Origin of the sequence: Pseudomonas sp. NPDC088444 (assembly GCF_044900175.1) — a bacterium.
Taxonomy (GTDB): domain Bacteria; phylum Pseudomonadota; class Gammaproteobacteria; order Pseudomonadales; family Pseudomonadaceae; genus Aquipseudomonas.
The window spans coordinates 343752-401422 of the sequence record NZ_JBJDNK010000005.1; the positions used below are offsets into that span (position 1 = coordinate 343752).

The following is a 57671-nucleotide window of genomic DNA, read 5'->3' on the forward strand; positions in this document are numbered from 1 at the left end:
GGCGGAGACCGGGTTGGCCACAGGCACTGGCCCTGCTGAAATGTTCAGCGTGTAATTGGCGTTACCAACGGCACCATGTCGATCCGTCACGCTGACAGAGAGGTTGTAGCTGCCAGTATTTGAGGGCGTACCACTTAGGGCGCCACTGGCTGCATCGAGGGTCAGCCCGGCGGGAACTCCGGAGCTTGTGTAGCTATAAGGCGCCGATCCTCCGGTTGAGCTGAATGATTGGCTGTACGCCGTTCCCGCCTGGCCAGCAGGCAACGCACCGGAAGCCGGGGTCAACACCAGTGTCGGCGCCGTCACCGTGAGCGTGACCGTCGCGGGGGAGGAGGTGCCCGACAAGTTGCTGGCGGTGTAGGTGAAGCTGTCTGGGCCTGAGTAACCTGTCACGGGGGTGTAGGTGATCGTAGTGCCACTGGCAACGGCAGAGCCGTGGAGCGGGGCAGAGGCGACAGCAACCGAGCTGGCAGCACCGCCGGACAGCGCGAGGTTCAGGGGCGTGCTGGCATTGGCGGCAACCGTGGCGGACACAGCACCGGTGACGGGTAGTGCGCCGGCTCCGATGCTGACCGAATAGCTCGTGCTCCCCGTTGCGCCATGGCTGTCGGTGGCCGTAATCGTGAAGTTGAAACTACCGACACTGGTGGGTGTACCGCTTAAGATGCCGCTGGCCGAGTCAAGATTCAAACCGGTCGGAACAGTCCCTGAACTTGCGTAGCTGTAAGGCGCTGTTCCGCCCGCAGCGCTGAGCGATTGACTGTAGGCCGTGCCGATCTGGCCTGTGGGCAAGGAACCTGGGGTCACCGCCAGTGTTGGCTGAGTCACAGTGATGGATACGGTGGCTGCCTGAGAGGTACCCGCCGTATTGCTCGCCGTGTAAGTGAAGCTGTCCGTCCCCGAATATCCTGCTGTCGGCGTGTAGGTGATGGACGTGCCGTTAGCGGTGGCAACCCCGTGTAAAGGGGCGGACGCAACGGCAACCGACGTCGCGGTACCGCCTGAGAGGCCCAATGTGATGGGATTGGCGGAACTGTTGGCAGCCACGGTCGCGGACACATTGCCCGCATCCGGCGCAGCGACGGCCCGAGTGACCGTGATGGTGTACAGGTGCGTGGTGCTGCCGTCCTGGGCAGTGCCCATCACGCTGATCGTGTTCGACCCCGTATTCAAGCTGATTGCTGGTGATGTAGCACCCGAGCCCACGCTCATTCCGTTGACCGTGATCGTGGCATTACTGTCGGTGGCCGTCGGCGTGAAGGTGATTGAAGATACGTTGCTCCCGACCGCGACATTGTAGGTACTGGTGCCCGACGAAAATGAAGGCGACAAGGTACCGGCGGAGGGGATCAGGTTAGATAAGGTGGCATCGTTGGACACCGCCGCACCACAGTTAATGGTCACCGTGCTCAGGTAAGTGCCGACCTTGGTGCTGATGAACAGCCCGTTGGTCAGATCTGTAGCCGAAGCGCTGCCCGCATGGCTACCTGCACTGCCGGTATTGCTGCGGTAGTCGAAGTAGGGAGAGAAGGTGGTCGGGTTGCGCAGGATTACGTTGTCGGCGGAGGAAGGATTGCTGTTGCCGACGTTGCCGCCGTTGTCGCTGAACATCACCGAGACGCTTTCGCCGGCGGCGAAGGAACCAGCAGGAAAAGAGCGAGAAAAGTTACCCGAACCGCTCAAACCGTTGAGCGTCGTGCAACTCGCTGACAATGCATAGGCCGATGAGGAATCAAACAGCAGACTGCAGATGGCGAGTGCCATGAACACAAAAAGCCTGGAAACCCTAGATGAAACGTATCGACCTTTCAGCGATGTCGGTTCGCAGATGAGCTTTTGTGTTGAATACATGCAGAGAAACCTGATTCAGAAGCGGAGTGCGGACTAGCCGATCGCGCGCAATGCTGCCCATTCTGGCGACTCGTACGATATCGACTGCGCAGAATGAATCTTTAAAGCGTTGCTTTTGGGGACTACGGCGTTTTCGTCAGGCGTTAAGAGGGCTGTCAATGGGATGGTGGCAATATAGCGCTATTGCCCGGAGTTAAGCGTCCGGCAAATTTATATTGGACAGCCGCAGGCGGACTAGGTGTTCTCCGACTCGTGGTGGATCACCCGTGCGTGGAAACTGCTGAGGCAAGGCTGCACACTTAGGATGTATGCGGGTTTCGGTGAACGTCGGCCCTAGGCGCGCAGCTTTCAGTTTGATCTCGGTAGCAGTGATTTCGGCGTCGATCGGATCATCGAGCAGGCAGCCGCAATTCAGTGGACCAGATCACTTTGATGGCTCCGCGCGAGCGTTGGATTTCAACGCAGATATTTGATGCTGGCGGGTGCATGTTTGCCCCGGCCAGCCACCCAGGTAGCGGAGCAAATGCAGGTTGCAGGGCTGTGCATTTCTTCGCTTGCTGTCCCATCGATTGGTGGGCGAGGTTTGCGCTGAGGCTACGGCTGAGTGCGACGCTGGCAATTGAGGCACCGAGCTGGGCGCGCTCTTGGATGATTTGGGCTTTGAGGGGCTTAGGATAGGAACGGCGTGTTCGCTGCATGAGAGGCCCGCATCAAAGGCTAGAATTGGTGTCTGCGTTAATTATGTGGACACCATGGCCTTCGGCGGTAGCATCAGGAGGATGCACTGGCCAGACGGATACGCTATACGAGCGTAGTAGCCATCCACACCTCGCGATGAGCTTGATTGGCCTTGCGAGAGCGGGGCCTCGTTTCATGATAGCGATCGATGGGGCCTGATAGGCCACCATCGATGCGGCTGCTGCTAAGGAATGCGAGCGCCAGTAAGCTGTTCGCTGAGTTGCCAGAGTCGACCTGCCGCAACTGGGTCCGTTGCTCGAGGGCGGACGCCATGTAGCTCAGGGGATTCGTCGTCTGGCAATGCAGCAGCGATATCGCAGTCCGCGCAGTAAACTCCTCCCATTCCCTCAAGCGACGGGCTTGTGGCGCACCAGACGCTGGTCGCGGCACCCTGCGCAGGCGTCTTCTTGTTCGTAGCGGGGTCGATGATCGGTTTGCCCTGGTCATCAATGAAGTTGGTGGCTTTAAGTTGCTCAGCCGACATGTGGCGGACCAGATCGGTGATGACGCCTCCTGGATGAACTGCGAACGCGCGCACCCCCGACGCCTTGCCTATTGAGTCCAGAGCAACGGCGAACAATGCGTTCGCGGTTTTTGCTTGTCCATAAGCCACCCGGGCATCGTATTCACGATGCATGAAGTTCGGATCCGCGAAGTCGACTCCAGCTATTCGGTGACCGTATGAGCTCAAGGCGATGACGCGAGATTTGCCTGACTTGGTCAGAGCGGGCCAGAGTCGGCATGTGAGTTGAAAATGACCCAAATGGTTAGCCGAGAACTGGGATTCATACCCTCGCGAATCCCGGGCAAGGGGTGGCACCATAACCCCTGCATTATTGATGAGCACATCCAATTGATCGGTGGTGCTTAGCACGTACTCGGCAAACTCATCGATTGAGTCTGGATTCAGTAAATCCATGTGGCGTAGATCCACATCAGGCATCGTCTGGAATGCTACTCCTGCTTTTACCAGGTCACGAGCGGGCGCGATGATCTTGGCCCCGGCTCCACGTAATGCTTTGACGGTTTCCAAGCCAATGCCTGCGTAGCCTCCAGTCACGACAACACACTTTCCTTTGAGACTGATGCCTTTAATGACGTCCTCCGCTGTGGAGGCTGCGCTGAAACCAGAGTTGATCGGCGATTGCGGGGTGGGCATGTCCAGTATTCCTGAGAGGTTAGTCTCGGTATGGTAGGCTGGCAGCAATGTACCTAGCAGACGTGAAAGTGCTAATTTTATGCGTGATAGTTCAAATCTCCCAATCGACCCTCTTTCTGATCTCGTCGACTTCCTTCAGCCCAAGTGTGATTTATCTGGACGGCTGATCGCGGGAGGATGCTGGGGGCATCGCTTTTCCAGCTTGGACAAGGTTAAGTTCAACGCCATCACCGAAGGCGGCTGCTGGTATTACCTCAACGACATGACTCAGCCTCGATATGCAGAGGCTGGAGATGTGTTGGTCACGAACGGCCGGTGGGAGCTGAATCTTGCGAGTGAGGTTGCATTCATCGCTGGGGCCACGGCTGCGCCACTGCCTAAAGATGAGTCGGGAAGCTACCGGCTCGGTTTGGGCAACGACTTCGCAATGCTTGGAGGTACGGTGTCGATTGATGCTGACCATCGAGAGCTTCTGCTGAATGGGCTTCCGTCGGTTATTCATGTGCGAGGCGTGGCCCCGGAAGCCGAGCCTCTCTCTTGGTTGCTGGCGCAATTAGTCAAGGAAACGGAGGACAGAGGGCGTGCCGGGAATTCGATCATGCTGTCTCGATGCGCAGAGCTGTTATTTATACAGAGCCTTCGAGCTTATCTGGCACAAGCATCCGCAGGTGATGATGGATGGTTGAAGGGCTTTGGCGACCCGCGTTTGAGTGTCGTGCTCAGTTGCCTACATAGCGAACCATTCCGCAATTGGGGTCTTGAAGAACTAGCAAGGGCGTCCAGCATGTCACGAACGTCTCTTACCGTACGCTTCCGAGAGTTGATGGGCGTTCCGCCGCTAACGTATTTGACGAGGTGGCGAATGCAACTTGCCAAGCGCGTTCTACGGTCGGGCACCTCTGTCGCGAAGGCAGCCGATGCAGTGGGCTATTCATCTGAGAGCGCTTTTCGGGCCGCCTTCAAGCGCGTGATGGGTGAGGCCCCCGGGCAGTATCGAACTAGGCGAGGGGACGATCTGCGCCCGGATGTGCACTATTCTTTCAGATCTGATCCGCTGAACGGCTAATTCCGTTTAAGATGGGTTCGCCGCCCAGCCGAGTGCCGCGAACCTAAAGGAGGTCACAGGCAGCTCTCTTAAGCCCTATGAGCAGCCGTCGTCCGCGGACCAGTCAGTGAGGCATCGCTATTTTAGAGCCGGGAGCTCAGTAAAGCCGGTTGCAAGCAGCTCCTCGCGAAGCTCTTTAAGACAAGAGTTGGGTACAGCAAGCCAGAATAAATTCCTAGCTCTGGTAACTGCGACATATCCGATACGACCCTCTTCGCTGTCGGTACCTGCAAGCAGCGCCTGGACATTGGGCTTCTTTGCCACATACAGCACTGCCCCGATGGACTCACCTTTTACTTGGTGGACCGTTTCTACCCTGAGCCCGACCCCTTGCTTATCAGCAGCACCGCAGTCCAGCGGAAGCTCCAGTAGCTTGGTTTTTGCCAGCTTGTTTCCAAGGGTGTTAATGGCCCTCAATCCAAACTGCTTCTCGATCGATGCAAGCAGGATTTTGAGATTCCTAACGAGCTTGGGATGCCAGTCTGACTTGGCAACGAGGGTTGAGGAAGGCAGCCCAGCGGCTTGGTTGCGGATAAAGGCCCATAGCAATCGTCTCAATCTCAGCATCCACCCTTCGTGCGGACTCCCTTGTAGTTCGGAGCTTAGCCCGTATGGCGCATCTGGCAGCAAGTCGACGACGGCCCTGCACACAAGTCTGAAGCACTCCTGATAACGCCCATGCTGGTCCCGTAGCAATGCGGCCTCACTGAACATCGCAACGCTACCCTGTCCCGGGGGAGTGACCTTTCCAGCTAACACTACAGTTCGATCCGCTGATCTGCAGAGAACTGCGGCGTCGTGGTGCTGCATTTGCAATTCGCTGACTCGGGCTTTGAAAGATTCAAACAGCTTGGGTAACTCCGAGTCTTTATACCCAACGAAATAAGCTCCCCCTGCCTCGGGATCTCTATCCGGTTCATCCTTGCGGCCACACAATCGGTTAGCGATATCGATGATCGGGGGTAAAGAGCGATAATTTCGTGTCAGGTTGAACGGCTTGACACCGGCGCGGCCCTCGTAGGTGTGCAAGAACATGCCATCGGCGCCGGCGAACCCGTAGATGCCCTGGTTTACGTCCCCGATGAGGGAGACGGCTACACCGGCCTGTATGAGGAGTTCCAAGATGGCCTGATGCAATGTACCCAGATCCTGAGACTCATCCACAAGAATCTGCGGATACCGTGTTGCTAAAGCACGAAGCACAGCCGGCTGCTCCACCAGGGTTCGATAGACCCAATAGCGACCGAACTCATGGGTGTAAGCGCCTGTGGCGCCAAGCCCTTTAATCGAGTCCTGTGCCTTTTTGGTAATCAGTCGTTCTGGACCGGCATGGGTATCGATAAAGAAATACAGATGCCCGTCCTCCATTCCGACCTTAAGTTCCCTGACCGCGAGCGGGCGGGCGTCGCCCCCAGGCCAATATTGATAGTTGCTCAGAAATGGTTCGGAGCCGCCTACGAGATATGCAGCCTTGGTTGCTGCCATCGTCCGATAGGCATGAGGTCGAAGTACGTGCTGCGTAAAAAAACCATCCAGCGTATCGACCTCTACCAACTTGCGGTTGGCGTCATCGGGCAGCGCTGCTGCGAGTTGTTGGTAACCCTTGTAGAACGTGTTGACGGCAACATTGGAGAATGACAACAGGACGACACGACCCCGGCTTTTTCCCATTTTCTGCCGAATCGCGATCAGGCGTCTGATTGCCGTAGAGGTTTTTCCACTTCCGGCGCATGCCGTCACGGAGATGGGCCCCAACTCGGCGTCGATGACATTTTTCTGTTCATCAGACAGCCTCATGTTTGCTCACTCCCGTACAGACGTGCCTGATTGCTTGCGCCAAATATTCGGGGACCTTACACCCGGGCTCCTTGGCGAGATGTTCGGCCAATGCCTGAGCGTAACGGCCTTTTTGCACATTGCTGCTGGTGTCCTTGCGCTCGAACATCCCGCAAAAAAGAGCTTTGGCCTTCGCTGTATTGTCCGGTTGAACAGCGACAATCTTGCCCAGCGCCTTGGCGATTCGTGGATGAGGGTCGCTAAGAGCTGCCAGCATAGCCTTGTGGTTCGCCTCAAGCAGCGCCAAGTCATATTCAAGAGTTTTCAAGCCATGGAAGACTTTCACAAACGTGTCTTCCAGCGCCTTCATCTTCGCTGTGTTGCTGGAGATCCTTACCTCGTCACCGAGGGATGGATAGACTTCAACGCGCTTGACCTTTTTCTTCTTCCCTCCGGCTTCGGATACAGCCGGCTCCTGCTCCTCATCTTCCGGCACACCAGTCTCTTCAAGGTAGCCAGCCTCGGCGAGAAGATCTTCGATGACTTCGTCGTTCAACTCGCCTTGCACACCATCGTCAATCTCAACCTCTTGGAAAGGGTCGGCGTCTGTGATCACTGAAACTGGAATCCGCAGACCGTTTTCTCCGAACAGCGGCAAGAAGGAATCGAAGTTCAGACCCTCAACGCTGATGAGGCTTACACCATACTTGCGTAGATCGAGGTCCATGAGTTTGGCGAGCGCATCGACCAGCAAGAGCTCCGCCGCGCCTTCAACGAAGATTACTCGCCTGGCAAAAAACAGCTCAGCTCTCGTCACATCCAGATAGCGCTCCAGCTTTTCTCGTTTGCCGCTTTCAAAAGTGACGTCACGGGGGAAGAAGGTCTGCACACCTGACTCGTTCTCGACCAGGCATACCAACGACTCAAGCTTTGAGCTGCTGGCAAAATTTGGAGAATGGCTGGTAACGAAGAGTTGGACTGATTTTTCACCTTCACCTTTCGGTACGCTAGCGAGGTAGCGAAGGAGCACCCGCTGTAACTGGGGATGCAAATGCGCTTCAGGCTCCTCGACAATCAAACTCCGATAGGCTGCGTCAGGATTTTTAGCCAGTTCGCTCAGCACTACAGCCATGAAGATCAAGTTGTTGAAGCCAAGCCCGTTCTGCTCGATTTCCAACGCCTCAGCAGTGATGGAGAGCCTCGCCGAAAGACGTTGGAAGTCCGTGGCCGTTAGGCCTACAGCAAGGGCCTGCGCAAGTTGCTCACCCATCATCAATCCATGACGCGATGAAATCGCTGCGTGAGTGTGTTTGATTGACTCGTTTAACTGAAGCTCTTCGTCCAGTTTTTTCAACGCGTCATTGATCTTCTGGCGCCCGTCATCATCAGTCAAAAGGTGAAGTAGCCGCGCCAATTGACTGTTGCGATTGGGGCGAAGGCCTTGAGCAGCATCGCGTAACGGTTGCAAATAGACGCCTCGAAGGTTCTCCATCATATCGGAGGTGAGCGCGATCTCCTGATGATCGCCACACCACCGTTTCACCTTGAACCGTCCCGTCAGATCCGCGTCGGTGTACCGGACATGGATGTGCGCTTCCATGGTGTTGTCTTCGCATGGTTGCAGCGCAGCAATAAAGTCTGCTTCATCCTCGTGACTGAGTCCTTTGAAGACGAAGTGGAAGGTAATGTCACCCGCGGGCTCGCCTTGAATGGGTCGGTGTCGATCAGATGTATCAAGGCGGGGGAAAGGCTCGTCATGACCAGCGAGAAGGGTTCGAAGCGCGTCGACTACGGCGCTCTTTCCCACATTGTTGGGGCCTACCAACACATTCAATCCTGGCTGAAACTTCAGGTGGGCGTCACGCAGTTTGCGGAAATTCTTGATCGTCAGCTCGGCGAGGTACATGAAGGTCTCCATCCTTGTTTCGCGGATGAAATCCTATTGCTCCGGGGTATGCAACAAGTCGCTTTGGGGGAAGGTCGAAAAAAAGAATATCTACGCGGCCATGTATCGTCCGGTTCAGAACGCTTGGAACATGCGAAGCATACCCAAATCCGGATTGCCGATTGCTGACGCTGTTCTCTCAGGTGCGTTCGCTTGATCCGGACGTCACCTGTTGAATTCTAGCTTAGGGGGTCATAGCCAGCGGTTGCCTGCGTACTAAGCTCAAGAGCGTTTTATAAGCTTATGCAGGAAATTTCCATGACCGAGCAATTTCAGAATGTTGAACTCGCCGACCTGGCTGCCACCTTCGACCTGCCTGCGACTCGCTTTCAGCAGGAGCTGGCACTTCTCGGATGGGGAATGCTTCTCGATGAGGCCTCCCGCTTGGCGCACGCGGATAACTTTGATCGCAACCTTGGACATCAACGGATCATCAAAAGCGTCAAGGACCTTGAGGTGGCGCCAACGTGGGCGCATCTTGTAGAAGCCGCCAAAGATCTCTTTCCACACCTGGCGTCGCGTGCGCCTCAAGCCTCAACGCATCCGCCTGATCGGTTGATCGGATATGTCTACGTCTTGTTCGATGGAATGACGGGGCTATGCAAGATCGGACACACCAAGGGGGCTGGCGGTCGTCAGCGTGTGCAGATAAGCAGCCATGGGAGCGTTTTGGCCAATGTGGTCAATGCCAAGGTTCCTGACTGCCTTGCGGCGGAGGCAAAGTGTCATCAGCACTTTTCCCAATATCGTGAAAACGGTGAATGGTTCAGTGCGAAACTTGAAGACATTGCTCAGTACGTTCGTACGGAGCTGGATTGGCTGGAGATTGACTGCGAGGATCCACACTGGCTTGAACAGTACATCCTGCATTGCCAATCCGGTAATCGAGTGGAAGCAAAAGCAGCGCTTGCGAAGGGGAAAAAAACACGCAGTAAATCCAGCCGGAGCACGTAGGTCGCATCCCCCACTTTGGGGGTATGGGCGCATGCTCGCTCGGCAGATTTTCTAGTTTTCACGCTACTAACCGCGAGAAGGGGGCCAGCGCGGTGCTGCCCCCAAAATTTGTAAGCGCCCTCAGCGGATGCGTTCAGCCAGCCATGCGGAGACTGTTAATGTCGCGGGATACCCACCGGTGAAGCATCGGCGCTTTCACCCATCGGAGCCATCACCCTGGACCACGTTCAAAAACTAACTTTCAAGATCAAGGGCCGGCCATGCACGCCAGAAACCGGTAGGTGTCTGATTGAATACGAAGCATGCCAGCAGGCTGAATCTCCCACGTCAGCGTCATGACCTCGCTTTCCCATCCAGACCATCCGCAAGGAATCGCGATGTGATTCGTGCCGGGCAATTTCTGAGGCCGCAAACCTGAGGTGCCAAATGCCGACGCGTCAGCACTAAGTCCAGCTTTCGCCCAGCGTGCTTTCTCGCCTTTATCTGACAGTCTCCTGCGTGTACCCACGAGGACAAAGACTGCCGCAGCGTCCGGGTGAGCATCCTTGTAGGCGCATAGTTTTCTCAGATCATGTTCGACCGCACCTTCGGTCAGTTGATCGTCAGCAAGTAAAGTCTTCAATTCAAAGTATCCCCAAGGGGATCCCCCGATTCGATCAATGATCACATCCGGGATGCAGCGGCCAAGTGTTGGATGCTTGATAGCCTGCATGTTATTCCTGATCAAGTCAGGGGAGGGGACGTGAGGGGTGAACAGTTTGACGATCAGTTGCTGAACTGATGCTTCTGCCTGATGCGCATCCTTTGAGCCTCCTACAAGACCGTTTTCAGCGATGACTTGATACGGCAGGTTGCTGTTCAAGATTTGGATCAGTCGTGGCTCATGACGAATGAGGCGTCTACGATTCATATTTTAGCAACCGCGGATCAACCTCAAAGTGTGCTGGGTCTACCCCACATTCCCCTGCAGCTCTTTCTTTAGAAACATAGTTCCAGACCGGGTGCAGATCTTTGTCAAAGGCCACGAACGCTAACGAACCAGCAGGATTTAGTCCGGCGCCAGGTGGATAATGCTCAATCCACACCGTACGCCGTACCACCTGACTGACGAAACTTTCGTGATCAGCTCCAAATTTCCACCAACGCGTAGGAGTGACAAGGTGATCCAGCCCGATATCTTCATGTATCTGCTTGATAGCAGATACCAGGATATCCTCCACTGCGTTGGTCACTGATGTGCCGTAATATTCGAGCAGTTGACTGCAGAGCACAACCAACCCGCTTGGTCGTACCCACACTTTCAGAAAGCACGTACCCGCCGATGCAACCCCGGGAAATTTGAAGCGTGGGTACTCTATGTAGACCGTTTCGGTCCGACTGTTTTTCATGAAGCCGATTCCATATCTGTTCCGTGGTTAGGGGCGCCAGTGGCCAGCCTGCCAGTTTCGCACATACCGTCACCTTACCGAACCCCGCCAACGTGAGTCCAAGAACGGAAGATGTGGTAGGCCGCAGAGATCAAGAGCAGCTAAAGGGCATCTCGAGCCTTACCGCGGTCCACACGCAATACGTCAGCCATAACCGCGAACGCAATCTCTGCTGGTGACTTGCTGCCCAGGCTCAATCCGATGGGCATATGCAGACTGGCGATTTGTTCCTCAGTGAGCCCTCCTATGCGCTTCAGACTTTCCGCTCGACCCGCAGAGGTACCCACTGAGCCCATGGCACCTATGTAGAGGGTCGGAGTAGTTACGGCCTCCATCAGCGCCAAGTCGTCGATCTTAGGGTCATGGGTCAATGCCACCGCTGCCTTTGCTGCGTGACTCCCTCCAGATGCTATGAAGATTGACGGCAGGACAGGGTAGATCTGTACGCCTAGCAGTTGAATCCCTGCCATCTCTTCTCGAAGATCACATTCGATGACCTCGCAACCTAGGGTCTGGACGCTGGGCGTGAATGCGGGCCATTTCGATGCTCAGGAAGACGGAGGTCAAATAGCAGGTAAATACGGCACAGAAATCTTGACAGGTGCGCCATGACTACGATTTCCCTGCCTTGGGAGTTCCCGGCCTCACCTCAACGGTCCGGTATGTGACGGGGCGAGATGTGGACACGGGTCGCGGCTATGCTGGACGGGACAGGGAGCGTGATCTGGATCTCGGTTATACCGTCCAGTCTGGGCCATTGAAAGGGGTTGGAGTTCGAGTGCGGAACGTCATGGCACGGTCGACGTACCGCACAGATATTGATGAAAATCGGCTGATCCTGAGCTATACCGTGAAGCTGTTCTAATGTCCAAAAGAGGCCACGCTAATCAGTGTGGCCTCTTTTTTACGGTCCCTTGCTTCCCCATAGCCCTGATTGCGCCAATAGCTAACCCTGGCTTTTGGGAATGCGGAAATTTATTTTCGGGACAAGTTAGGGAAGTGGCTTCCAAAAAAATCTGAGGATTCGGACCACGGAGCCCAATCAGATTTGACTTCACATCACGATGACTTTCATTTCTCGTTCGGACAAGCTGAATGACAGAGAACAACACCTCCGCAGAGTCACAACTGTCTATTTTCATCTCCTATGCTTGGGGCGGCTCCCTAAATGTGAAGGAGTGGGTGAGGGAGCGCGTAGTCAATGATCTTGCTTGGCGGTACAAGGTGTTCTGGGATCGGGACAGTATTCCCTTCGGAGAGTCGATCGATGGTGCCATCCGCATGGCCCTCGAGGAGCGCCCGCTACTCGTACTATGCCTGTGCGACAAGCAATTTATAGCTGCTGCAGAGCAGCCGGGATCAGGTTTGCATCGGGAGCTCCAGATGCTGAAGGATGCTGCAGGAGCGCCCAGTGTCAGAATTGTCCCGCTCATTTTCGAGGCGGGCTGTGCGGATCAGCTGCCTGAGCCCCTAGTAGGCCGCGCCTATCTTGACCTGCAGGATCTGCATAGCCGCCGACTCGGATTGACCAGTGCGCTGCGGGGTGTTGCTGAGGGATGCAGTCAAGCTCAAGTGCAGAGCGGCATTGCACACCAAGTCGCTGTTTATACTCTCCGCCAGCGAGTATTGAGCCACCTTTGCAAACAGCCGATTACGATCTGGGGGAATGCGCGCACTCACGAGGTCACCGTTCAAGGCGGAGGCCAATCCAGGCGGTTGCTTCTTGCCCCGGATTGGATGTGGGCCAGCGATGACTGGAATTTTATGTTGGGCGATGATGAGCCCACTTTCTGCCCGAGCTTGGGGGTATGGCACTGGGACCATTTCACGCCGTCAAGAGGCATGCGAGCGTTGGGGGCAGCTGTTCTGTCGACCTTCTTTCCTATGCTTGGCAGTCATGATCACTGGTTACTGAACGCCGGTGGAGCGCTGCTCGCAATAAGTTTTTTCAGTAAAGTAAAAGTAACGGAAGCTTTCAGTTTTGAAGCGAATGACCTCGTGACGTTTTTGATCGGAACTCAAGACGGGATCGAAGTCCTGGACAAAATTATGTGTGTGGTGGACGAGCAGCCCATGGGGGCGTCTCAATAGAGTGTAGGCTGGGGCAGAGCCTATGACTGAATGCCCTTGCAGAAGCGCACAAGCATCCTTCCCTGATTAACCTGCAATCGCTGGCTAGGACCCAACGTTCTTCGTGCATGACGACTCCCGTTTTCTAGGCAAAAAAATCCTAGGTGCATGGAATAAGCGTTCTGCCCGCGCGTCTTTCTGATCACACGATCTAATGATCACGCCTAAATATCCGGACGCTTTACATGAATGCCCTCGACGATGAATTACGAGACCTGCTGCCTAGACTGCGACGATTTGCAGTGTCGCTGACTCGGGACCACAGCAGTGCTGATGACTTGGTGCAATCGAGCCTTGAAAGAGCACTCAGCGGATGGGGCACCAAGCGTCCCGATGGTGACCTCCGAGCGTGGCTATTTTCCATTATGTATCGGCAATTTCTTGATGCTCATCGCAAGTCTCGTCGGTACAGCCGTATGCTTGAACTGTTCACCGGCGGTAGGGATGATCACTACGAGCCATCTGTGGAGCGCACGGTGGTTGCCCAGAGTACCCTGCAGGCCTTTGAGCGTCTGAATGCTGAGCAGCGTGCTCTTTTGCTTTGGGTGTCTGTCGAAGGTTTGAGTTACAAAGAGGTCGCTGAAATCCTAGACGTTCCGGTGGGTACCGTAATGTCACGTCTCTCCCGCGCGCGGCAAACTCTCCGCGCGGTCAGTGAAGGCGAAGTCACCACTCCTGCTTTGCGGATAATGAAATGATCACAATGCCTCCCAGTGAACGCGATATGCACGCGTACGTCGACGGTCAACTCAGCCCTATTGATCGTCAGACTATGGAAATCTACTTGGCCTCCAATCCAGATCTAGCGAGGGAAATATCCGATTGGCAGCTGGATGCTCAGAATCTGCGCGCTGGTGTAAGCGGGGCTCTGCGCTTACCCATGAACCCAGAGCTGGATCCTTCCGTTATTCGCCAACGTTTGAGAGGCAGACGTCACCGCCATCTGGCAACAGCGGCTGGCCTGGTGATTGCGATTGGGGTCGGAGGACTTGGTGGTTGGCAAGCGCGGGATGTGAGCTTGGCCAGTCGAACACTGCCCATGGCTGACGCAGTCCAAGCCTACCGAATGTTCGCCACCAACGACACTATGGCCAGTGATTGGAACACCGCTAAGCCGACAAACGTTCAAGGCTGGCTGGATAAAAATATCGCACAGGCGAGCCGCCTGCCAAATCTTGAGTCTGTGGGATTTAAACCAGTCAGCGGGCGCCTGAGTACCACCGAGCAGGGCGCTGCCGCCATGGTCGTTTACAAGGATACGGAAGGTCGAGTTCTGAGCTTCTACATTCGCCCTCAGATTGATGGCAATCGAGTGCTTCAACGAGGTTCCCGCCGCGACGGCGAGCTCCAGGCTGACTACTGGTCAGAGGGTGGGTATAACTACGCCATGATTGGCCCTGCTGATGATCCAGCAGCAAAAGCTGCGCGTCTAACTCTATGAGGTTAAGTGCTTGCTGGACTGCCTAGTCATTGGGTTTTGGGGGATTTCCAGCAGGGCACTTTACCGGTTCACGCATTAGGGGAGGCCGGAGGGGGGCGATGGGTTGTTTACAGCTGGGGATCTTGTCGAAGTAGTCTGGTTGACATTCGATCGTTGGCATGAGGACTGGCGCGCAGCGTTGCAAGGGCTCTATAAATGCAGTGGCTTCAAGGGGCGACTGGATCATCTCGACTAGAGCGATGTGGGCTAGGTTAAGCCCATCTTGTTGCGCTGCGAATGGCCCGCGGTCTTCTATGACTTACGCCCGCTTAAAACGCCGGGAGCATAAAACGGTGGTTGAATCGGTGCAGAAATCAATTGGAGTGACCCTGGAAAATTGAACGTTCGCCGGCAGACGGTGGAGCACGTTTCGGAGCGCTCAAATACTGGATGAAAAGCACCCACTTCCTAACCAAGGCTTTCCCTAGCTAGGTTAAACACCGAGATGAACCTTCGGGTGCCTGCTTACAACTTCAAACTAATGATCAGCATCTTTGGCATCGCAGGATTTACTGACGCAATCCAAGACATGAGTCCGAGCGCTTTTTCCGTTCGCATGGTTAGTAGGCACAGCCCAACTCCAGGAGGTTTCCAAATGCTGCTGTCGGAGCATTCGATGGTATTCGTTCAACATGGAAAGGGACCACATTTTCGGTCGTCCCATAGCACCTGGCTATCTTGCCGGTAGAAAAGTGCAATTAGGCTTAGTCAGCGCATCACCCCTAACTTGAGCCAATCTCAAGGATGTCATATTGACATGGTCACAACCTTTGCAACCTTCGAGTTCCTTTCATGAGCCCTTCAGTATCCCTCAGCACCCGTATAGGCCTTGGTTTTGCCGCCGTCGTATCGCTGCTCGTCCTGATTACAGCGATAGGTATTCAGCGAGTTGCCTACATCGACTCTACCCTGGAAGATGTCAGTCTCAATGCAGCCAAAGTCCAGCGTTATGCGATCGATTTTCGTGGGAGCGTACACAACAGGGCGATTGCCCTTCGCGACGCAGTGCTAGTCGATAATGATCGGGACCTTGAGCAGCACTTGGTCGAGGTTAATCAGCTGGCAGCGGCTTATCTTGATTCGGCGAGTGCACTTGATCGACTGCTTAATGGCTCAGATGCCTCGCCTCAAGAGCTTGCTCTGCTGAAGAGCATTAAGGAAAGTGAAGCGCAGACCTTGATCAATACCAGCGCACTAATCACGCTACGGCGCAGTGGTGAAATCGCGAAATCTCAAGCTCTGCTTGTAAGCCAGACATCCAAAGGCTATAGCGAATGGCTCAAGCGCATCAACGCGCTTATTGACTACGAAGAAGCATCGATCAAGTCACAGCTGGACTCTGTGCAGGCAGCTGCTAGCCAGTTTCGGGGGCTAATGTTGGCAGCGACCGCACTAGCCTTATTGCTGAGTATTACCCTTTCAGCGTTGATAATTCGCTTTGTCAAATCAACATTAGGGGCGGAGCCAACCGAGGTCGCCACAGCGATTCAGCGATTGGCTGCGGGAGATCTGGATCAAACCATCGTTACCCGCTATCCCGATAGCGTGATGGGTGTGTTGAAAACGGCACTGACCCGCTTGGCTGATACGATGGCTCAGGTACGTCAGGCCGCCCATGAAGTAACCGACTCGTCAACGCGCCTCTCCGGCACATCCGCTACCAACAACGATCAAGTCAGCCTGCAAACACGGGAAGCCGAGCAGGTGGCGGCTGCCATTACCCAGCTCGCAGCTACCGCCAGCGAGGTGTCGGGCTACGCCGCGCAAGCAGCAGATGCAGCGCGTCAGGCAGACAACGAAGTCGAGAGCGGGAACCAGCTTGTCGCAGGCACCTCGCTAGCCATTGAGCAGCTGTCCGGCTCACTGGTGGAAACCACCCAAACCGTTGAGCAGATGTCCAAGCAAGGCGAGCGTATTGAAACAGTAATCGAGGTAATCAACTCCATCGCTGCTCAAACTAATCTATTAGCTCTGAACGCTGCCATTGAGGCTGCCCGCGCCGGCGAGCATGGCAGAGGATTCGCGGTGGTGGCAGATGAGGTTCGGTCTTTAGCCAACCGTACGCAGCAGTCGACCCAAGACATTCGTGAGATGATTAGCACCCTGCAAAGCGGAACGGACACCGCAGTGAAGACGATGCGCGACAGCTGCGAGCTGGTGGGCCGCACTGTAGAGCAAACGCGCAGTGCACAAGAGGCCCTTTCCAAAATCAGTCACGAGGTAAGCGCTATCAACCAGATGAACGCTCAGATCGCCAGTGCCTCATTGCAGCAAAGCGCTGTGGCCGAAAGTGTTTCATTGAATGTAAACCGCATTCATATCTCTACCGTGCAATCAGCAGCAGGGTCTCAACAGATAGCAACAGCAAGCCGTGAGTTGAACGGATTAGCTGGTCGCCTCACACAGAAAGTGGCGTACTTCAATGCATCTGAAAGAGTCTGACACGCTTCACTTAACGAATCCGGTACCGCTAGCTTTGGATCGGAACCAATCTGTCACGAGCGATTGCTATGGACACAAAGCGGACGGTTGAGACGGCTTTAGCTCGAGCGGTTAGCGCTTTTTTAGCAAAAGATTCACCGAGAAATTAGGAGCTTGATACCGAAGCCGACCAAAAATACGCCAGCCGATCTCTGTAGCAGTAATGTCATCTTACGATTTGCTTGAATGCGTTCAGCGCAGTATCGAGTAACAGCGACAACTATCAGACCATAGAGGAAGGTCAGCGAAGACACGGTGAGCGCAAGGACAGCAAATGTGACGAAGCCCTGATGTTGTTCAGGATCAATAAACAAGGGCAAAAAAGCCATGTAGAACAGCACAGCCTTTGGATTTAGAAGCGTGATGACAAGTGTTTGCTGCAGATAATGATACGGCTTGATGTCAATCATCGCCGATGATGCCGACCTTGCAATCATGAGGCGCACGCCAAGGTATGCGAGATATGCACCCCCAACACATTGCAGCGTATAGAAAGCGCTTGGATAGGCTCTGAGCACGGCGGCGACCCCGGCAACTGCGAACCACATGAGAATTTGGTCTCCAATTAAGACGCCGGTGATCGCGGCCAAGCCTGCTCGCACGCCTCCTTTGCCTGTCGAGGTGATCAGAGCGAAATTCCCCGGTCCAGGCAAAACCAGCAGCACGATGAAAGACATCAGAAATGTGCCGTAATGCGAAATTCCAAACATACATCCCCCCTGTAAATCGCTACACGCCCAGACACACGGAAAGCTAACCCCAATCGGTGTCTGGCCCTCGCTTCAAGAAAAAAACGGCCGTCGGTTTAGCTGCCGACGGCCGTTGTGATTAAAACTGCGACAGCCCACCGTCCACTACGATCTCATCGCCGGTGATGAAAGACGCTTGATCGCTGGCCAGGAACAACACCGCCTTGGCGACTTCGCCGGCCTCACCGAAACGACCCAGCGGAATCGATGCTTCGATGCCTGCGGCCACTTCCTTCAGTTGAGCCTCAGGCAGCCCCAACTTGCTGTGAAAAGGGGTGGCGATAGGACCTGGGCTCACAGCGTTTACGCGGATGCCACGGGGGGCAAGCTCAGCGCCCAGGGTGCGGGCAAGCGAACGAATGGCCGCTTTGGTCGCGGACAAGATGGACAGGCCAGGTGTACCCACTGCGTTGAGAAACGAAGTGGTCAGGATCACGCTCGCGCCTTTGCTCAACAGGGGCGCGGACTTCTGCACGGTAAAGAATGCGCCGTTGAAGTTCAGCGCGAACTGTTCGTTGATCTGGGCAGCCGTCACGTCTTCCAGCGGCGATGCAGTACCTGCACCGGCGTTGGCGAAAACCACATCAAGGCGACCGAAACGCTGTGTGATCTCGCTGATGACCGCGTCCAGCGACTCGGGGTGGCGCAGATCGGCTGCCAGGACCAAAGCTTTTTCACCCAGCTCTTTACGGGCTTCATCCAGTCGCTGTGCCGTGACGCCGGTGACGATGACTTGCGCGCCTTGAGCGATGAATTGGCGAGCTGTTTCAAGGCCGATTCCCGAAGTGCCGCCGGTGATCAGGACAATTTTGCTGTCGAAGTTACGGTTGTAGTTGGTCATTTTTTATACCTCAGTTTGGATGAAGAGTGTTTCATTGGTGTGCGCTTAAGCTCACTCTCTGAAAAACTGGGCAAAGTGACAAACTACAAGAACTTGGCTGGCACCAAAGAAAAACTTCTCTGCAAAAATAAGCACAATGTGGAACTTTTTGACGGTAGTGGCGCAGACTTGGAACAGTCTCGGCCGTAGGTGTCAGCAGCCAACGCTGTGATTAGGTCACATTTAAAGAGGTGTGGATAAGCTGCCGTCGTTCTTAAATATTTTTACATATTACTCTTAAAATATGAAGCTAAAAGGCCCAGGCATGGCTCTATGCCATACTATTTGCAGGGCAATAAATATTTTCTTTATTGTCGGAATACTTCTTCTGGGTTGTCCAGTTACGCGCGGGTGGAGATAGTCAATCACGAGCTGCATCGATTTCTCAGAGACAGGTAATATTCCAATGAAATATTCTAAAGTTTATGAAGGTTTTCGATTGGCCTACGAGCGTCATGGACAAGGAGACGCGATAGTACTACTGCACGGATGGCCTGGGGATCATACTGACTACGATCAGTTGGTACCGCTTCTCAAGGATCACGCGGATGTCGTAGTCCCGGACCTTCGAGGTTTTGGTTTGTCCGACAAGCACGAGGCGGACGCAGAATATGCTTACTCTGGCGAAGGGCAGGCTCGGGCCGTCATTGCCTTGCTGGATGAGCTGAAGCTCACTGCTGCGATTGTTTGCGGATACGATGTGGGAAGCTTCATCGCCCAAACAATTGCCCGCTTGCGACCAGATCTGGTTAAAGCGCTCGTGGTATCACCTCCGCTACCAGGTGCTGGTGTACGTGTTCTTGAACTCAAGGAGGCAATGGAGTTCTGGTACACAAGCTTTCATAACCTCGATCTTTTCGAGCAGCTTGTTGATGGTAAATACGATGCTACTCGCGCCTACCTCCATCATTTTTGGTCCCATTGGTCGGGGCCGGATCATGTTGTCGGGGAAGATCGGATTGACCACCTTGCAGAGGTCTATTCTGCGCCTGGAGCGTTCACCGCATCTGTGGCCTGGTACAGGTCGTCAAGCAATCCAGTCACGGCCTACGCTTGCGAGGTCACACCAGAAACCGCAGAACGACTGACTACGCCAACAACGATACTTTGGCAGGAAACGGACCCTATTTTCCCGTTTCAATGGTCAGACCGTCTTGATGCTTTCTTTACCAATTTTATATTGGAACCGCTTCCTGGCATCGGACACTTCACACCGCTTGAGGCAACTGAGAAATTTGCTGCCGCTATACATCGCCGACTCAATCACGAGAGTTGAGCCAAGCGCTGGACAGCGCCATCTGTGTTCTCCTGCTTCTAATGAGCAGAAAGCGGGGGAGCTTTTTTGCCCCAGTGGCGGATGTTGAAAAACTTTTCCTGAGAGGCCTGACTATGAAGAATGTTAATAGTCATATTGCTGCCGTGTCGCCTGATTTTCACTTTCGAGGAGTAGAGGAGGGCTGTGTTCTAATGATCTTCGCAATATTTGGAGTTGCCGTGTCTCACTCTCCACCTGCTGCGGCAGAGGGTGTGTTGCCGCTTAAGACTGGTATTTACGTCGACGCTTCTCAGTCGTGCTTGGATCCCCAGAGTGCTTACCTTAAAGCCTATGACGGTAAAGGCATAAGCTCCACGGGTACGCATGCCTGTGAGCTGACGGTACATTCTGCTAGCGGGAACAGCTATGAAGTAAGCCAGCAGTGCGTGAGTGATAGCGCTGGCTCAGGAAATGTCGCGAACGAGTCCATGACGGTTTCGATCGTTGATTCGGGTCAGTTTACGATCTCGGCTGCAGGTGTTCCCCCCAAAAGCTATGACTATTGCTCACCGCTTACACTTTCTCCAGGTCTGACCCCACCCAACTGAATCCGTCACTCCTTGCAAACCGGTTGACCGTCCTGCTACTCGTAAGCCCTGCCAATGATCGCCACTTGTAGTGCTTACCCAGTGCTCCAGCATATGGGGAATTGTTCAGGCTGCTGTCGGCGAGACCTGTAGGGGGCAGTTGAAGGCAGATTGCCTAGCACGTCCTGCAGGGCGGACGCCCCCCTGATTTGAGAAATGATCAAGGGCGCTTGCGCTGCAGCGCATTCGATGCAAAGATATTTGTCAGACAACCTGACGAAATCGCCATGCTTGAGCTTGCCCGACCTGACACTCTTGTAGAACGCGTTGTAGCCGCTATCCGCGCTGAGATCGACGCCGGGCGTCTGCCGGCGGATGCGCGCTTGCCTACCGAACATCAGCTCTCCGAGCAGTTGAACGTGAGTCGTTCGGTCGTGCGCGAAGCTGTATCCCAGCTCAAAGCAGATGGTGTGTTGGTGAGCCAACGGGGAAACGGATCTTTCATATCCAAAAATCCTGCTGGCACGGTCTTCAGGCTTCCTGGAGGCGCCAAAGGGCCGACAGACCTTGCACAGTTGTTCGAGATGCGTCTCTGGATTGAAATTCAGGCCGCAAGCGTTGCTGCTGAGCGCAGAAGCGCAGCAGATTTGAAGAAGATGCGAACTGCGTTGGCCATCATGCAGGACCATCCTGATGACTACGCGAAATCTTCAGTGGCTGACGTAGACTTTCATCAGGCCATCGTCGCGTCATGTAAGAATGGCTATTTTATGGCATTCCATGATTTCTTGGGTGGGCAGCTCTCCCAAGGGCGTCTTGTAGCGTGGAAAAACTCGGCAAGGCTCCCGGGGGGCGCACGACCCGCTAGCGAAGAGCATGCACGTATGTACGCCGCGATTGACGCAGGTGACGCGCAAAGTGCCGCAGATTGCGCCCGTGCGCATCTGGAATCCGCTGCATTGAGGTTTGGCATCAGCTTGGTTTGATACCAAGAGATGCGTGTATCGAATGACGTTCATGAATGTCTGACAACCTGATCTTTAGCTTTATTTGTCTGACAACCTGATAAATGGTGGTGACAATGACTTATGACTACTGCGTAATTGGTGGAGGCATCGTTGGCCTTGCGACCGCGATGCAACTGCTCAAAGAACGTCCAGGCTCATCGCTTGCGCTCATCGAAAAAGAGCAAGAGTTGGCTGTTCATCAGACCGGCCACAACAGCGGAGTCATTCACGCTGGGGTGTACTACGCCCCAGGTAGCCTGAAATCCACGCTGTGCAAAAAAGGAGCGCAAGCAACCAAAGAGTTCTGCGAGGCGAACGGAATCCGTTTCGAAACCTGCGGAAAAGTTTTGGTTGCGACCAATGCCGTTGAGTTGGAGCGTTTGGGGGCATTGGAACAAAGGGCCAGGCAAAATGGCTTGGAGGTGGAGCGGCTCGATGCAGCGACCTTGCGTGAACGCGAACCGAACATAGTCGGCAAGGGGGGGCTATTTGTTCCAAGCACCGGGATCGTTGACTACCGCCAGGTTTGTCATGGTATGGCTCAGGCAATAAAGGCTGCGGGCGGAGAGATCTGGCTTGGGCAAACTGTAAAAGAAATCCGGGAAAGCAGCCGAGACGTACATGTCAGTTCTGAAGGCAATAGCTGGACGGCCTCAAAACTTGTGGTCTGCGCGGGCTTGCAGTCCGACAGGATCGCCCGACTTGCCGGTCTGGAAATCAACCACCAAATCGTGCCTTTTAGAGGCGAATATTTTCGCCTCCCTCCCTCAAAGAACAGGATCGTCAATCACCTGATTTATCCGGTGCCGGATCCTGATTTGCCATTTCTCGGGATTCACCTCACGCGGATGGCGGATGGCGGCGTCACAGTGGGCCCGAACGCGGTGCTGGGCTTTGCTCGGGAAGGTTATAAAAAATTCTCGGTCGACGTGCGTGACGTCGCCACCTACGCGTCGTTTCCAGGCTTTTGGAAAACCATCAGAGACAACCTCAGCTCCGGTCTGACCGAGATGAAAAACTCTCTGTTCAAAAGTGCTTACCTAGAGCAATGCCGTCGTTACTGCCCATCGCTCACTCTTGAAGACCTCCAGCCTTGTGAGGCCGGGATCAGAGCGCAAGCGGTTATGCGTGACGGAACACTGGTTCACGATTTTCTCTTCCAGCAGACGCCTCGAATGCTTCACGTCTGCAACGCCCCTTCTCCAGCCGCCACCTCGGCAATCCCGATCGGAGAAATGATCGCCGAGAAGCTTCTTAACGCGTGACCCTTCAACTCCAACAACAATGACGATACGAGGAGCAATCCAATGAGTACAACAAGCGCTCTGCCTCATCTCGAAACGGAATCCGAACGAAAGACCCGTTTGCGCAAAGTCGCAGCGGCAACGATAGTCGGCTCAATGCTCGAATGGTATGACTTCTATCTCTACGCCACCATGGCGGCCATTGTATTCGCGAAAGTATTCTTTGACCCAAGCAATCCCCAAACTGCAAGCCTGTTAGCCTTTTCTACCTTTGCAATTGGCTTCGTTGCCCGGCCATTCGGAGGCGTGTTGTTCGGTTACTTGGGAGACAAGTTTGGGCGTAAACGTATGCTTGTCGTTACGTTTTGTCTGATGGGTGTATGCACAACACTCATCGGCCTTATTCCTGGCTATGCAACCCTTGGAATCTGGGCTCCGGTGCTGCTTGTAGTGATCCGAGTCGTCCAGGGGCTAGGTGCTGGCGCGGAGTTGGCCGCTGCAGCAGTGACATCCTACGAGCATGCAGCGGAAAATAAACGCGGCAGCCAAGGTGCATGGCCAGCGCTGGGGCTGAACCTCGGGCTTTTGCTTTCTTCTCTGACAATCTACGGCCTTAGCCAGGTTGGCGAGGATTTCTTGATCAACGGCGGCTGGAGGATTCCGTTCATATGTAGCATCGTTCTGGTGATGGTAGGGCTGTGGGTGCGAAGCAGTATCCCGGAGACACCGCAGTACGAAGAACTGAAACACAATCCGCAATCTCATGCTGAGCATACCCAGCACTCGCCGCTGCTGATGCTCCTGAGAAATGACTTGAGAGGGTTGGTCGTCGTGCTCGTTGTTGCGATTGGCTATAACGCATTGAGCTACATCTTCAAGACTTTCTCACTCGCTTACGTTACTCAATATCAAGGCGTTTCCGCCGGAGTCACGTCCTTGGCGGTCACGATCGCAAGTCTTATTGCGATTTGCATGGTGCCGTTGTTCGGGATGCTTTGTGATCGCTGGAGCTCTCAGAAGGTTTTGATTATGGGTGGCATATGCGCCGGCTTGTTTGCTTATCCATTCTTGACGATGCTGTCGTCGGGTCAAACGACCCAGATCTGTATAGCGATCGCGGTGGCGACCGGGGTATTGGCTCCGATGATGTTCGCTCCACAAGGGGCATTTCTGAGTCGTCAGTTTCCTACCCAAACCCGCTCTTCAGGCGTCGGGACAGGTCGTGAAATTGGTACTGCTATTGCTGGTGGCCTGGCTCCACTTGGGGCGCTCTCTCTTGTGTCCGCCTCGCCGACTCATTCGACTTCAGGAGTGATGATCATTCTTGTTCTAGCTGGGTTTGTGGTTGTTGTTGGATCGCTGTTCGATCAGGGACGAAAGCATTCCTCCGCTAAGAACTGAGTCAAGACTGGCGTCTGTTGTTATACGGACGCCAGGATAGTTTTTCTTTCGTGGCTCCTAAGTTCTTGTGGTTTGTCGCTAAATTCAGATTTTCGGATAGTGATCCCACGCCAAACGTCAACGGCATGCTCACTCTCCCAAATGAGGTAACTAACATGACTAACTACAACCCTAGCTTCGACAACAAAATTGTCCTGATCACCGGCGGCACTTCGGGAATCGGCTTTGAAACAGCTCGCCAATTCATCGCTCAAGGCGCGCAAGTCATCGTCACCGGCGTCACGGCACAGCGACTGGATGACGCCCGTAAAGAGCTGGGTGAAAAAGCTTTGGTCCTGGCAGCCGATCTGCGCCACCCCGAGTCGCTGGACGCGGTCATCAGCGAGATCACACAGCGTTTCGGTCGCCTTGATGTGGTTTTCGCCAACGCCGGTGCAGGTACTGCATCGCCGCTGGAAGACGTGACGGCTGCCCAGATCAACGAACAGTTCGCGCTGAACTTCAACGGCGCATTCTTCACCGTGCAGAAGTCCGCGCCCCTGTTGAGCAAAGGCGCGAGCGTGATCCTGACCACTTCGTTTCTCAACGCAGTGGGTACACCTGGCCTGTCCATCTTGTCCGCGACCAAAGCGGCCATTCGTTCGCTTGCCCGCACCCTGGGCGCTGAGCTTGCACCCCGTGGCATTCGCGTAAACGCTGTGAGCCCAGGTCCTATCGCCACCCCTTTTCATAGCAAGTTGGGGCTGCCTGAGGCTCAACTGAAGGAAGTGGCCGCAGGCATCGAAGCATCGATTCCGCTGGGTCGTTTCGGTGAGGCCGGCGAAGTCGCCAAGGCGGTGTTGTTCCTGGCCAGCGATCAAGCGTCTTTCATCACCGGCGATGAGATCGTAGTGGACGGTGGGCTGTCACAGTTTTGATCAACGGGCCATCGATGAGCGATCGATGGCCTTACCCTCTCTAGATATGGAGTCTTATGCGATGAAATACTCGATTCAAAGCGGCTTCGCAGGATTTCCCTCTGTCGATCTGATTGGAGGGCCAACCCCTCTCCAACGGGCGGTGAATCTTGAGATGGTCTTGCGCGGTGAAGGGATCAATGCCGGGATTTATCTGAAGCGTGATGACTTGATGCCGATCGGAGGCGGCGGAAACAAGATAAGAAAGCTTCAATATCACATGGCTGCCATTCTAGGTAATGGGGCGGATACGGTAGTCACTTTCGGTGGCATACAATCCAACCATGCGCGACTCACTGCGGCAGTGTCCGCAAGGCTAGGATTGGAATGCCATCTGGTCTTGTCTCAGCAGGTCGACATCCGGACCGATGAATACCAAGCAAATGGAAATCCTTGGCTGAACAGAATATTCGGTGCAAACAGTCATTTGTTGGACAGAGATGAATCGGCTGAGCTGTTCGCCAAATCGCTCATTGACCGGCTTGAGGGGCAGGGCAAAAAGGTCGCTGTGATTCCCACTGGGGGCTCAACCGCCTTAGGGGCTTTGGGCTATGCCGAATGCGCTTTTGAAATAGCGCAACAGGCGGACGCAGCTGGTTTGAATGTCAGAAATATTTCGCTGGCAAATGGCAGCAGCGGGACCCAGGCAGGTCTCATCGCCGGGTGGATCGATCTGGAAAAATCGCCAGACATCATCACCGGCTATGCAGTTATGGCGAGTCGAGGAAGCACCATTGATGCCACCCGAGATTTGGCCGCGTCAACGTTGAAGCTGATAGGCGGGAATCGATTGCCCGACGTTTTTACTCCAGGCGTAGATGACTCTCAGCTAGGGGCTGCTTATGGCCAGCCTACCCAGAGCATGGTTGAAGCAGTGGGATTATTGGCCAAGACTGAGGGGGTGCTTTTGGACCCGGTTTATTCAGGCAAGGCGTTCGCCGGGTTGCTCGCGCAACTTCGTGCAGGCGCTTACGCTTCAGGCGATGACGTCATATTCCTGATGACCGGCGGAGTGCCAAGTATTTACGCTTATCAAGGTGCTCTTGACGATAGTTTTTCAGGGCATTCGTACTCAACCGTCGGGATTCTGTAGCATGCGCGCGCCTCGTCATCTCAATGCTCTGAGAGCGTTTGAGGCTGCTGCCAGGCACCTTAGTTTTGTCGGTGCCGCTCAAGAACTCAACGTCACACCGGCAGCGGTAGGTCAATTGGTTCGCAGTCTCGAAGACAGCTATGGCATACCCCTTTTTCATAGGTATCGAGGGGGCCCCTCCCGATTGGAATTGACGCCTCCCGCAATCACTGCCTTGGGCCAGCTTCAAGAAGCGTTTGACATGATGACGAAGGCTGTCGAGGGTTTACGCAAAGGCGCGGCACCGGACACCATTACGGTCACTATCCCTCCTGCGTTTGCGGACAAGTGGCTTCTTGGGCGAGTCGAACAGTTTCAAGGATTGTATCCTCAGTTTGAACTGATGCTGCACACAGATGGAAGATTGGTTGATCTTGCAGCAGAGCGTATCGACTTGGGAATTCGTTTCGGACACGGGCGCTGGCCGGGCCTAACCGCAACACATCTGATGGATGACACTTTTTTTCCGGTGTGCAGCCCTGCGCTGCTAGAGGGAGATCACCCTCTGACCTCTCCAGAGATGTTGTGCCACCACGTTATTATTCATGATCTGTCTATGCGAGAAACTCCGGCGTTTCCTACGTGGGAAAGTTGGCTTGAACACGCAGGACACGAGGTGTCGTTAGGCTCCAGAGTTTTAAGGATCACTGATTCTGCCGCAGGATTACAGGCGGCAATGGCAGGCAGCGGGGTTGCGCTGGGAAGGAGCAGTCTCGTTATGGGCGACCTGAATGCTGGACGACTGATTAGGCCATTCGGTGACGCTCAGTCAAGTCCTTTGGCTTACTACATTGTGCAGATAGCGAAGACTGAGGCTTCCGTAGCGGCGCAAGCATTCAAGGAATGGCTGCTTGAGACTGCTCGAGATCCTTGGCCCGAGTGCGAAAGTTCTTTTTGAAAAACAGTGGCTCGCAGATCAAAAGTGCCGGGAATCTCACGGCAGTTATTGTGACAATCCAATCGCCTGCCCGTGATGAGAGTTAAAGCTCACGGCTAGGCGTGAGGTTGTTGTTGGGCTTATGACTTATCACCTAGGAGCTCATCATGAGTATTAAGATCACCACTGGTACTAGTCCCGCAAGCGCAACTGCTGTAGGTAGTGTGGCCGGTAATCAGCTGCGTGCCGAAGCTTCTGGCACAGTTGAGGCAAGGAACATAAATACTGACTCGGAGTCCTCGACTGACATTCGCCATTCACAAGATTCAACCAACGCAGCCCCATCTGAGGGGGGCGTGAGCCCTGCGGTCGCTACACTGCAGAAGCGTATAAAAGAACTTGAAAAACAGCTGCAGGACCAGCAGCAACAGCTCCAACAAGTATCTTCAAAAAAATACGCTTCGGATACTGAAAAAACTACCGCAGTTATGGGAGCGCAGAGCTTGGTCGCTGCGACTTCAGCCGCTCTTTCTGAGGCCAGTTCCCAGTTGGCTGAGGCGCTCAGCAAAGATCCAATCAGAACGACTGCTTGATGTTTTACTTCTAAACATAATTATCAAAGGCTCGAGATTTTTTAAGAGATTTCGGGCTTTTTTTGGGCGCAGCGTAAATCAGGCAAAATAGCTGCAGCGGTTTGCCGCAGATTCATGAATTAAAGGGTCGCATTATATTTTAAAAATCTTCACCCGATTGGTGACGAATCTCGTCCTGACTGAACGCTGAACGAGTGGTGCGCAATGGGGATGGGTGATGGGATGTCATGATACTTTGAAGTTTCACAACCATATGGTGTAATCATGAATCGCCGTGATTTTATTGTTATGAGCTCGCTGGCTATCTTGAGTGCAAGAGCAGCCTTTGCGCAGGCAGGTATCTTTCAGATAGGGAATCAAAAGATAGCGTTATGGGAAGGCAAGCCTCCAGGAGGAGGAGGGCCACGCGGGACTGAAAATTTTGACGGCAAGGGTGCGCTGAGCAACGTAACACACCCCAGTTTGGAGATTTTCAAACCCGAGCGTCCTAACGGGAAGGCCGTACTAATAGCAGCCGGTGGTGGATATAAACGGATTGAGCAGGGAACAGAAGCTATACCTGCAGCCCAGTGGTTGAGCTCTATAGGCTACACCGCATACATTCTGAGCTATCGGTTGCCTGGAGAAGGTTGGAATGATGGCGCCATTGTATCTCTTCAAGATGCACAGAGGGCGTTGCGCCTGGTGAGGAGTCGAGAAAAGCACGTTAGCGTGCTTGGTTTTTCTGCGGGTGGACACTTATTAGGTATGGCAGTCAATCAAACAGGTTTTCAATCTTACAAACCCACTGACGATATTGACGCTATCCCGGCGCGTGCAGAAGCAGCAGCTTTGATATATCCAGTGATTACGCTTGAGCGCCCTTATACTCATACATCCACACATAAGATACTTGTGGGGCCGCATTCCAGTGCAGAGGATGAAGCCCGGTGGTCGGTGCAAAACATGGTGACAAACCGCACCCCACCGATGTTCCTTGTCCAAGCGGAAGATGACCCTATATCAGATCCTCAAAACACGCTCATCATGGCATCAGTCTGCGAACGGGCAGGAGTACCTGTTGAAATGCATCGATACTCCTCGGGTGGCCATGGTTTTGGGTTGGGAAGAGCAGGCACCCCGACGGTAAAATGGCCATCGCACTACCAGGTCTGGCTGGACTCCCATGCATAACCATTCGTAACACATGCAACGTGAGCTGCGGCATCCGACGCTGCAGCGTTAAGCGCATAGCGAGAGGTGGCTGGCCCAGCGGCTATACCAGCCACCCTTCACAATCGTCCTCCGTGGATCGGACGTGGCTTGCGCGGCCCGACTCATCTAAGCCGTTGCGGTAGACGGCACAGTTTTTACATTATCGTCCAGATCAGAGCTAAATAATTCTGCCAACTCTTTGCGCGCATCATGAGTGGTTTCCAGGACTCTTGCTTCATCCTCATGAATCATCCGCTGAAGAGCCAATACCTTTTCATCATGCTCTGCGAATTGGCGAATTCTCCGCTCCGCGTGCGCATGGCTCATTCCCATGCCCACCAGCGCACCCCTGGTCATTTCAAGGCTAGAATAGAATGTCTCGCGAATAGCCTCGGCGCCCGCATCAACGAGACGATGAGAGTGCTGTCTATTTCGCGCTCTGGCGATGATTTTGACGTGGGGATAAAGCCGATGAACGAGCTCCACCAATCGAACGCTCACGTCGGGGTCATCATTAACAACAATGAAATAATCTGCATTGCCAACGTTAGCAGCGGTAAGAATCTCAGGTCTCAGCGGATCTCCGTAGAATACGGGCACTCGCTCAAAGCTCCTGATCAATTCAATGGTTTCTACTGAAGTATCCAATGCCGTAAAGGGTACGTTTTGAGCTCTAAGAATACGGGCCACGATTTGCCCCATTCGCCCCATCCCCGCTATAACAACTCTTGGGTGACTAGCATCAAAGTTTGCATAATCGCCAGGTTGCTTGTTGTCCATCAGAGGGGTGGTGCTGCTCAGTCGAGTGTATGCCAAGATCATTGGGGGTGTCAGACACATTGAGAGAGTAATGGTCATCGTAAGGACCTCATAAGTGAGTTGATTTATCAGGCCAAGACTTTTTCCCTGTTGGAATACGACGAAGGCGAACTCCCCACCTGCTGCCAGAACCATCCCCAATTTCACAGCATCGTGTGACTTCAAGCCGCCAGCGGTACGACCAATCACCGTCACTAGAGGAAGCTTTATTAATACCAAGAGTGCTGCTAGACCCACTATTTCAATAGGCGACTGATACAGCAGTTCCAGGTTCGCTCCCATGCCCACGCTCATAAAAAAGAGCGCCAGCAGGAGTCCTTTAAAGGGTTCAATCTGTGACGCCAACTCGTGGCGATATTCGGAGCCTGACAAAAGTAGACCTGCAATAAAGGTGCCCAAGGCCATCGAAAGCCCTGCCTTATCCATTAGCCAGGCCGTACCCACTACCACGAGCAACGCAGTTGCGGTGGATACTTCCGGGAGCCCCGTGCGAGCCACTGCCCTAAACACTGGCTGTATGAAGTACCTTCCTGCCACCACCACAAAGGCAATGCACGCCAGCGCCTTAACCACGTGCAAGGTACCTGTACTTTCACCGATGCCAGAGTCGCCTGTCCCGATCAAAGGCAACATTGCTATCAAAGGAATAGCTGCGATGTCCTGAAACAGCAGGATCGCAAAGGCTAATCGCCCATGGGGGCTTTGAAGCTGACGACTTTCTGCGAGGCTCTGAACCCCGAATGCAGTGGATGACAGTGCTAGGCCTATACCGATTATTAGAGAGCACGAGATAGATAATCCGAAACCGAATGCTGCCACAACGCTAATGACTGTCGCGGTTGAGATAACCTGGACCAAGCCCGTACCAAATACAGATTTGCGCATGAGCCAAAGCCGTTTTGGCGATAGCTCCAATCCGATCACGAATAGGAGTAGCACCACGCCCAATTCAGAGAAACTTGAAACGCGGTCTGGGTTCCCGATGAGGCCCAGTGCTTGCGGTCCAATTGCTACTCCAGCGAGTAGATACCCCAAGACTGCTCCCAATTGCATTCGCTTTGTGAGTAGCACAGTGACAACCGCTGAAAGCAAAAAAATCACTGCTGACTCGAGTAAGCTGGCTTCATGTGTCATCGCAGATATCCCACTTCATATGGTCCAGACGTCAGCGTTTTGCTGGCTAACGCAGTGCCCCGGGGGGCGAAGCCCGGGGCATCGAGATCAAAACTGTGATAGACCCCCGTCCACGACGATTTCTTCGCCAGTGATGAATGAGGCCTGATCACTGGCTAGGAAGAGAACCGCCTTGGCAACTTCATTCGCCTCACCGAAGCGCCCAAGTGGAACGGACGCTTCAATGCCTGCGGCCACCTCTTTCAACTGTTCGTCCGACAGACCCAGCTTCGCATGAAAGGGTGTGCTGATAGGCCCAGGGCTAACGGCGTTAACGCGGATGCCTCGTGGTGCTAGCTCAGCGCCAAGGGTCCGTGCCAATGAGCGAACAGCGGCTTTAGTCGCTGACAAGATCGAAAGGCCAGGCGTACCCACGCTGTTCAGAAACGAAGTGGTTAAAATGACACTTGCACCCTTGCTCAATAGGGGCGCTGCCTTTTGCACGGTGAAAAAGCAGCCGCTGAAGTTCAAGCTGAATTGCTCATCGATCTGCGCGGCAGTAATTTGCTCAAGGGGTGCAGCAGTACCTGCACCTGCATTGGCAAAAACCACATCCAGGCGACCGTAGCGCTCTGCGACTTCAGCGATCACTGCATCGAGAGACTCAGGTTGACGAAGGTCCGCAGCTAATACCACCGCCTTTTCGCCCAGTTCTTTGGCGGTCGCTTCCACCCGTTGATTCGATACACCGGTCACTACAACCTGCGCGCCCTGAGCGATGAATTGGCGCGCTGTCTCAAACCCAATACCTGAAGTACCACCGGTGATCAGAATCACTTTGTTGTCAAAATTGCGAATCGATTTGCTCATAGTCGTTGACTCACTCTGGGATATTGAAGTTGCCGTTTCAGGCGTGGGGTTAATATCCAAAAATGCCCAAGTGCTGCCAAACGACAAGAACTAAGGCGGCGATAAAGAAAAACTTCGTCGTCCAGTCTCAATTTCACGCTACGAATACGATCCTTATGAGTGCGTTTAAGTGGGCCGAAATCCACCAAAGCGGGTCTGGCTTGGTGTAGTGCCGGTTCCTGGGATCCATTTATCTTCTGCCTGTGACGTGGAGGGCAGGCTTTTTTGTCCAGCCTCTGCAGCTCAGGCAACCGCACAAGCGATTGAGGAATTGGTGGCTACAAGCTATGGCCCATTCGGTCAGAAGTGGCATCGCTATTAGGCGGTTGCTTGCGGGTGACCGCTTCTGGCCGAAAGCAGTCTGTGGTGTCGGTCATATCCTTAGCGTCGGGTCAATTGGGCAGAGACCAGGGCTCCAACTCAATGGTCCCAGTAGGGCGGCGTTCCGATTGCCTTCAATATGAAGTCCCACACTGCTCGTACCTTCTGTGACCGTAATCTGTTTTCAGGAGAGATCAGATGCATCTGGGATGGTACGGTGCTCAATGCACCGCCAAAATCCGGAAGAAGGATTTTGAGCTCTGCTTCAACATTCTTTCCATGAAGAAGCCATGACGGTACTAACACAACTCCCTCACCGGCCGACGCCGCGTGGAGCAGCAATTCACTGTTGTTGCATCGAATGGGGCCTGTCACGTCAACAGCAATAGGTGCGCCCCTTTCAGTGTCACGAAAAAACCAGCGCTCGGTGCCGCCGCTTCCAAAGTGCACCAGGCACGAGTGGTCCTTCAATTGCTCTGGATGCTGCGGTTCTGTGTGTCGACTCAAATAGCCATGGCTTGCACACAGGACAAATCGCTGCTCGCAAATACGACGGCCTATCAGGTCAGAACTCTCTAGGTGGCCGATTCTGAAGATGATGTCTGCGCCTTCTTTGATCGGGTCGATCAATTCATCGGTGAGTGTCAACTCGATGACGAGTTCCGGGTAGACCGATCGCAGTTCGGTGATCAGCCTCCCGAAATGCAGGCGCCCGAACGTGGCAGGGGCGTTGATTCGTACGATGCCTCGAATCTTGCCAACGTTGCCTGCCAGTTCCTCGTCCGCAGCATCCAGCAACTCCAGCACGGTCCGGATCTGCGAGTAATAACGCTTGCCCGCCTCGGTCAGCTTCACGCCTCGGGTGTTCCGGTATAGCAGTTGCTGCCCGGCTTCTCGCTCGAGTGCCGCGATGAATCTCGACACCGACGAAGAGGGCACGCGGAAATGTCGCGCTGTTGCTGAAAAACTTCCGGTGGTCGCCACCATCGCAAGGTATCGCTGAGCTTTCAGTTGCATGGGCACCTCGTATCGTCCCGATTCATTGAGCGGGGCACTCGCGCTGCTGGACGAGTGAACACTTGCCAGACTTTGGTCATGCTTTTTCAGCACTGGTGTTTTGCTTTTCCGCTGAATTGTAGCGAATTAAGCACAGCCATAGACTCTGCTGAAGCGTCGGAAACGACCCCTTACCCCTTTGAAGCGGCTCGCTGATTGACAGTCAGACCGCGCCCACGACAGGAAGCACCTTATGGCTGACCTCTTCGAAACATTCGATCTCAAAGGCTTGTCGCTCAATAACCGCATTGTGATGGCGCCACTGACGCGCTCCCGCGCACGTACCGAGGTGGCCAATGAGCAACTGGCGTTGTATTACACGCAGCGCGCTACAGCGGGCCTTATCATTTCCGAGGGCACGCCCGTTTCTCGGGCAGGCCATGGCTACCTCTACAACCCGGGCATTTACACCCCGGAGCAGATCGACGGGTGGAAGCTTGTCACCGATTCCGTGCACAGCGTCGGCGGCAAAATGTTTGCTCAGATTTGGCACGTTGGACGGATTTCCCACACATCTCTTCAAGTAGATAACCAGCCGCCGGTCAGCTCTACCGGCAAGGTCGCCAAAGGCGCCACGGTTTATGCGTACACCGAGTCGGGCGAAACCGGCTTCGTTGAAACCTCGGCCCCGCGCGCACTGGAAACTCACGAGGTTGCCCAGATCGTCGAACAGTTTGCTCAGGCTGCAGAAAACGCCATGGCTGCCGGATTCGATGGGGTGGAGATCCACGGCGCGAACGGGTATCTGTTCGAGCAGTTCATGAACCCGTTAGTCAATGACCGGACCGACCGCTACTCCGCACAGCATCTGGATGATCGTCTGCGTTTTGCGTTTGAGGTCGTGGATGCAGTCAGCGCGAGAATCGGCGCAGACAAGGTGGGCTATCGCATTTCGCCGTACGGCCAGCTGTACGACATGCCGGTGTATCCGCAAATCGATGAAACCTATACGGCGTTGTGTGCAGGTTTGAGCCAGCGCGGCTTGGCCTACGTGCACGTCATGGACCAGTCGCACTTTTTCCTGAACGGCGGCGAAGGCGCCGAACAGGCGCAATCACTGCGCAACTTGCTTAAGCGCTGCAAAGAGGCGCTGGGCCACACGGTGCTGATACTGGCCGGCGACATGACGCTTGAGCGGGCCCAGGCGCTGACAACGTCAGGTCTGATTGATCTGGCGGCTTTTGGACAACCGTATATCGGTAACCCCGATCTGGTCGCAAGGCTCCAGCACGGCTGGCCACTGACCGTGCCTGACAGGGAGACTTTTTATGTCGGCACCGCCAAGGGCTATATCGACTACGCGCCGTATTCGGCCAACTAATCGCCTCATACCAACGTTTGGGGTCATGTATGCCAGGCGGTGATGGTGGCCGTTCACGGACTGCCGGAAGCTCAACAGTACGCAACGCCTGGTTGTGCAGTCATAAAAGTGTGGGAGATCAATAATGAATCGTTTTCTGTCAACACTCGCGGCAAGCGCGTTTTCCCTGATGGCCGCAGGGCAGGCGTTGGCGGCAACCCCCGAGGTCAAGATGTACCGGCTTGACTGCGGTCAGATGACACTCGGCGACAAGTCGATGATGTCCGACACCGGCCTCTATAAGGGGCAGTCCTATGACATCGTCATGTCTTGCTATCTGATCAAGCACGGTAATGACTGGCTGCTGTGGGACGCGGGACTGCCCGAGAAATATCTGAAAGGACCACTGACCGAGGGCACCTTCACAACCAAACTGAATCGCACCGTGGTTGATCAAATCAAAGACCTGGGCCTGCGCCCGGACGACATCAAATATGTCGCGGTATCGCACGCCCACTTTGACCACTCCGGGCAAGTAAACGATTTTCCCAACGCGACGCTGATCATCCAGCGCGCCGAACTGGAAGCGATGAAGGACACCAAAAAAGCCTCCGAGCACTACATCATGGCGGATCTTTTCAGCTCCCATATTTCAGGCGACAAGCTGGAGCGGGTCAGGGTCATTGATGGCGATGTCGATCTGTTCGGCGACGGCACCCTGAAGACCATCCAGACGCCTGGTCATACCCCCGGGAGCATGGCCCTGCTGCTCAATCTGAAAAAAGCGGGCCCTTACATTCTCTCTGGAGATCAATGGCACTTCACGGAGAACCATGAACGCCATCAAGTGCCCATCTGGAATTACGATCATGAGCAAACCATGACCTCGGGCAAAAAGCTGGACGACATCATCGCCAAGACCCACGCCACCTTGGTTATTCAGCACGAGCCGGTAGACAACCAGAAATTGCCGAAGCCTCCACAGTTCCTTGATTGAGTGGTCTTTCACCGGTATCTCCGCGTTACGCGGGCGTGAGCGCTACAGAAGCCTCACGCCCGGTAGCGCGTGCAAGAAAAGGGCGGGCCTCGGCCGGCTACGACATCCTCCATTCGCATCGCAAAACTTAGCCGCTTCGAACAACCAAGGAATCACCATGAGCATCGATCAGCACACGACGAGAGCGCTGCGGATCTTGAGTGTCGCGTATTTTGTACAGGCAGTCGGAGCGCTTTCCGTTATTGGCAGCCTGGAGCCGATCGGGCGGGAATGGCACCTCGATAACGCAGAAAGCGCCTATCTCATGACTGCGTTTGGTGTCACCTTTGCGCTGGCAGCACCGTTGCTTCAGGTACTACTGGGGCATATCCCCAGGCAGCGTCAGGTGTTGCTCGGCCTGTGCGGCTTTGGCCTCGGTGCGCTGGTGTTTGCAACAGCGCCCAATTACACGGTGCTGATCATTTCCAGGATCATCATGGGGCTCGGTGCCGCGTTCATCGGGCCGGTGCTGGCGGCGTTGGGGTCAAGCCTGGTCAGCAGCGAACGCCAGGGAAGTGCTATCGCCATGGTCTTGCTCGGGCTGAGTGTTGCGGGGCTGGTCGGCATCCCGTTGTCGAGCTGGGTCGCTTACCAAGTGGGAGTTCGCAGCCTGTTTATCGCAATCAGCGCAGCGGCGTTGATCACGGCGCTGCTGATCGTGTGGCAAGTACCGAACCGGACGCCGGGCCAGCAGGTTGCCTTTCGTACCGTTGTGTTCATGCTGACCCGGCTGCATTCATTGAGCGTTTTCGGCGTGGCGTTTTTTGTCACGGCAGCGGTTTATACGACGTATTCGTTCATCGTTCCGATTGTGCAGGATGTCTACAACGGCAGCGCACATGACGTCTCCCTAGCGTTGCTGGTGCTGGGCGTCGCAGGGGTGTTGGGCAACCTCCTGGTGACCCGCCTGGCGGCACGTTACAGCGCAGACCGTCTGCTGATCGCAAGTATGGCGGTCCTGGCGATCCTGATGCTGTTGCTTGGCGCAGGGCCACACCTGCTAGGCTGGCTGTTCGCGATGTTAGTGGTTTGGGCCATCGCGACAGACATCATCTGGCCCTCACAGCAACGCAGAGTCATCGAACATTTGGCCGAGTACCGAGGGACGGCATTGGCGTTGACGGCTGCGTTTGTGTTTTGCGGAATCGGAACGGGGGCCGCATTGGCGGGCTGGGCATACCCGGGCTGGGGTTTCACAGGCTTGATGCTCACCAGCACGTTGTTACTGGTGTTGGCGTGCGCCTGTGTACTGATCTCCGCAAACGTCAAAAGCGATCATCTTTGATTGGAATGTACATTGTCTGAAGCCAAGGCTTTCTGCTTGTCACTCCCATACCTTCGTTGCCTTGAAAGGTATGAAATGAAAGCAGGGCTTGTGACCGTCCGCTTTCGACCCATAGCGGACGGTCATTAGCAACGCCATTCGATCCCGATCAAGTCGCAGTGAACGTGAGCAAGTTTGACCTGCTCTGTCTTGTCTTGATTGTGAGTAGCCTCATGAAGCCTGAGGTGCCTTCGAACGTGAGGTAAGGAACGTCAGCGCGGCTGCCACAAGAAGCAAAGTCGAGCTGGCGCAAAAAGTGCTCCGGTAGCCAGTACTGTCGAACAGCAATCCTCCGAGCATCGAACCTAGTGCGATGCACAATTGAACCACCGCCACCATTAGTCCGCCGCCAGCTTCCGCGTTCTCCGGCATGGCCTGGGCTACCCAGCTCCACCAGCCCACGGGTGCAGCTGTCGCCAGAAGTCCCCAGAACCCGAGCAGCACGGCGACAGGGATTACCCAGCGCCCCCAAGGGATCAGCATTAGGGCGATCAATGCCATCAGCAGGGAAACGATGATTAATGTTCCGTAGAGGCCGCGCTTGAGGAACATGCCGATCAACACCGTGCCGATGAAACCCGCCACCCCGATCACGAGCAGGATGAAGGAGAGTACGCGGACATCAACCTGTGTCACCGTTTCAAGAAACGGGCGAACGTAGGTGAAAAGAGTGAACTGGCCCATGAAGAAGGCACCGCTGGCTGCCATTCCCAAAGCAACGGTTCGGCCCTTGAGCAGGTTTAGAACATTACTGACTCCTGATCCGCGTGCTGCCTTCATGGATGGCAAGCTGAGCCATTGCCATACCAATGCTGTAATCGCTACGGGAACGAGAGCCAGAAACGCACCACGCCAACCGACCATCGAGCCCAGGTAGCTGCCGAGAGGCGCCGCAATCACGGTGGCCAGCGCATTGCCGCTGTTGAAGATCGCCAGCGCCTTGGGTACCTCCGCTGAGGGCACCAAGCGCATCGCTGTTGCTGCGGACATCGACCAAAAACCACCAATGACGATGCCGATAAGTGCACGACCAACCATATAGGTAAAGTAGTTCGGTGCCAGCGCGACAATCGCCCCCGAAATCCCCATCAGCACAGTGAGTCCGAGTAACAGGGTTTTGCGATCCAGGCTGCCAGCCATCCAGGCAATCGACAGGCTGGTCAGCACGGCAAACGCGCCGGAGATGGCGATGCCTTGACCCGCCATGCCTTCAGTAATGCCCAGTTCGGCTGCAATCGGCGTCAGCAGGCTTACCGGCATGAACTCGGACGCGATGAGCGCAAAGACACACAGAGTCATCGCGAAAACACCGCTCCAATGGGCGTGCCGGGTTTCCGCGTTGCCTGAGAGATCTGTGGCCTGGATGGAGCTACTGCTTTGACTTGCCATGTAAGACTCGTTGATCTGCCCATAAAAATAGGCCGCGTCCATCCAGTGGACGGGGCGACCGAGGAAATTGCTGTGGAGTTCTGCTCACGCCATCAGATAGCGAGCACTCAAGCCAGATGCTGGTCGAAGAATGCGGTCAGTTTGTCGAACGGAATCTTGTCCATCTGATCGTACAGATCGACATGGTCGGCATTCGGCACGAGCAGCAGGGTCTTGGGCTCGGAAGCTGCGGTGTAGACGTCTTCCGAGTAGTAGCGTGAATGAGCGTTTTCACCGGCTACCAACAAAACGGGTCGCGGTGAAATCATTTCGATGTTGGCGTACATCGGGAAGCTGAAGAACGAAACTGGGGTGGTGGCTGTCCAGGCTGTCGTGGAGTTGATGCCTCTGGGATGGAATCCACGCGCAGTCCGGTAATAATCGAAGAAACTTGCCAAGACCGGGTTCGGATCAGCAGGCAAAGTGTCAGGCAGTACGCGCTGCCCTTTGACGATGTTGCCATGTTCGTCAAAAGGAACCTCGTGATAGCCGAGCGAGGGCTTGCCGCTTTTTGCGTCAGCCCAGCGTTGCTGGCTCAGATAATCGATAACCTTATGGCGTTGCTCCAGCGTATAACTGTCTTTGTAACTGCGACTCATGCTGCGGGACATGTCATACATGGAAACCGTAGCAACCGCCTTGATACGCGAGTCACTGGTCGCAGCGGTCAGGACCATGCCGCTGAAGCCGCAGATGCCGATGGCGCCAATGCGGTTTCGGTCAACATTGGCCTGAAGGCCAAGAAAGTCTACTGCGGCGCTGAAATCTTCAGTGTTGATGTCCGGGGATGCCAGGTTACGGGGCTCGCCGCTGCTTTCTCCAGTGTAAGAAGGATCGAACGCCACCGTAACGAAGCCATTTTCAGCCATGGTCTGGGCGTAGAGGCCAGAGGACTGCTCCTTCACCGCGCCAAATGGACCACTGATGGCAATCGCGGGAAGCTTACCGCTGACGTTTTTCGGCTGATACAAATCCGCTGCCAACGTGATGCCATAACGGTTTTTGAAGGTGACCTTCCTGTGGTAGACCTTGCCGCTTTTGGGGAAGGTCTTGTCCCATTTATTCTCAAGGTTCACTTGCGACTGAGCCGAGGCCGGCCCACTTGTGATGAATGCGCCTACGCCCAAGGCGGCAATACCGGTACCTGTCAGCTTCAGCACTGTGCGACGTGCGACGTCAGTCTCGGCTGCATCTTGGCCGTCGAAGGTGGCTTCAACATGGTCTGTCATGGCGAATCCTCAGATTAAGATATTGGACGCCATGTTCGTCGCCTGACCTGGATTCGACTAGCTACTCAATTGTTCATGGCCTTATAAGTATGGCTAATGAATGAATTGTGAGAAACTACGGCAATGGCCAAACGCAATTTCAACGACCTCCTTTCCTTCGTCACCGTGGCACGTGAGGGCAGCTTCACCCGTGCGGCGGCCCAGTTGGGAGTCACTCAATCTGCTCTCAGTCAGACCATCAGTGGGCTGGAGACACGGCTGAAGATTCGCCTGCTGACCCGCACGACACGTAGTGTCTCACCGACTATCGCGGGTGAAAGACTGCTGAACGCCATCGGCCACCGTTTCGATGAAATCGAAGCAGAACTGGATGGGTTGACGGAGATGCGCGACAAACCCGCAGGCACAGTGCGGATCACCAGCGGTGACCATGTCCTGCGTACGATACTGCTGCCCAGACTCACACCTTTGCTGCACGACTATCCCGACATTAATGTGGAGTTCGATGTGAATTACGGCTTGCGCGATATCGTTGCAGACCGCTTCGATGCTGGCGTGCGTCTGGGCGACACAATCGACAAGGACATGATTGCCGTCCCAATAGGCTCGCCGCTACGCATGGCGGTGGTGGGTTCACCGGCTTACTTCGCTGCGAACCCCAAACCCAGAAGCCCGCGCGACCTGTTGAAGCACAAATGCATCAACCAGCGAATGCAAACCTCTGGTGGGCTTTATGTGTGGGATTTCCAGCGACGAGGGCGACAGGTGAATGTCCGGGTCGACGGCCAACTGATCTTCAATACCTCGCCAAATATCGTTGATGCGGCATTAGCTGGCTTGGGGATCGCCTGGTTGCCGGAGGAAGAGTTTGCGCCGCACATCGCGGAGGGACGGTTAATCCGCGTCCTGGATGACTGGTGTGCTCCTTTTGCTGGGTATTTCCTCTATTACCCCAGCAGGAGACAACCCTCACCAGCTTTCTCGTTGGTGGTTCAGGCCCTGCGCTCTGAGCGCTGAGAACATCCCATTCAAGAATGTTCGAACCTGCTGAGGGTCACTAAGGGCCTCACTGGCTGTCCGCTTTTGGCCGATAGCGGCCGCTCACTGGATGGCGGGTGTAAATAAGCCAGAATCACAGGGGAAGAACTTCAGGACAACGTTGATAGATGGCCGCCTCCACAAGAAGGCGGCCTCTGGACATCAATCAGCCGTTGGAACAGCCGCTGCCAATGATCGTGTAATCAAGGGTATGAACGAGGCCTTTGGAGTCCTTGTACACCAGGTGCATCGGTACGAGGCCATAGGTACCGTCGTCGGTCGTCTGACTGATGACTTGGACGATGTCCAGTGATCGTGCCGAGGTCGGCGAAGCGTCTTGAGCAAAGGCATTCGCGGCGAAACAAGCAAAGACGAGTGAAAGTGCGAGTGTTTTCATTAGACGCTCTGAGCCTCGTAAGCCTGTGGAGCCGGTTTTTCCTGAAGCAATTGGCGAGCAGAATCCGCAATCATGACCACTGCTCCCGCCAGCATCAGCACATCCTTGAGCACAAGCCGTCCACCTCCCGACAAGTAAGGAAACCCGAAGTCTCCATCTCCAAGGTTCGATACCCAGGCTTCGGGGGTGGTGATCAGGAATGACAGCGTCACCAGGGGCGTCAGAAATGCGAGGACAGATCCGACCATGCCCATGCGTCTTGAGAAGGCGTACGAGAGCACCAGCAAGCCAATCAGAATTTCGACTGTGCCTAGACCGTCAGAGAATGCGTAAGTGTGGTTGTCGGTCTGCCATTGGCGCTGCACAGGGTCGAGCTGGCCTTCGTGAGTCAAGTGAGCCTTGTATTGCTCGGGGTGTTCGTAGAAGAACGACATGACAGGGCTGTTGGCCACGAACGGCGTAATGCTGTCGGCTTCGTACGGCACGAATTTCAGCGCGCCAATCCAGATGAAAATGATTGCAACGCCGATACGGATCAGATGCACGCCGAGTTTATCGAGCTGTGTTGCCTGGATTAGCAGCTTTTGAATCAGGGTATTTGGGGAGTTCATGATGATGAGCCCTTAAATTGGTGTGGGCTCAGAGTAAAGGGAGGGCCGAAGCCTGTTATTCGCGATGGGATCAATTCTTTGCGTGATCTGCTCAATCTCGGGGGTGGCGTTTTTCGAGCATTGCTGACAGCAGCTTCAACGAAAACGGCCGCTGCCAAATGGCAGCGGCCGTGCTGTAACACTCACAAGGGATAAGCGATCAGGCCAATGTCGAATAATCGGTGTACCCGTCCGCATAGCCCTGCGGGCTGCTGCCAAAATAGGTGCTGGGGTCGGCGACATTGAGCGGTGCATTGCTTTTCAACCGGCGAATCAAGTCGGGGTTGGCTAGCGTCATTTGCCCGTACGATTCAAGATCGGCCAGACCGCTGGCAATGTCTTTCCCGACGTCTTCACGCGGTCGCTCAGGTCGGTTCAGAATGAGCGCCTGGTGCCAGAGTTTGCGCAGATCGTGCAAAAGCGCGTCGTCGCCGTAATGAACAATATGCAGGTACGCGAGGCCGAGCTTATCGAGTTCGCCCACCAGATAGCGATACAGATCAGGGCCCTCATCACCATGGTTGAGTCCCATCCCGCCAAAGCCGGGCGACAGGCGAATACCCGTTCGATCCGCTCCAATCTCCTCCACGACAGCCTCTGCAACCTCAATGGCAAAACGTGCGCGGTTCTCCAGCGTACCGCCGTAGCGATCCGTACGCTGGTTGCTGCTGATCGCCAGGAACTGATGAATGAGGTAGGCGATACCATGAATCTCCACACCGTCACCTCCGGCGTCCACTGCGCGGCGCGCAGCGTATCGATACTCGTTGATCACCTGCGGGATTTCATCGAGGTCAAGGGCACGCGGCACTGGTATGTCCTTCATACCTGACAACGTAAAGATCTGCTGCCCAGGGGCGATCGCCGAGGGCGCCACACCTTGCCGATGATGGGGCGTGTTGAGCGGATGTGACATGCGCCCGGCATGCATCAGTTGAAAGAAGATGCGAGCGCCCTGAGCGTGTACTGCGGCTGTAATTTCACCCCAGCCCGCCACATGTGCATCCGTGTAGATGCCGGGCGTTGCGGGATATCCCTGGCCATCGTCGGAAGGCTGGGTGCCTTCGGTGATGATCAAACCCACGCTTGCGCGCTGTGCGTAGTATTCGGCAGCCAGCGGTCCTGGGGTTCCATCGCTGTCGGCACGGGCTCGGGTCATCGGCGCCATGACGATGCGATTTTGAAGTAATGCGCCGCCAAGCATCGTGGGTGCGAACAGCTGATTCATGCCTGCAACTCCATCTTCACGAGATTGGGACCTGCAAGCGGGCCTGTCGGTGGCTGGAACAAACGACTGCCTGTTTCGATATCTCCCATGTCCGCGCCGAAGAACCCCAGGCGCTCGATCAGAGATGCGATCTCAGCCTTGGCCGCCGCATCCTCGCCTGCGTAGAACAGAATCCGTTGACTGCCTTCTTTTGTGGGCTCGGCCGCCAGATTCCAATAAGCGTGATGATTGAACGCCTTGACTAAACGGGCACCTGGGACCATTTGCGCGACCAGCGCTGAGGAGGCTTGACCACCGATATCGATGGCCGCAAAGGGCTGTTTCTGCAATGGGTTGGTTGTGTCCACCACGATGCGTCCTTCAAAGTTTGGCAGGCCCGTGAGTGCCTCCTTCAACTTCTTCCAGGGAACCGCCACGAACACGATGTCCTTGGCAGCCGCGTCCTCACGTGTCCCGGCCTTGATCGAAGGACCCAGTTGCCTGACCTGCTCGTGCAGGGTTTCAGGTCCTCGGCTGTTCGCCAGCGTTGCTTCAATGTTCAAACGCGCGAGCTGCTGAGCAATTGCGCTGCCGATTTGTCCGGCGCCAATGATTCCGATGCTTTTCATATTTGCTCCTGTTTGTCCTTCACTCAAAGCGGCAGGCTTCCTCGAATGACAGCCGAGGGTCACGTGGGTAAAGGCGCGCGTCATCGCCATGGCCGATGGTGAAAATGAAGTTTGCCTTCCATGACGTGCCGCTGAAAAAAGCCTCATCGATGATCGCGTTGTGGAAACCGGACATGGGGCACACATCCAGCCCCAGGCCGCGCGCCGCGATCATCAGGTAGGCCCCTGTCAGCGAGCTGCTGCGGTAGGCAATCGACTCGGCAAAGGCCGCGTCGGCCTCAAACATCGGCTTGAAATTCATGCGGGGGAACAGGCGAGGTGCCTGGTCAAAGAACCTCGTGTCCTGAGCCACGATGGCGGTTACAGGCGCCATCCGCACTTGCTCGGGGTTGCTGCCCATGCCCTCAAGGGCGGGATAAAGCTTGCGTTTCCCTTCCTCGGAGCGGACAAAAACGATGCGGGCAGGCTGAAGGTTCCCGCTGGTCGGGCCCCATTTGGCCAGCTCGTAGAGTGCCTTGAGCGACTCGTCCGATACCGGCCTTTCTGTCCAGTGATGATGGGAGCGGGCGTCCGTGAACAGTTGAGCCAGCACATCATTGGTCATCGCAGAGCGAATAGACATGGTGTTCTCCTTCGAAGCTGTTATCGGATGTCCCGGCGGTCCAGGCGACCTTCTTCGACCAGGCGTTTGCCGATCGTTTGAATGTGAGCTTCTCCGATCTTCAACGCCTGCGGCGAGGTGTGAACCGAGTAATAGCCCAGAGCGAGGTCGTGCTTGTGAGGTACGGCAGACCCCAGGATGAACTGGGTGTCACTCAACGCCTCGAAGTGAACCGACTGACTGGAACGTTCGAACGCCACCAACTCTTCAGGGTGAAGTTTTTCACCGTTGGCCAGCAGCCCTCCTTCAACGGGCGATACCCAGAGCACCGTGTGTCCCTTTGGCGAGACATAGGTCCACCGCTCTCCGGCCTTGAGTTTCACGGCCAGGAAATTCATGGGCGACGGGGTTTCGATTACGCTGCTGACACTGCCGTAGCTGCCTAGCAGAACACGTGCCGGACCTGCGCTGACGATGTCTTCGGCCCTCTGAAAGGCAGAGCGTGTCGGCCCGAGTTCCGACTCGGGTGGCAGAGCAACCCAGAGCTGAAAGCCACGCACCCGACCATGATCCTCATCGCCGACGCTGCCGCCGTGCCACATGCCTTTACCTGCCTGCATCCACTCGACGCCGCCACTGGGCAGAACGACCGTGGTGCCATCCGGATCAATCAAGTCCATCCGCCCATCGATCAGATAGGACAATGTGGCAATCCCCGAATGTGGATGAAGGTCGCCCACGAAAGGCGGACCCTGCATGTCGAAGAAATCCAGAAACACGAACGGTTTGAGGATCTGGCCGAAATCTGACGGGCTCATCAGGCGCACGGCAGGGCCGTTGCGTCGCCCATGGGTGCGATGAGTGATCTGACGCAGTTGCACAGTGGTTTTTTCAGCAGCGCGGGACATGGTCATCTCCTCGATCAGGCGGTTGTGTTGCGGGCGGTTTTAAGGGCATCCGACCACCAGAGCAGGTCGTCGATCATGCGTCCCGCCTGATCGTTCTGCGCCTGCAACGCGGCCTCGATTTCATCTGTTTTGCCCTGGAAGTGGGCATAGATCGCGCCGACCGGGATATGCGCTGCTGTACGAATCGAAGCCATCTGAAGCTCGGTCGCGATTTCGCGCAGTTGCTGTACGGCGCGGGCGCCGCCAACGCTGCCCCAGCTCACGAAACCAATCGGCTTGCGATTCCACTCTGGGTAGACCCAGTCCAGCGCGTTCTTCAGAACAGCGGGCGGGCCAAAGTTGTACTCGGCGGTGGCTACGACGAACGCATCAGAGGTCGCAATCTGTTCAGTCCAGCGACGAACATTTTCGTTCTCATACGCCGGACGGCCAGGAAAGCCAGGAAGCATGGCGCTGTCGAAGAACGGCAGATCAAAATCGCGCAAGTCGAGCAAGCGCACGTTCAGCCCTTCACGCTGTTCCAGGTGGTGCTTGATCCAGTTGGCCGGGGCGCTGGAGAAGCGGCTGTCACGAGTGCTGCCGACGATGACGGAAACGGTGGTCATGGTGAGTCTCCTGAGAAAAAGTGAGGCGCCTGTGCGCCATGGAGCCCACTTTAGAAAGTCTCCGATCATTCAGAAAGATGGGTGGGTGAGATGCACTCGCTCATAAATGAGTGCAATTAGCAGGACTACTAGCCGGTTCAGGCTCGGTCTAGAATGGGCGGATCTCTCTCACTCATGCAGAAACGGCGGTAATCACGTGGACCTGAATGATGTCGCACTTTTTGTTCAAGTCGTTCGAGCGGGGAGTTTCGCCGAAGCAGGGCGGCGTCTCGGCATGCCACCCAGTACTGCCAGCAGGCGTGTGCAGCAATTGGAGGCCGCGTTAGGTACACGGCTGATGCAGCGCACCACGCGGCGTTTAGTGTTGACCGATGCAGGGACCAATTTTTACGCCGAATCTGCCGATCAGATCGATGCGTTGCTGCGGGTTGCCGGTCAAGTGACGAATGATTCTGCCGAGATTGCTGGTCGTGTTCGGGTGGCGGCTCCTGTGGATTTTTTCAACTGGTTTCCGGCACAGGCTGTGGCGCAATTCATCGCCGAGCATCCGCGAGTACGTCTTGAGTTTGAGCTGGATGACGCGCGCGTCGATCTGCTAGGCGAAGGAATAGACGTCGCCATGCGCGGCGGTGATCGCGATCCATCGCTGTTCGCACGCAAACTGGGCACGAGTTATCAAACGATGGTGGCGAGCCCAGGCTATCTGGCGGCACACGGCGTACCGGCACAGCCAGCGGATTTGAGCGCCCATAACTGCATCACCTCACCGTCTCACGGTGGCCCTCGCACCACCTGGCGGCTCGGCGGTGTCGACCATTCAGCGGCGACCATCGAAGTAGACGGACCATTTCAGGCCAATACGTCTTCTGCGCAGCTTGAAGCGGCGCTGGCCGGATTGGGTATTGCGCTGCTGCCCATAGCGCTCAGCGCTGCCCATATCGATGCAGGGCGCTTGAAGGAAGTGCTCCCTGATTACACCTCAGGCGCAATAGGCGTGCATCTTGTCTATCACAGCCGCCGTCAACTGCCTCGCGCGGTCTCTGCGTTCATCGAATTCGCAGCAACCACCATCAAGGAAATGGGGTTGATGGACAGCGGTAAGCGCAGTACGAGTTCTCCGCTTAAGTGATAGAGGGCTTTCCACATGCTGCTTGAGCGGCTGCTTTCAACCCAAAGCGGACTTAAAAGAGTCCGCCCCAATACGCCGCCACTCCACTCACGTCGCCAGCTCACTCTCCTTGATGTTCGCAATTGGTCCCAGAATCGACGCATCGAACCCTGACAGCGCACGGCCCTCAGCGAGGCGGTTCGGGTAGTCGGGATCACCCTCACTCGGTAGATGTCGGGCGGGTAATCCGCACTATACCCCAGAGCATAGCGATGGCTACGGCTATCCAACCTGCGATCATGCTGAAGATGGTCATTGCAAGGTTCATAAAAATCTCCTTGGCTTTAGCGTCTTCGAGGTCAACGTAATAGATGACCTGAAGCCAGCGTGAGCATTCAATCAGTCTTCGCTGACTTGTCGTACATGACAGGCTCGGCGTGCCCACAAGCGATGACGCCGGGCGTGAGGCTATGGACTCTAAAGGGTAGGGGATGCAGTGAGCTAGATTTGGCGTCCAATCTCTCATCCGACAACGCACCCCTCCTGATTTGTTCAGTGAGCTCTCAGTTGAGCTGCCTTCAGCGCGTTCAGCTCTGCAGTCAGGGCATCATTCATTGCAACCAGCGTACGGGTGTCGCCTTTGAGCTTTCTGATGTCTGCCCACGCTTCGTGGAGCTCATCCAGGAGCATTAGGCACTGGTGCTGATAGCTCTCCAGCTCAGTGGGCACGCCGAGATCGAAGGGGGATTCTTCGGGGATATGGGCTGTGTCAGTCATGGGAAAAATACCGTAGGAGTACAGATGTTCTCCTTCTAGGCTAATCTCAAATACTGTATGGATCAACAGCTATTCGATGATTGATCGTCATGGGCACCTCGTGAAGATACGACCGTGATTTTCCATGAGCACGAGATTGAGGACATAAGCCAAGGTGGTGTGCCTTTGGCAATGTATCGTCAGAGGCGCAGAGAGAGAGGGTCACCGGCGATTAAGGACATGAACCGTGGCGCTGATGCCAGAAGGGCGGGGATGCGGATTCATTTCCTGCCTGTCGCCTTGGGAGAAAGAACAGCAAAATAAGTGTCTGCATGGAGATGAAAAGAAGTATTGCAGCAAGCACCACAAAAAGCGCGGCCACTGTAAAAATTGAAAGAGGCGGGGGCCTGAGGGTGAGGTGTAACGAACGTCATTCGTGAGGAGTTACCTGTGGCCATTAGAAACTCTTGACCTTAACGCCCAGCCATTGAGCCGGGCCTCTCATTCTATGGAGCGATGATGGAACTGGTGTCAAACGAAGAACAAGTAGCAGAGAACCTTGCTGAGCTTGATCGTGCAGGTTCTTCTAGTGGCGATGGTCGACAGATCTATCTTGACCTCATCAAGCATGGGAAATGCTATCTGCCCTACCTGAATGAATCGGGTATAGCTTTTGCTCCGTCACGCTTTATTGGCTACGTAAACAATAAGATCCGAGCCCATGGTTCCAATCAGGACAAACACGGTAGCAAAACCAACGTTGCCCTTAACAGGATCTATGGTTCACACCCAGTCCATCATGGAGGTTTGCAGCTGGAATTCGAACGTTTCTGTATCTCAATTGGCGTCAAGCCAAGCCGCGATGGAAGCTTTGGGACTACTCGCAAATATTGGCTGACCGAGGATGTGGCCGAAGTCATCGCAAAGGGTCAGGAGCAACAGATTCTGGCTGACGCGGTGCTCACTGAAACAGAAAAAATGCAGCTAATACTCGCACGAGTCGGGCAGGGCGCTTTTCGCCAGAAGCTGGTGAAGCACTGGGGCAAATGCTCGGCCACGGACTGCTCGCAAATCGACATTCTCAGAGCCTCTCACATCAAACCTTGGCGAGAGTCGAGCAATGGAGAACGGCTCGACGTATACAACGGACTACTGCTAAATCCTAGCCTCGACGCCCTTTTCGACAAGGGCTATGTCTCGTTTGACGATAAGGGGCAAATCCTAATCTCCCCATACTTGTCTGAGAGTGACCGGAAAATCCTAAATTGCTCTTCAGATTTGAACGTCAAACTATCGCCTGAACACCTCAAATATCTCGCATGGCACCGGGAAAATCTGTTCTGGGCCGAGCTATAGGCATGAGCCTCATGACGGATTAGAGGGCGCGGGTGACCCAGAACGAAGTGAAAGTCACCCAATCCCTTGCGCCACTGGACACCCTGATTTCGACCTCAGGCTGAAGCATCCGCATCGGTTTCATCATGGCGTAGTCCCACTCACGTTTGTGTTTGGGCTTCTCTGTAGAGGCCTAATGAAAAGGGTGATTCGATCTAGGGTTATTCCGCCGGATCAGTCTGCAAAGCAAAACTCAGCCTGCTGGGCCGGCCTAACCGAATGCCTAGTCTTGGCCCGTGGAGCAACTCGATTCGAAGACCTCGCTTTGCCACTGGGTATTTGCAACTCTTTCAGAACGCCGGCCCGAGCAAGCTCACTCACCTCATCGTCGACGCAATCAATCAGGGATTTAATCGACTGGCCTGTTTCCGCCCCGATCGTTATGGCCACCAAAGTAAGAGGGCTTAGATTTAGAGGAGCGCTAAGGGCCGTCATCATCTCTAGCGTTGGGCTGCTTTGCCCACGTTCCAGCTTCGATACGTAGGTCCGGCTGCTAACCTCTGCTAGATTTTTTTGCGAAAGCCCGCGCGCGCCTCGAATCGCTTTGAGTACGGAGGCGAAGGCAGTTTTTAGCGACATAAATACCTTGGGTCTTCGGCATCAGTGCTTGCTCGCGAAGGGCAAGCGATCTAGAGCGATGAGGCTACCACACGCCTTCGGCTAAAGGCTTGATCTGAGAACGGCAATGAGCCGAATTAGACTCTTGGATTAACCGTTCCATCTGACGGCTACGCTGTACCCAGATCATCGCTCGCGATTTTTCTGTCCCCGGTACAGCTCAGGGGATGTCCTGGTCGTCTCCAAAATTTCACACTGCAGATGCGACAATTTTGGCGAACGTATCTACCCTCTGAAGTTTCAACTTCCCGCTAGGAAGGCGTCAGCTATCACCCAAGGAGGATACGGCGACCGTACCCTCATGACAGTGATCGTGTGATCTTGGACAGCGTACTCTTTACCAAGCATACCGCCTTCTAGACGGCGTGCATCTGCTGCGCGATGTCCACGTAAGCCCTTCCGCCTTCGATTATGGATACGCTCCTTCGGGCCAACCTCTCGGCGTATTTCGGAACATAAAGAACTATGATTGAGCGGCTTAGGAAATTGCTGACTGGATATGTGCCATGTTGCTCTCAAGGTTGCTTAGCTCATAGTCCTTCAGCTGAAGATTGAAATCCGAGGCTTTGCTCAGGTTCAGCCGCTCTGTTCGAATGACACTTGGGTTTCTGTCGATGTCGAACAGATTTGCCAACTGCTGTGCATCCACCGTCCCAGACGCCATGTTATAAAAATGCGAACGGATCTCGCTCAGTGGAACAGGATGGTCTGCTCGCTTGCTCATCCAGTCATTGAGGCTCAACGTGCGAGTGGCACCGTCCCCAAGGTCAGATTGGTACAGAAACGCATCGCGATTGGGTTTGTTGCTGGCGGGGAGGTCCACCACGTAGGCGTGCCCCATGACCCCATCGTTCACTCTCAAGATGAAATTTTTATCGGGAGGTAAGTTGTCCAGACGCTGATGCAGCTCGTCCATAGACAATGAACTGCTGCTTGCAAAGTCATAGCTGTGACTGTCGCTATCTAAAAACAGCTTCATGATGTTATTAGCACTGACGCCGCATACAGGCTCGTTAAACTTTTTACTGCTGCCCAACATCTGCTCAACCTCGTGCTTGGCCATACCCCAATCCGTCGCCGTGGCCTCGATGTTGTCGTCAATTGCTTTGAGAATCGCTCCAGGATTTTTCTTCTGAATCGGTGTCGCGGTGTCATCGCTGTTGAGCAACGCGTTCGCTTTCAAATTCGTCGCAGCTGCTGAGGCAAAGTTTTTCAGGTGTTTCGTGGAAGGGTTTTGCGCGGCACTGGACGCATTCAACGCTCTGGATTGAATCGCTCCTGTGTGGCGGCTTGCAGCTGTATGCAGGCGAATGTCAGGGAGCGCTGGACTTGTCGGATTAAACGAGCTTCTCATGCATGTCACCTAATGGTTAGGACTCAATGCCATGAGTGGCCAGAAGAAGCGCTAGGTTCCAAATCTAAATCCGGCAACAATCCCCCGCCAATTGCCAGCCCCATAGACAGCGCAGGTTGGAGCAGGCAAAAACGGCCAGGAAACGCTGGGGGACAAGTGCTCTAAGTGGGCGCATATGATTTGGCGGAGGAGCAGTCTCGCACTTGGCAGAGATACAAAGCCATTGTCATTGCACGCGACCGCTCCTCGAGCAACCCACCTGTATATGCAGCCCCCCGAAAAATGGTGGCCCTTGGGAGGTCGACGAGCCATTGGTGAGCCAGCTTAATTCGTTCCTAGCTGCGACTTAGGTTGCGCTCGCCCCAATGATAAGGTTTATAAATTAATCAATAACCATGAACCCTGGAAAATCCAATCCAAGCCTATCCTTGGGGCCTTCATGAAGCATATTGCGATAAAGCTCGCGACATAGGGCTGCTATGCCATACCCCCGAAGGAAAGCATTGAAAAAACACCATTCTCGATCAAATTGCCATCATTCGGCCATGGAAGGGGCGCAGGTCAGGTCTGACGAGGGAAGGAAAGCTTCCTCCTAATGCGGAAACAAGGAGGCCAGCCAAAAGGGCAGACCACCAGAGTAGCATCACCGCCGCCCCGAAAAACATCTTCAAGATGGCGGTGAAGCTATACGCCTGAGATAACGCCTCAACCAGCAGGAGGTAGGTCACAGGTACCGCGCAACCAAACAGCAATATCGCACTAGCAATAGAAAGTAGCTCCCCAGCAGCCATTTTCTGATCCTGATTTATCTTCTCTCCTGCTGGCTTCGTGCTCAGCGGGCAATCTGTAGCACCTGGATTGCTGTCAATGCCATCTGGAGGGCGGCGTAAGCAAGGGAGATCGTCATGAGCAACAGCACGCTCTGGCCTATTTCGGAGTCCTTCAATTCGATACGGTCAAGGAAGCCGGGGTGGCTGTGGAAGGTAATCGTATGCCCCAGTGCGGCAAAGTCCTGCTCTGGTAAGTCGAACAACGCTTGAAAAGGTTCGGGGAAAGGCCTGTTATCGGAAGGTCATCTGCATCTGCTGTTGCTTGCCAACCAATCGAAACGCAACGGTGGCTAATTGTACTATCCGCTCCTTGCTCAGGCACCTCGCGGCCGCCATTCTGGGGTAGGCATCGCCGCTGACGACCGACTGCTATCGGCCAATAACTGCCCCCCTACACGGTGGTGCTACCCTTTCGCTGGACTTGAATCGACGCGTGGGGAGCGAAAATGTTGAAGGATGCGTACCGTTACAAGGTGTGGGCCGATGAGCGCACCTTGGCCGCCTTGGCAAACTTTGAACGAAAGAACCAGACCTCGCCAGCGTTTGCATTCATGCGCCAACAGCTTAACCATATGGTCATCGTCGAGGAGCTGTTCAAAGCCCGCCTGCTGGGCGAGCTAGCGCCGCATCCCGCAACCAATACCGAGCTCGTTCCTGATCTGTACGTTCTCACGCAGCGCCTGACTGCAAGCAACGCGTGGGTCACCGATTACCTTGCGCGCCTTGCCCCGACGGAGCTTTGCAGCGCTGTAAGCTTTGTATTTACGGACGGGCAGCATGGGACGATGACGCGCCAGGAAATCCTCTTCCATCTGATCAACCATGGCACCTATCACCGGGGCGCGATCGGCCATGCCCTGGATCTTGGCGGGGGAAAACGTCCGGCTGATACCTATAGCGTGTTCATTCACGGTGCCGAGCCGCAGCGTCGCCAGCGGGCGCGTGGGTAGACGCGCCATCGAGTATCTGAAGGTTTTATGCGCATTTGCTGATGAGCGCTTCAAACCTGCATATCGGGCCTGACATGAAATGTGCCGTACCAGACTGCATCTGCGCAACGCCAGCTGGGAAATTGCACCTGACTTGACCAAGCGTTTGCATCCCACTTGACCACCCATTTGCATCGGGTGTGACCAGCGCACGGGTACGTCTTGATCGGCAGGAATCGACCCAAAGCTGTCTTTCGCGAAAGACAGCAATCGGTCAAAAGCAGTCAGCGGCGGGTGGTAGTTTTCCCCCCAAAGGCGGCTCTAGACATAGAATAAATCTGTCAGCGGCTCACCAATTGCGTTCCATTGAAAGCAAATAAGAATAAGGACTATCTATTATCGTACGCCGTCTCTGATTTGCTAATAAGACCGCTGATGCTGTCAGTGAGATTCCCACTCCAGCAACCAAAGCGATAGAGGTTGGAATACCTGCAAGGATTGCTGTCGAGGTTGGGGCAGCTGAGAAGAATGAGACCTTTAATAACCCGCTAAGGCCTGCATCCCAACGCTGAGCCCGCAGGGACTCTCGGAGACTATGCATCGCTGGCAATACGTTGGCCTGATACTGGTCTGATACGGCTTGTCGCAGCGCCTCGATAGGTACCTCTTTAGGCAAGTCCGCGGTAAGACGTGAGATTTCTCGCCGAAATACAGCCAGCTCTTCCGCGTGGTATTTTTTGAACTTGAGAATTTCACCCACCGACAGATGCTCAGGCAAAGAAATTCCTTGCACCATAAGATCAATGAGCAAACTAGGGGCAACATCTGTTGGCAACGAGCGCCTCGATCCAAACGCGTCGAACTGGCGGCCAACGCGTCGATCGCCAGTAGTGCCAAGCGGCTTTCCCTTGCGCACAGCGATTGCCAATTGGTCTGCTGCAGACGACTCGGTCACCAAGCCTAGGCCTAGTCGCTCAGCCAATTGAGAGGCGAGGAGCGTCATGTAGAAATTTGCGAAACCAGGTGCGACGTGAAGCCAACCGTCATCATTAAGCCCACGCTCAAGTTCTGAGCGGATCATGTATGGCAGCTTTTCCGGATGAATATGAGCAAGCTCGCGCAGCTCGTAGGACATCTTCTCGGGATGAATTCTACGAGTCGGGTGTTTGTCTGTATCAAACATTACACCGGCCGAGGCTGGGGCCGTAAGAAAATCGAGAACCTTTTCAGTGAGCTCCTCAACTTCCTCCATATCCGATGAAACACGAACTGGATTGAGTACGCCTTCATCACAAAGGGCACGAGCAAAATCATTCGAGTAAGGTTCACGATGGGAGACGGGGACTATTGTTCGGACGGAGTCCCAGAACAACACCGCACTTCGTAGCCAACGCTCATTTTTTATGTCGATGTATGGGTAGTAAAGCGCTGTTGAAAAGGCTGTGGGCATCAGAGTTCCTCCATGATAATTTTTGATTGACTAGCCGCCGTGCAGCTACATCAGTGTGGCATGGAACTCCCTTCGGCGTGTCCATGGCCGGTTTCTGCCGGTGTTGACCGACCGCTTCGGGTCGGTAGCAGTCAGTCGGGGCTGACCGTTATCGACCGGTTGAATCCACAACCCTTAGCGGACACCCGGGCACTCAAATGATAAATTGATGCCGCCGCCATCGAAACGGCCCCAATTTATCAACGACTCGAAGAGAAAAATTGACCGTACTGATTCGTGATTTCCACCCGAACGACACCGAGCAGTTCCTGGCCGTAGCCCGCGACCTGCAAAACTTTGAACTCGCGCTATACGACCGGATGATGGCGGTGGACGCCATCGGCGAGTGGTACATCGACACCTTGTTGAAGCAATGCACCGAAGAGGACGGCTCAATCCTCGTGGCGGTACTGGAGAGCCGAGTCATTGGTTTTGCCACCATCTTCACGAACGTGCAACAGCAAGGGGAAATTGACGAAATTCCCTTCACCTACGGTTTCATCAGCCACATTTCGGTGGCTTCCACCGCGCGGGGAACGGGTACCGGCAAATTGCTGATGGCTGAATGCGAAAGACGTGCGCGTGAGGCCGGGTGCCGATGGCTACGAATCCCGGCGTTGGCGAAGAACGCACAAGCACGGGGTATCTACGAGCACCTGGGCTTCTCCGAACACCTGGTTACGCTCGAAAAGACCTTGGTCTGATCACGCCCAGCATCTAATCAAACACCAGAAAGCCCCGCGCGGGGCTTTCGTCATTTTGGGTAGAACGATGTCTGTTTCTGGCCGAGAGCGGTCTTTGCAGGCAAAATTGGGGGCGAAGATCGTCAGGTCTGGTGCCACCGTTTCCACCGCAGTTCAGAGCGCCATGCCGTTCAGAACCGGCTTGAAAATCGCTGATGCCGCTGACGTGAGCGAAAGTGATCAATGAATATTTGATTCTGCCGCTCAACGGTGAATTCGCTTGTGATTGTCCCTCACCTAGGCTTTAGATAATTCCATGGAACGACACCGAACATTGGTCTTGGAAATAGAAAAATTCGAGAGCTGGGAACAGCCTTGGAGTTTTTATGAGGTCTTGTCAGCATCCCCCTCTCTGGATGCCGATGCGCGTGAGATGTTGTACACCATATGGATTGCAGCAATCCAGAACCCAAGCTGGCGGATGAGCAACGATCTTGAAGCTAGTTGCTTACTGGCAGACGCTCGCCTTAAGTCAGATTTCCCATGGCTTTCCGAACAGGCGCGGCGGCAACTCGTGAACGCCGTCTCTTATCAATGGCGTTAGCGCTTAACTTGGCAATTTTGTTGACCGAACGGGCAGATCGTAGGCGGCGTTCAGTGGCGATTCTCAACCTTTAGCTGGCTTCGTAAAAGGCTGCTTTCAACCCGAAGCGGTCAGTCGATATCCCGCAGCGACGAGCAAGAGGTTATTGTTATCTCTAATAGGAGCACCACTGCTAGGGAGTTAAGCTTTGTGTCCATTGATACGCGCGCACTCATAATCCGAACATCACGCCTTTCGATCCGGCCTTTCTGTGAAACGGACGCTGTCGAGTCCTACGATAGCCTCACGACCTTGTTAACACGGAACATGTCCTGGGAGCCCCCAGCGTCCCGCGAGGAGTACGCGCAATTGTGGGCACAGTGGCTACCGGCTATAGCCGATGGCAGCGATATTGTTTTCGCGATTCGACAGCTGGACGATGCAAGCTTTTTAGGGTTGGTCGGACTGCACAATGTTAATGATCGAACGCCGGAGTTGGGGATATGGATAAGGGAGGACAAACATCGGCGAGGCTTTGGTAAGGAAGCTGTTGGCGGACTGGTGCAATGGGCCTCTGAACACGTGGCCCCATCCGGTTTCATCTATCCCGTTGCGAGGGAAAATGAGCCCAGTCGGTTGATCGCCGAGGCCTTTGGCGGGATCGCAACAGGGACCGATTCAGACATTCCTGAGCTGTGCGAACTACGTCGCATGATAGTCATCAATCTGAGTAAAGCCGCAGCGTGGTAAAGAGTGCCTCTTTGGGAAGTGTCGGCGTTGAGACGCACGGCTTTAAGATGCACTGCGGCGTGAGCCAGCGCGGTGCTTACCGGTCTGCGGCCGACCTGCTGCCCCCCGTGACCCAGTCTTCATAACGATGTCGCATCACATTCTGTGGGGCCTCTTGGGGCGAAAGCTTATGGCTGGGCTCGCGGCCAAGGGCGGGCATGATCGCCTTCTGGTGAAAATTGATCTTTCGCATCAAACGCTTCCGCAGCAGTGCTTGAACTTTTTCCCGCTTGTCCCACAAGGGCAGATTTCATTTCTGCCAACCTTTTTCTTCTTCGCGATAGGTCGATGACCACCAGTTACCCTTGCGTTTCCAGCCTCAAGCTCGTTCGCCCGTCGAGTCGCAGCATCTCCCACAAGCATTGTGACACCAGCCACCATCATGCCAGAGGTGTTGACCACATCTTTGGAATATCCATTTAAAAAAGTTTTAAGTACCTCATGGCCGATTTGGCGAATCGCAGCTCTTTCTGCACCATCAATCGGCTGCCCTTGGCTTTCGCCGCTGGCCATAAAAAGTGCTCCAAGTGAATTTTTTCGAGAGAGGTCTGCGTATACCCCGTTAAGCTCGGGGTCTACGTGTGCGCCACCGTCTTTGTCGGCCATGCTAAGTACAAGATCCTTTCGGCTTAGCGGCCTTTTACTGGAGTCAACAAATACTGTGGCGCTCCACCATTTGTCAAAATCTACGAGCTTAGGAAGTTTTCCCGCGAAGGAGTCGAGAATAGGTCTGTAGGTTGCCTCTGTGCCATTGCTTATATGAGCCAGTATTAGTCCGCTATAAGTCAATACGTTATCTGGATTGAACGATTCGGCAGTGTCCCAAAAAAGTGTCGACTTTCTGTCTAGTTGGCTTAAAAGTGATTTGGATCTTTTGGTATCGTGCGCCAAAATTCTTATCGCAAGTGCAATGCGTTTCGCTTCACTAATCTTTCCGTTATCAAAAGCTTCGGCTGAAGACTGGATGAAGTCCAATTGTTCGTTGAGGTGCTCTAATAGCTCTGCGTGGGATTGCGTATGTGACTCACTCATTTTTTTGAATGCTCGAATTTAATTAGAGAATGACAACAGTACTTGGCTTGAGTTTTTCGGGTGTCAGATTATCACCAATTGCGAATGGTGGGTTGATTTGCTGGTAAGATGAGGTGAACAAAGCGGGGGAGGTGGGCAACAATTTGGCCCTCGCGACCAACGTGAGAACGGAATACGGCTTCGCCATGCCACCTTGGTAGTTCGGCTACCCCACCGTAGGCACCGTGAAAACTGTTTTTCATTTCTGAACGTTACGAAAATCAGTTGGATTGGCCACCTCTGGCTGATAGCGGCTGCCCTCAGCCATGGCCACGATCATTTGTCGGACTTTGCTAAACAGCTCGTATGCCATACCCTGCATGCATGCTCAATAAACGGCTAATGGAATGGCACTTCAACTTCGACAAGCACGTATCACCGATCTTCCGGCTGCCGATCGAGGCGAGCTACATCCCCTGCTGGGAGCCCAAGCATGAGTGCGCTTGGCGCAACCAACTGGAACGACACCTGACGCGGTGGGTAGAGAATTTTGACCGTCTGACAGTTGCGGTCATGGGCGATCCATTCGCGGGTTACTCACTCTGGGTGCCTGAGCACTCTCACGCGGAGCTTTG

General features: G+C 54.7%; 51 protein-coding genes and 2 pseudogenes (1 of these 53 only partly in view). 25 read left to right on the forward strand and 28 right to left on the reverse strand.

The window, feature by feature from the left end; genetic code table 11:
- Positions 1 to 1764 carry the start of an autotransporter domain-containing protein gene (locus tag ACI2KB_RS12630; RefSeq protein ID WP_404634935.1) on the reverse strand. The gene continues 1896 nt to the left of window position 1, outside the view, so only the first 1764 of its 3660 coding nucleotides appear in the window; its start codon is at positions 1762 to 1764; the stop codon falls past the left edge of the window.
- 1009 nt (positions 1765 to 2773) lie between these two features.
- A complete protein-coding gene (locus ACI2KB_RS12635; protein WP_404634936.1) occupies positions 2774 to 3748 on the reverse strand; it encodes an SDR family NAD(P)-dependent oxidoreductase in 975 nt (324 codons plus the stop codon).
- 79 nt (positions 3749 to 3827) lie between these two features.
- On the opposite strand from ACI2KB_RS12635, the gene ACI2KB_RS12640 reads away from it, so the two are divergent.
- A complete protein-coding gene (locus ACI2KB_RS12640; protein ID WP_404634937.1) occupies positions 3828 to 4814 on the forward strand; it encodes an AraC family transcriptional regulator in 987 nt (328 codons plus the stop codon).
- Between the two features lie 117 nt (positions 4815 to 4931).
- Here ACI2KB_RS12640 and ACI2KB_RS12645 read toward each other — a convergent pair whose 3' ends face one another.
- Both ACI2KB_RS12645 and ACI2KB_RS12650 read right to left on the reverse strand, forming a co-directional pair.
- Complete coding sequence (locus ACI2KB_RS12645; protein ID WP_404634938.1) at positions 4932 to 6650, reverse strand: UvrD-helicase domain-containing protein; 1719 nt, start codon at positions 6648 to 6650, stop codon at positions 4932 to 4934.
- On the reverse strand, positions 6637 to 8535 hold the full coding sequence (locus tag ACI2KB_RS12650; RefSeq protein WP_404634939.1) for an ATP-dependent nuclease: 1899 nt from the start codon (positions 8533 to 8535) through the stop codon (positions 6637 to 6639). The genes ACI2KB_RS12645 and ACI2KB_RS12650 overlap by 14 nt, the downstream gene beginning before the upstream one ends.
- Positions 8536 to 8832: 297 nt before the next feature.
- Between ACI2KB_RS12650 and ACI2KB_RS12655 the strand changes: the two genes are divergently transcribed.
- Positions 8833 to 9528 carry a GIY-YIG nuclease family protein gene (locus ACI2KB_RS12655; protein ID WP_404634940.1) on the forward strand — a complete coding sequence of 232 codons (696 nt, stop codon included), beginning with the start codon at positions 8833 to 8835 and terminating at the stop codon, positions 9526 to 9528.
- 247 nt (positions 9529 to 9775) lie between these two features.
- Here ACI2KB_RS12655 and ACI2KB_RS12660 read toward each other — a convergent pair whose 3' ends face one another.
- The 3 genes and pseudogenes from ACI2KB_RS12660 to ACI2KB_RS12670 form a co-directional block, all read right to left on the reverse strand.
- A complete protein-coding gene (locus ACI2KB_RS12660) occupies positions 9776 to 10390 on the reverse strand; it encodes a hypothetical protein (protein ID WP_404634941.1) in 615 nt (204 codons plus the stop codon).
- A 37-nt stretch (positions 10391 to 10427) separates the two neighbouring features.
- A complete protein-coding gene (locus ACI2KB_RS12665; RefSeq protein WP_404634942.1) occupies positions 10428 to 10916 on the reverse strand; it encodes a hypothetical protein in 489 nt (162 codons plus the stop codon).
- Positions 10917 to 11056: 140 nt separating this feature from the next.
- Positions 11057 to 11470 (reverse strand): annotated as a pseudogene (locus ACI2KB_RS12670) (XdhC family protein); the annotation flags it as partial.
- Here ACI2KB_RS12670 and ACI2KB_RS12675 point away from each other — a divergent pair.
- The 5 genes and pseudogenes from ACI2KB_RS12675 to ACI2KB_RS12695 all read left to right on the forward strand — a co-directional run.
- Positions 11469 to 11820 (forward strand): annotated as a pseudogene (locus ACI2KB_RS12675) (OprD family outer membrane porin); the annotation flags it as partial. The pseudogenes ACI2KB_RS12670 and ACI2KB_RS12675 overlap by 2 nt on opposite strands.
- A gap of 230 nt (positions 11821 to 12050) precedes the next feature.
- On the forward strand, positions 12051 to 13046 hold the full coding sequence (locus ACI2KB_RS12680) for a toll/interleukin-1 receptor domain-containing protein (RefSeq protein ID WP_404634943.1): 996 nt from the start codon (positions 12051 to 12053) through the stop codon (positions 13044 to 13046).
- A gap of 224 nt (positions 13047 to 13270) precedes the next feature.
- The gene (locus tag ACI2KB_RS12685) at positions 13271 to 13783 is read left to right on the forward strand and encodes an RNA polymerase sigma factor (RefSeq protein WP_404634944.1); all 513 of its coding nucleotides are present in this window, start codon (positions 13271 to 13273) and stop codon (positions 13781 to 13783) included.
- Positions 13780 to 14526, forward strand: coding sequence for an anti-sigma factor family protein (locus ACI2KB_RS12690; RefSeq protein WP_404634945.1), 747 nt, complete (start codon positions 13780 to 13782; stop codon positions 14524 to 14526). Before ACI2KB_RS12685 ends, ACI2KB_RS12690 begins: the two co-directional genes overlap by 4 nt.
- Positions 14527 to 16155: 1629 nt before the next feature.
- Complete coding sequence (locus tag ACI2KB_RS12695; protein WP_404635042.1) at positions 16156 to 17007, forward strand: methyl-accepting chemotaxis protein; 852 nt, start codon at positions 16156 to 16158, stop codon at positions 17005 to 17007.
- Between the two features lie 134 nt (positions 17008 to 17141).
- Here ACI2KB_RS12695 and ACI2KB_RS12700 read toward each other — a convergent pair whose 3' ends face one another.
- Positions 17142 to 17756 (reverse strand): LysE family transporter, encoded by a 615-nt coding sequence (locus ACI2KB_RS12700; protein WP_404634946.1) that lies wholly within the window; start codon positions 17754 to 17756, stop codon positions 17142 to 17144.
- Between the two features lie 118 nt (positions 17757 to 17874).
- The gene (locus ACI2KB_RS12705; protein WP_404634947.1) at positions 17875 to 18636 is read right to left on the reverse strand and encodes an SDR family oxidoreductase; all 762 of its coding nucleotides are present in this window, start codon (positions 18634 to 18636) and stop codon (positions 17875 to 17877) included.
- A gap of 445 nt (positions 18637 to 19081) precedes the next feature.
- Between ACI2KB_RS12705 and ACI2KB_RS12710 the strand changes: the two genes are divergently transcribed.
- From ACI2KB_RS12710 to ACI2KB_RS12750, 9 genes are all read left to right on the forward strand, one after another.
- Positions 19082 to 19951: an alpha/beta fold hydrolase gene (locus ACI2KB_RS12710; protein ID WP_404634948.1), complete on the forward strand. Its 870-nt coding sequence runs from the start codon at positions 19082 to 19084 to the stop codon at positions 19949 to 19951.
- 853 nt (positions 19952 to 20804) lie between these two features.
- A complete protein-coding gene (locus ACI2KB_RS12715; protein ID WP_404634949.1) occupies positions 20805 to 21503 on the forward strand; it encodes a FadR/GntR family transcriptional regulator in 699 nt (232 codons plus the stop codon).
- Between the two features lie 95 nt (positions 21504 to 21598).
- Positions 21599 to 22789, forward strand: a complete 1191-nt coding sequence (lhgO, locus tag ACI2KB_RS12720) for an L-2-hydroxyglutarate oxidase (RefSeq protein ID WP_404634950.1) — start codon at positions 21599 to 21601, stop codon at positions 22787 to 22789.
- 42 nt (positions 22790 to 22831) lie between these two features.
- Positions 22832 to 24169, forward strand: a complete 1338-nt coding sequence (locus ACI2KB_RS12725) for an MFS transporter (RefSeq protein ID WP_404634951.1) — start codon at positions 22832 to 22834, stop codon at positions 24167 to 24169.
- Positions 24170 to 24324: 155 nt separating this feature from the next.
- On the forward strand, positions 24325 to 25086 hold the full coding sequence (locus ACI2KB_RS12730; protein ID WP_404634952.1) for an SDR family oxidoreductase: 762 nt from the start codon (positions 24325 to 24327) through the stop codon (positions 25084 to 25086).
- Between the two features lie 61 nt (positions 25087 to 25147).
- Positions 25148 to 26218, forward strand: a complete 1071-nt coding sequence (locus ACI2KB_RS12735; RefSeq protein WP_404634953.1) for a D-cysteine desulfhydrase family protein — start codon at positions 25148 to 25150, stop codon at positions 26216 to 26218.
- A 1-nt stretch (position 26219) separates the two neighbouring features.
- Positions 26220 to 27155, forward strand: a complete 936-nt coding sequence (locus ACI2KB_RS12740; RefSeq protein WP_404634954.1) for a LysR substrate-binding domain-containing protein — start codon at positions 26220 to 26222, stop codon at positions 27153 to 27155.
- Positions 27156 to 27301: 146 nt separating this feature from the next.
- Entirely contained in the window at positions 27302 to 27727 is a 426-nt protein-coding gene (locus ACI2KB_RS12745) for a hypothetical protein (RefSeq protein ID WP_404634955.1), read from the forward strand.
- Positions 27728 to 27991: 264 nt separating this feature from the next.
- The gene (locus ACI2KB_RS12750; protein WP_404634956.1) at positions 27992 to 28900 is read left to right on the forward strand and encodes an alpha/beta hydrolase; all 909 of its coding nucleotides are present in this window, start codon (positions 27992 to 27994) and stop codon (positions 28898 to 28900) included.
- A 147-nt stretch (positions 28901 to 29047) separates the two neighbouring features.
- On the opposite strand, the gene ACI2KB_RS12755 is transcribed toward ACI2KB_RS12750, so the two are convergent.
- From ACI2KB_RS12755 to ACI2KB_RS12765, 3 genes are all read right to left on the reverse strand, one after another.
- Positions 29048 to 30874: a monovalent cation:proton antiporter-2 (CPA2) family protein gene (locus ACI2KB_RS12755; protein WP_404634957.1), complete on the reverse strand. Its 1827-nt coding sequence runs from the start codon at positions 30872 to 30874 to the stop codon at positions 29048 to 29050.
- A gap of 87 nt (positions 30875 to 30961) precedes the next feature.
- On the reverse strand, positions 30962 to 31723 hold the full coding sequence (locus ACI2KB_RS12760) for an SDR family oxidoreductase (RefSeq protein WP_404634958.1): 762 nt from the start codon (positions 31721 to 31723) through the stop codon (positions 30962 to 30964).
- 459 nt (positions 31724 to 32182) lie between these two features.
- Positions 32183 to 33100 carry a LysR family transcriptional regulator gene (locus ACI2KB_RS12765; RefSeq protein ID WP_404634960.1) on the reverse strand — a complete coding sequence of 306 codons (918 nt, stop codon included), beginning with the start codon at positions 33098 to 33100 and terminating at the stop codon, positions 32183 to 32185.
- 232 nt (positions 33101 to 33332) lie between these two features.
- Here ACI2KB_RS12765 and ACI2KB_RS12770 point away from each other — a divergent pair, with 232 nt between their 5' ends.
- The 3 genes from ACI2KB_RS12770 to ACI2KB_RS12780 all read left to right on the forward strand — a co-directional run bounded on the left by ACI2KB_RS12770 (position 33333) and on the right by ACI2KB_RS12780 (position 36760).
- Positions 33333 to 34460 carry an alkene reductase gene (locus ACI2KB_RS12770; protein WP_404634962.1) on the forward strand — a complete coding sequence of 376 codons (1128 nt, stop codon included), beginning with the start codon at positions 33333 to 33335 and terminating at the stop codon, positions 34458 to 34460.
- A 124-nt stretch (positions 34461 to 34584) separates the two neighbouring features.
- Positions 34585 to 35436, forward strand: a complete 852-nt coding sequence (locus tag ACI2KB_RS12775) for an N-acyl homoserine lactonase family protein (protein ID WP_404634964.1) — start codon at positions 34585 to 34587, stop codon at positions 35434 to 35436.
- Positions 35437 to 35593: 157 nt separating this feature from the next.
- On the forward strand, positions 35594 to 36760 hold the full coding sequence (locus ACI2KB_RS12780; RefSeq protein WP_404634966.1) for an MFS transporter: 1167 nt from the start codon (positions 35594 to 35596) through the stop codon (positions 36758 to 36760).
- Positions 36761 to 36970: 210 nt separating this feature from the next.
- Here the strand turns inward: ACI2KB_RS12780 and ACI2KB_RS12785 are convergent, their stop codons facing one another.
- On the reverse strand, positions 36971 to 38188 hold the full coding sequence (locus tag ACI2KB_RS12785; protein ID WP_404634968.1) for an MFS transporter: 1218 nt from the start codon (positions 38186 to 38188) through the stop codon (positions 36971 to 36973).
- Positions 38189 to 38295: 107 nt separating this feature from the next.
- On the reverse strand, positions 38296 to 39456 hold the full coding sequence (locus ACI2KB_RS12790) for an alpha/beta hydrolase (RefSeq protein WP_404634970.1): 1161 nt from the start codon (positions 39454 to 39456) through the stop codon (positions 38296 to 38298).
- 123 nt (positions 39457 to 39579) lie between these two features.
- Between ACI2KB_RS12790 and ACI2KB_RS12795 the strand changes: the two genes are divergently transcribed.
- Positions 39580 to 40473, forward strand: coding sequence for a LysR family transcriptional regulator (locus tag ACI2KB_RS12795; protein ID WP_404634972.1), 894 nt, complete (start codon positions 39580 to 39582; stop codon positions 40471 to 40473).
- 187 nt (positions 40474 to 40660) lie between these two features.
- On the opposite strand, the gene ACI2KB_RS12800 is transcribed toward ACI2KB_RS12795, so the two are convergent.
- From ACI2KB_RS12800 to ACI2KB_RS12830, 7 genes are all read right to left on the reverse strand, one after another.
- A complete protein-coding gene (locus ACI2KB_RS12800) occupies positions 40661 to 40891 on the reverse strand; it encodes a DUF2790 domain-containing protein (RefSeq protein WP_404634973.1) in 231 nt (76 codons plus the stop codon).
- Entirely contained in the window at positions 40891 to 41502 is a 612-nt protein-coding gene (rclC, locus tag ACI2KB_RS12805; protein WP_404634974.1) for a reactive chlorine resistance membrane protein RclC, read from the reverse strand. The genes ACI2KB_RS12800 and rclC overlap by 1 nt, the downstream gene beginning before the upstream one ends.
- 199 nt (positions 41503 to 41701) lie before the next feature.
- Positions 41702 to 42769: an alkene reductase gene (locus ACI2KB_RS12810; protein ID WP_404634976.1), complete on the reverse strand. Its 1068-nt coding sequence runs from the start codon at positions 42767 to 42769 to the stop codon at positions 41702 to 41704.
- On the reverse strand, positions 42766 to 43377 hold the full coding sequence (locus ACI2KB_RS12815) for an NADPH-dependent F420 reductase (RefSeq protein ID WP_404634978.1): 612 nt from the start codon (positions 43375 to 43377) through the stop codon (positions 42766 to 42768). Before ACI2KB_RS12815 ends, ACI2KB_RS12810 begins: the two co-directional genes overlap by 4 nt.
- Before the next feature lie 19 nt (positions 43378 to 43396).
- On the reverse strand, positions 43397 to 43999 hold the full coding sequence (locus ACI2KB_RS12820; RefSeq protein WP_404634980.1) for a malonic semialdehyde reductase: 603 nt from the start codon (positions 43997 to 43999) through the stop codon (positions 43397 to 43399).
- 20 nt (positions 44000 to 44019) lie between these two features.
- Positions 44020 to 44886 (reverse strand): pirin family protein, encoded by an 867-nt coding sequence (locus ACI2KB_RS12825; RefSeq protein ID WP_404634982.1) that lies wholly within the window; start codon positions 44884 to 44886, stop codon positions 44020 to 44022.
- Positions 44887 to 44900: 14 nt separating this feature from the next.
- Entirely contained in the window at positions 44901 to 45491 is a 591-nt protein-coding gene (locus tag ACI2KB_RS12830; protein WP_404634984.1) for an NADPH-dependent FMN reductase, read from the reverse strand.
- Positions 45492 to 45687: 196 nt separating this feature from the next.
- Between ACI2KB_RS12830 and ACI2KB_RS12835 the strand changes: the two genes are divergently transcribed.
- Positions 45688 to 46620, forward strand: a complete 933-nt coding sequence (locus tag ACI2KB_RS12835; RefSeq protein WP_404634986.1) for a LysR family transcriptional regulator — start codon at positions 45688 to 45690, stop codon at positions 46618 to 46620.
- 531 nt (positions 46621 to 47151) lie between these two features.
- Here ACI2KB_RS12835 and ACI2KB_RS12840 read toward each other — a convergent pair.
- On the reverse strand, positions 47152 to 47376 hold the full coding sequence (locus tag ACI2KB_RS12840; protein WP_404634988.1) for a hypothetical protein: 225 nt from the start codon (positions 47374 to 47376) through the stop codon (positions 47152 to 47154).
- A gap of 498 nt (positions 47377 to 47874) precedes the next feature.
- Between ACI2KB_RS12840 and ACI2KB_RS12845 the strand changes: the two genes are divergently transcribed.
- Positions 47875 to 48711, forward strand: a complete 837-nt coding sequence (locus ACI2KB_RS12845) for an HNH endonuclease (protein WP_404634990.1) — start codon at positions 47875 to 47877, stop codon at positions 48709 to 48711.
- A 213-nt stretch (positions 48712 to 48924) separates the two neighbouring features.
- Here the strand turns inward: ACI2KB_RS12845 and ACI2KB_RS12850 are convergent, their stop codons facing one another.
- The 4 genes from ACI2KB_RS12850 to ACI2KB_RS12865 form a co-directional block, all read right to left on the reverse strand.
- Entirely contained in the window at positions 48925 to 49329 is a 405-nt protein-coding gene (locus tag ACI2KB_RS12850) for a helix-turn-helix domain-containing protein (RefSeq protein WP_404634992.1), read from the reverse strand.
- Between the two features lie 517 nt (positions 49330 to 49846).
- Positions 49847 to 50722: a cycle-inhibiting factor gene (locus tag ACI2KB_RS12855; RefSeq protein WP_404634994.1), complete on the reverse strand. Its 876-nt coding sequence runs from the start codon at positions 50720 to 50722 to the stop codon at positions 49847 to 49849.
- Between the two features lie 524 nt (positions 50723 to 51246).
- Complete coding sequence (locus tag ACI2KB_RS12860) at positions 51247 to 51513, reverse strand: hypothetical protein (protein WP_404634996.1); 267 nt, start codon at positions 51511 to 51513, stop codon at positions 51247 to 51249.
- 41 nt (positions 51514 to 51554) lie between these two features.
- Positions 51555 to 51755 (reverse strand): hypothetical protein, encoded by a 201-nt coding sequence (locus ACI2KB_RS12865; protein ID WP_404634998.1) that lies wholly within the window; start codon positions 51753 to 51755, stop codon positions 51555 to 51557.
- Between the two features lie 243 nt (positions 51756 to 51998).
- Between ACI2KB_RS12865 and ACI2KB_RS12870 the strand changes: the two genes are divergently transcribed.
- Complete coding sequence (locus ACI2KB_RS12870; protein ID WP_404635000.1) at positions 51999 to 52502, forward strand: DinB family protein; 504 nt, start codon at positions 51999 to 52001, stop codon at positions 52500 to 52502.
- 328 nt (positions 52503 to 52830) lie between these two features.
- Here the strand turns inward: ACI2KB_RS12870 and ACI2KB_RS12875 are convergent, their stop codons facing one another.
- Positions 52831 to 53931: a hypothetical protein gene (locus tag ACI2KB_RS12875; protein WP_404635002.1), complete on the reverse strand. Its 1101-nt coding sequence runs from the start codon at positions 53929 to 53931 to the stop codon at positions 52831 to 52833.
- Between the two features lie 260 nt (positions 53932 to 54191).
- Here ACI2KB_RS12875 and ACI2KB_RS12880 point away from each other — a divergent pair, with 260 nt between their 5' ends.
- Positions 54192 to 54674, forward strand: coding sequence for a GNAT family N-acetyltransferase (locus tag ACI2KB_RS12880; protein WP_404635004.1), 483 nt, complete (start codon positions 54192 to 54194; stop codon positions 54672 to 54674).
- Positions 54675 to 55446: 772 nt separating this feature from the next.
- Entirely contained in the window at positions 55447 to 55986 is a 540-nt protein-coding gene (locus ACI2KB_RS12885; RefSeq protein WP_404635006.1) for a GNAT family N-acetyltransferase, read from the forward strand.
- Positions 55987 to 56217: 231 nt separating this feature from the next.
- Here the strand turns inward: ACI2KB_RS12885 and ACI2KB_RS12890 are convergent, their stop codons facing one another.
- A complete protein-coding gene (locus ACI2KB_RS12890) occupies positions 56218 to 57057 on the reverse strand; it encodes an SEC-C metal-binding domain-containing protein (protein ID WP_404635008.1) in 840 nt (279 codons plus the stop codon).
- Positions 57058 to 57671 lie beyond the last annotated feature (614 nt).

Coding starts and splice junctions, on each gene's coding strand:
- ACI2KB_RS12650 (WP_404634939.1), bottom strand. CDS start 8,535: ATGTACCTCGCCGAGCTGACGATCAAGAATTTCCGCAAACTGCGTGAC.
- ACI2KB_RS12790 (WP_404634970.1), bottom strand. CDS start 39,456: ATGACAGACCATGTTGAAGCCACCTTCGACGGCCAAGATGCAGCCGAG.
- ACI2KB_RS12780 (WP_404634966.1), top strand. CDS start 35,594: ATGAGCATCGATCAGCACACGACGAGAGCGCTGCGGATCTTGAGTGTC.
- ACI2KB_RS12830 (WP_404634984.1), bottom strand. CDS start 45,491: ATGACCACCGTTTCCGTCATCGTCGGCAGCACTCGTGACAGCCGCTTC.
- ACI2KB_RS12760 (WP_404634958.1), bottom strand. CDS start 31,723: ATGAGCAAATCGATTCGCAATTTTGACAACAAAGTGATTCTGATCACC.
- rclC (WP_404634974.1), bottom strand. CDS start 41,502: ATGAACTCCCCAAATACCCTGATTCAAAAGCTGCTAATCCAGGCAACA.
- ACI2KB_RS12735 (WP_404634953.1), top strand. CDS start 25,148: ATGAAATACTCGATTCAAAGCGGCTTCGCAGGATTTCCCTCTGTCGAT.
- ACI2KB_RS12715 (WP_404634949.1), top strand. CDS start 20,805: ATGCTTGAGCTTGCCCGACCTGACACTCTTGTAGAACGCGTTGTAGCC.
- ACI2KB_RS12855 (WP_404634994.1), bottom strand. CDS start 50,722: ATGAGAAGCTCGTTTAATCCGACAAGTCCAGCGCTCCCTGACATTCGC.
- ACI2KB_RS12815 (WP_404634978.1), bottom strand. CDS start 43,377: ATGAAAAGCATCGGAATCATTGGCGCCGGACAAATCGGCAGCGCAATT.
- ACI2KB_RS12740 (WP_404634954.1), top strand. CDS start 26,220: ATGCGCGCGCCTCGTCATCTCAATGCTCTGAGAGCGTTTGAGGCTGCT.
- ACI2KB_RS12850 (WP_404634992.1), bottom strand. CDS start 49,329: ATGTCGCTAAAAACTGCCTTCGCCTCCGTACTCAAAGCGATTCGAGGC.
- ACI2KB_RS12765 (WP_404634960.1), bottom strand. CDS start 33,100: ATGCAACTGAAAGCTCAGCGATACCTTGCGATGGTGGCGACCACCGGA.
- ACI2KB_RS12800 (WP_404634973.1), bottom strand. CDS start 40,891: ATGAAAACACTCGCACTTTCACTCGTCTTTGCTTGTTTCGCCGCGAAT.
- ACI2KB_RS12640 (WP_404634937.1), top strand. CDS start 3,828: ATGCGTGATAGTTCAAATCTCCCAATCGACCCTCTTTCTGATCTCGTC.
- ACI2KB_RS12680 (WP_404634943.1), top strand. CDS start 12,051: ATGACAGAGAACAACACCTCCGCAGAGTCACAACTGTCTATTTTCATC.
- ACI2KB_RS12890 (WP_404635008.1), bottom strand. CDS start 57,057: ATGAGTGAGTCACATACGCAATCCCACGCAGAGCTATTAGAGCACCTC.
- ACI2KB_RS12710 (WP_404634948.1), top strand. CDS start 19,082: ATGAAATATTCTAAAGTTTATGAAGGTTTTCGATTGGCCTACGAGCGT.
- ACI2KB_RS12755 (WP_404634957.1), bottom strand. CDS start 30,874: ATGACACATGAAGCCAGCTTACTCGAGTCAGCAGTGATTTTTTTGCTT.
- ACI2KB_RS12785 (WP_404634968.1), bottom strand. CDS start 38,188: ATGGCAAGTCAAAGCAGTAGCTCCATCCAGGCCACAGATCTCTCAGGC.
- ACI2KB_RS12645 (WP_404634938.1), bottom strand. CDS start 6,650: ATGAGGCTGTCTGATGAACAGAAAAATGTCATCGACGCCGAGTTGGGG.
- ACI2KB_RS12730 (WP_404634952.1), top strand. CDS start 24,325: ATGACTAACTACAACCCTAGCTTCGACAACAAAATTGTCCTGATCACC.
- ACI2KB_RS12665 (WP_404634942.1), bottom strand. CDS start 10,916: ATGAAAAACAGTCGGACCGAAACGGTCTACATAGAGTACCCACGCTTC.
- ACI2KB_RS12870 (WP_404635000.1), top strand. CDS start 51,999: ATGTTGAAGGATGCGTACCGTTACAAGGTGTGGGCCGATGAGCGCACC.
- ACI2KB_RS12820 (WP_404634980.1), bottom strand. CDS start 43,999: ATGTCTATTCGCTCTGCGATGACCAATGATGTGCTGGCTCAACTGTTC.
- ACI2KB_RS12770 (WP_404634962.1), top strand. CDS start 33,333: ATGGCTGACCTCTTCGAAACATTCGATCTCAAAGGCTTGTCGCTCAAT.
- lhgO (WP_404634950.1), top strand. CDS start 21,599: ATGACTTATGACTACTGCGTAATTGGTGGAGGCATCGTTGGCCTTGCG.
- ACI2KB_RS12700 (WP_404634946.1), bottom strand. CDS start 17,756: ATGTTTGGAATTTCGCATTACGGCACATTTCTGATGTCTTTCATCGTG.
- ACI2KB_RS12825 (WP_404634982.1), bottom strand. CDS start 44,886: ATGTCCCGCGCTGCTGAAAAAACCACTGTGCAACTGCGTCAGATCACT.
- ACI2KB_RS12655 (WP_404634940.1), top strand. CDS start 8,833: ATGACCGAGCAATTTCAGAATGTTGAACTCGCCGACCTGGCTGCCACC.
- ACI2KB_RS12685 (WP_404634944.1), top strand. CDS start 13,271: ATGAATGCCCTCGACGATGAATTACGAGACCTGCTGCCTAGACTGCGA.
- ACI2KB_RS12690 (WP_404634945.1), top strand. CDS start 13,780: ATGATCACAATGCCTCCCAGTGAACGCGATATGCACGCGTACGTCGAC.
- ACI2KB_RS12775 (WP_404634964.1), top strand. CDS start 34,585: ATGAATCGTTTTCTGTCAACACTCGCGGCAAGCGCGTTTTCCCTGATG.
- ACI2KB_RS12635 (WP_404634936.1), bottom strand. CDS start 3,748: ATGCCCACCCCGCAATCGCCGATCAACTCTGGTTTCAGCGCAGCCTCC.
- ACI2KB_RS12860 (WP_404634996.1), bottom strand. CDS start 51,513: ATGGCTGCTGGGGAGCTACTTTCTATTGCTAGTGCGATATTGCTGTTT.
- ACI2KB_RS12845 (WP_404634990.1), top strand. CDS start 47,875: ATGGAACTGGTGTCAAACGAAGAACAAGTAGCAGAGAACCTTGCTGAG.
- ACI2KB_RS12810 (WP_404634976.1), bottom strand. CDS start 42,769: ATGAATCAGCTGTTCGCACCCACGATGCTTGGCGGCGCATTACTTCAA.
- ACI2KB_RS12795 (WP_404634972.1), top strand. CDS start 39,580: ATGGCCAAACGCAATTTCAACGACCTCCTTTCCTTCGTCACCGTGGCA.
- ACI2KB_RS12725 (WP_404634951.1), top strand. CDS start 22,832: ATGAGTACAACAAGCGCTCTGCCTCATCTCGAAACGGAATCCGAACGA.
- ACI2KB_RS12705 (WP_404634947.1), bottom strand. CDS start 18,636: ATGACCAACTACAACCGTAACTTCGACAGCAAAATTGTCCTGATCACC.
- ACI2KB_RS12875 (WP_404635002.1), bottom strand. CDS start 53,931: ATGCCCACAGCCTTTTCAACAGCGCTTTACTACCCATACATCGACATA.
- ACI2KB_RS12695 (WP_404635042.1), top strand. CDS start 16,156: ATGGCTCAGGTACGTCAGGCCGCCCATGAAGTAACCGACTCGTCAACG.
- ACI2KB_RS12840 (WP_404634988.1), bottom strand. CDS start 47,376: ATGACTGACACAGCCCATATCCCCGAAGAATCCCCCTTCGATCTCGGC.
- ACI2KB_RS12750 (WP_404634956.1), top strand. CDS start 27,992: ATGAATCGCCGTGATTTTATTGTTATGAGCTCGCTGGCTATCTTGAGT.
- ACI2KB_RS12745 (WP_404634955.1), top strand. CDS start 27,302: ATGAGTATTAAGATCACCACTGGTACTAGTCCCGCAAGCGCAACTGCT.